Raw genomic sequence first — 56,754 nt, 5'->3', positions numbered from 1 at the left:
CCGTGATCTGGCCCGTGTAGCCCGGGCGGATGTCGGCCTTCATCACCAGCGAGATGCGCGGCGTGTGCTTCTCCAGCTCCTCCACGCACGCCTTGACCACGGCCATCACCTCATCCCACTCGCCCTCGAGGGTGGTGAACATGGAGGTGGTCTCGTTCGGCAGTCCCGACTCATTGACGATCTTCACCGCCGCGGCTACCGCCTCGGAAACGGAGCCGTCGGGCTGGTCGGAGGTTTGCGGGGCGATCGAGAACGCAAGAAGCATGGTATTTCCTTTCATCAAGAACCGCCCCAAGTTTATGCGATTGTGCGACCTTCGGCACTTTCGCACAAGGTGCCCGTGGGCCGTGCTACAACGCTCATATACTTGTGCCACCGTGCCAAAGACATGTCACGATGCCGAACAGAAATGGAGACAAACATGCCGCTGTGGGAGTTTATTGGATGGGCGGGATCCGTGCTCGTGATCGTCTCGCTCATGGTGCCAAGCATCCGCCGATTCCGGGTGCTCAACCTCCTGGGCTCCTTCATCGCCACCGTCTACAACATCTACTTCGGCATTTGGCCCTACGCCGCCATGAACGGCGTGATCGTCATCATCGACGCCTACTGGCTGTGGCGCCTCACCCGCGACGACGGGGAACGCGGCTACTCCGTGCTCGACGTCGACGCCGGAGAGCCGCTGGTCGCCCGCTTCCTCGACCGCCACGCCGCCGCCATCGCCGAGGCCTTCCCACGCTTCGACCGCGCTGCCCTCCCCAGTGCCCGCGCCTTCCTCCTCATGCACGAAGACGAGGTCATCGGCCTGTTCGCCCTCCGCCCAGAGGGCGACACCGGCCACATCCTCATCGACTACGTCACCGAACGCTTCCGCGACCTTACGCCCGGCGCGTTCCTCTACGGCAACGCCTCGCTGTTCGAGGGCCTCGCGGTTAACTCCGTGGCGGTGCCCCTGCGCGACGCCGCCGACCCCGTGTACTTTGCCAAGCAAGGCTTCGCCGATCGCGGCGACCTGCTGGTCCGCGGCGTCTGAGATTTAGGGGGCGGGCGCTGGGGCGGCGGGCGCGGGGATGATCTGCCGCAGCTGGCTCAAGGCCGCCGAGAGTTTCTCCCTGCTACCGGCCCCCAGACCGACCACGATGCCTGGCCGCCGACCCCGCCCCGACCAATACTGACCGAGTGACTCCACCGCCAACCCCGCGTGCCGTGCGCGGGCGAGGGCGGTGGTTTCGTCGTCGTCGGACAAAGGAATAATGGCGCCAAGCCCGCCGTCCATCGTGCGGCCCTCGGGGAAAATCCGCTCGAACAAGCCGCGGCGGTGCTTGTATTCGCGGCGCATGCGGGCCGTGTGGAGGCGAAGGCCGTCGGCGGCGAGGAAGTTGGACAGCGCGTCCTGGGCGATGCCGGAGACGGGGATGAGGCGGGCCTCGATAGCGGCGTGCAGCCCAGGCGGGGCGATCACGTAGCCGAGGCCGAGGGCGGGCGTGAGGGTCTTGGCGAAGGAGCCGAGCAGGGCGGTGCCTGTGGGGTCGAGCGCCACGAGCGCGGGGTGGGTGGCGCGCAGTTCGGAGTCGTAGTCGTCCTCGATGAGGAGCGCGCCCGGGGTGGCGCGGCGCCATTCGACCAGCTCGCGGCGGCGGGATGCGGGCATCTGCAGGCCGAAGGGGAACTGGTGATTCGGGGTGACGAGTGCGGCGGCGGGCGCGAGGACATGAAGCGCCGCCGGGGAGAGGCCCTCGCCGTCTGTGGTGACCGGCATGGCGTCCCAGCCGATTGAGGCCGGCACCGCGCGGAGCGAGCCAAAGCCCGGGTCCTCGACGGCGAGGCGGTGGGGGTGGCTGGTTTGGGTTTGGCCGGTTTGGGCGGAGGCGGCGAGCGCGGCGAGGGTGGCGCGCAGGCCGTCGCGGGCGCCGGCGGTGATGAGGATCCGCTCCGGGTCGATGCTGACGGCCCGGGTGAGGCGGAGGTGCTCGGCGAGCAGATAGCGCAGGCGCGGCGAACCCGGGCTGGGGTAGGCGTGCGGTTCGGCCACGGCGGCCCGCCAAGCTGCGCGCCAGGCCGAACTGGTCAGTGCCTCTAGGGGCGCGCCAGGGCGGAGCAGGGACGGGGGTGACGGTGTTATTGGCGAAGGTGAACGAGGGGAGGAGGGCTGGGCGGTGTCGACGAGGGCCGGGTGAATGCGGCTGCCCGAGCGGGAGGCGAGGAGGATGCCCTCGCCTTCGAGCTGTTCGTAAGCGCTGACAACGGAGCCGCGGGAGACGCCGAGTTCGTCGGCGAGGGCGCGGGTGGAGGGGAGGCGGTCGCCAGGGGTGAGAGAGCCGGACTCGAGGCGGGCGCGGATGTCGGCGACGATGGTGGCGGGAATGGAGGGCACGGGGTACTTCCTGGGATGCGGGGGTATGGGTGGTCTAAAAATGTAGGCGAGAAGTGGACTTAATTGTAGACCATACGCGGGCGAGAATGGAGACCATGAGTTACACCATTGAAGACAACAAACTCCAACTCGCAGCCGGTCTCAAGGGCGGGGTGATCATGGACGTGGTCACCGCCGAGCAGGCCAAGATCGCCGCGGAGGCGGGGGCCGTGGCCGTCATGGCACTCGAGCGCGTGCCCGCCGACATCCGCGCCGAAGGCGGGGTGGCTCGCATGTCCGACCCCGACCTCATCGAAGGCATCATGAAAGCCGTGTCTATCCCCGTCATGGCCAAGGCGCGCATCGGCCACTTCGTCGAAGCGCAGGTGCTGCAGGTGCTCGGCATCGACTGGGTAGACGAATCCGAAGTGCTCTCACCCGCCGACTACGTCAACCACATCAACAAGCGCGAGTTCACCGTACCGTTCGTGTGCGGGGCCACCAACCTCGGCGAGGCGCTGCGCCGCATCAACGAAGGCGCCGCCATGATCCGCTCCAAGGGCGAGGCAGGCACCGGCGACGTCTCCGAAGCCACCAAGCACATCCGCCAGATCACCAAGGAAATCGGCGAGCTTAAGGGCCTGACCGAGGATGAGCTGTTTGTTGCCGCCAAGGACCTCGCCGCTCCCTACGACCTCGTGGCCCAGGTGGCCCGCGAGGGCAAGCTGCCCGTGCCGCTCTTCGTGGCCGGAGGCGTGGCCACCCCGGCAGATGCCGCCATGATGATGCAACTCGGCGCGGACGGAGTGTTCGTGGGCTCCGGCATCTTCAAGTCCGGCGACCCCAAGGCCCGCGCCGCCGCCATCGTCAAGGCCACCGCCTCCTTCGACGACCCGCAGGTGATCGCCGAGGTCTCCCGCGGGCTGGGCGAAGCCATGGTGGGGATCAACGTGGCCGACCTGCCGGCCCCGCACCGGCTGGCAGAGCGCGGTTGGTAGAAGCGCGCCCGCAGGCCGGCAAGACTGGCCCGGCCGCGCCAGTCAGCTGGTAGCCCGGCGGGGCGGCCGGCTATGCTTACGGTCGTGATCGAACCTTTTGGCGTCCGCCGCCGCACCCGCCCCGAGGTCCTGGCCCCGGCCGGCAACCTCGCCACCCTGAAAACCGCCTTCGACTTCGGCGCTGATGCGGTCTACTTCGGCGGCCAGGAATTTGGCATGCGGTCGGCCCCGAAAAACTTCACACTGGAGGATATCGCCGAGGCGGTCGCCTACGCCCATGAGCGCGGCGGGCGCGTGTTCGTCACCTGCAACATCCTGCCCACCTCCGCCGAGGTCACTTCCATGAACGAGTACATGGGCCAACTGGGGGAGATCGGGGTGGACGCCCTCATCGTCACTGACATCGGGGTGCTTATGGCCGCCCGCCAGGTGGCCCCGAACACGGAGATCCACGTCTCCACGCAGGCGGGGGTCACGAACTACCAGGCGGCGAACGCGCTGGCCCAACTGGGCGCCACCCGTGTGGTCTTGGCCCGCGAGCTCAGCCTTGCCGACATCCGTGAGCTCCGCGCTCACACCCCTCCCGAGCTGGAGATCGAGGCCTTCGTGCACGGCTCGATGTGCATGGCGTTCTCGGGCCGCTGCCTTATCTCCCAACACACCACCGGCCGTGACGCCAACCACGGCGATTGCGCCCAGTCCTGCCGCTACAAGTACCACGTGGTGGAGGAGCGCCGGCCGGGCCAGTTCATCCCTGTGGAGATCACAGACCAGGGCACGTTCCTGTTCAACTCCAACGATATGAACACGCTCACCCACATCGACGACATCCTCGACGCCGGAGTCACCTCCCTCAAGATCGAGGGCCGCGCGAAGAGCGCCTATTACGTGGCCGCCATGACCAACGCTTACAAGACGGCTGTGGGGGAGTACATGGTCCAGCGCGGTTTCGAGGACGCCGCCGGCGCAACCCTCGTCCCCTTCCACGACCAGGTCCACCTGCCCGCCGCCCCTCGCCCGGCCACCCCCGTCACCTTCCCGACCTGGCTACACGACGAGCCGTTCAAGGTCACCCACCGTGCCTACTCCACCGGCTTCTACTACCCGGAAAACCCCGCGGGCGAGGAGATCCACAGGGGCGGCTACATTAACGAGTGGCTGCTCGCGGGAATCGTCACGGGCTACGACCCCGCAACCTCCCGCCTCCGCCTGCACGCGAAGAACAAGCTGGCCCCGGGCAAGGAGATGGAGATCCTCTTCCCGGGCTCGGCCCCCGTGGCGATGGCCGTCCCTGCCGACGGCCTCCAGGACGCCGACGGCAACCCCGTTGCCGAGATCAACTTCCCCGCGCGCGAATTCTCGATGCCCTGTCCGGTACCCGTGCCCGTGGGCGCGATGGTCCGGGTTCGGGCCCGCCTCCACCACGCCGGCTAAGAGCCGCACGGCCGGGCGCGAGCTGGGCGGCGGCGTCGTCGGAAACCACACGGAAACGCTACCTGAACGTACGCAGATGGCTTCGCGAACGGAATCCCGCCAATCCGTCCCGGGACCGTCCGGCCACATCCGGATCATCCCCACGGGCAAAGGCCTGTTCGGGCGCGAAAAGCAGGTGGGGTACGAGGCGGCCCGCAAGGGCGAGAAGAAAACCGAAACGGAAGACATCCGCGTCAACGAGACATTCAACGTCTATTGCACCGACGAGCTCTCGGCTCGCACGCTCCTCAACCTTTACGTGCTCCGCGCGCTCGTGGGCTACGAGGAGCAGTGCCCGGTCACGGTCACGTTGTGGACCGGGTTGCCCCGGTGGGGTGGCGGACGTAGGTTTTTTGTATGTCCCCTGCTTCCCCGTCCGCGTTCGCGTTGGCCCTGAAAGATGCCCTGCCGGTCGGTTTGGGCTACGTCCCGCTCGGGATGGGCATGGGGATGACGCTGACGGGCGCGGGCCTCGAGTGGTGGTGGGCGCCGATCTTCGCGGTGTTTATCTACTCGGGGTCGATGCAGTACCTGGTGGTCCCAATGATCGTGACCCGTGAGCCGATCGCTGCCGTTGCGCTTGCCACGTTGTTCATCCAGTTCCGGCACGCCTTCTACGGGATCAGCTTCCCACTCCACCTGGTGCGGCATCTACTGGCCAAGCTCTATTCGATACACGCGCTCACCGACGAGGTCTACGCCGTGGTCGCCTCCAAACCCTGGGAAGAGCTGACGGGGGAGCGCGTGGTGTGGATCCAGGTCTTCGCTCATTCCACGTGGATATTTGGGTGTACGCTCGGGGCGCTCGTGGGCCTGGCCGTGCCCATAGACTCACGGATCCTCAACTTCGTCCTCACCTCCCTGTTCGTGGTGCTCATGCTTGAGTCCTACCTGGCCAACCGCAAGCGGGTGGACTTCGCGCTCGCCGCCGTCATCGGCGTGGGGGCGCTGTTCCTGCCGTCTTCTGTGTACCTGTTGGCCGCGCTGGTCCTGTTCACAGTGGCGCTGCTCATTGCCTCGCGTGTCGAGTCGGTGGTCGGGGAGCCTGTCGGCGCGCTGGGCAGGGCAGTGAGCCGGCCGGGCCGGGAGCGCCGCACCGAGCACAGCCGGGAGCGAAGGGACTCCATGCCATGAACTACATTATTGCGATGATCGCTGTCACCACGGCCATCACATTCTCTCTGCGAGCCGCGCCCTTTGTGTTCCTGTCCAAGGTCCGCGACTCCGAGACCCTCGCCTACCTCGGCGCCGCCATGCCCGCGGGCGTGATGCTGATCCTCGTCATCTTCACCCTCCAGGACGTCACCTTTGCCAGCGCCGATTCCTGGATGCCTCCGGCCGCCGGGGTGCTCACCACGCTCGGCGTGCACTTGGCTTTTCGCAAGGTCCTGGCCTCGCTGCTGGCGGGTACGGGGATGTTCGCGTTGGTCCTCGCGCTGGTTAGTTAGCCTCGGCGGGACCGCCAACCCAAATTATCGGCGCCCACTCGGGCTCGCGCACCCTGTCTTGGCGCTGTGCCGACAGAAGTCGTGAATATACCGGTTGCCGATTTCTATAGGGGCCTGGTCGCCTTCAGATTCACGAGTTGTGCCGGGGCCGACTAGAGCCGGTCTTTGGGGCTGGTCAGTCAGCCGTCAGCTCCTCGATCGCGCGTTCGAGCATCGTGGGCCCGGACATCGTCAGCACCGACTCGGGGTGAAACTGGAAGCCGAGTGCCTTGCCGTCCCGGCTGCGCGCGGCCATGACCACGTCACCGATCTGCGTGGGAGTGGTGGCAAGCGCCTCCATCTGCTCGGGCACGTCGGTGCAGCCGAGCGAGTGGTAGCGCGCCACGGGCACGGAGCGTCCGGGCTGGTCGGGGAGCGTGTCGGTGGCGAGGCCGGCGAAGATAGGGCTGGCCAGGCCAGCCTCGGTCAGGGTCATGGGAATCGCGCGGCCATGCTCGGGTCCACACGCGCGCACCACCCCGCCCCAATGCTCGAGCAGGGCCTGAAAACCCAGGCATACGCCCAGGATCGGGATCTGACCCACCACCGTGTCGATGAGTTCCATCATCACGCCCGCCTCGCGCGGGTGGCCCGGCCCGGGCGAGAGGCAGATCATCTCCGGGCCCAGGTCGGTGATGGCGGACACCGGCGTCGTATTGCGCACCACCACGCACTCCCGGCCCGTGCCGGCGAACGCGTCCAGCAGGTTGTAGACGAAGGAATCTTGGTTATCGAGCAGGACGATCATCGCTCCACCTCCAGTTTCTTACCCTGAGCTCGGGCGATGGCTTCCAGGACGGCCCGGGCCTTGTGCAGGGTCTCATCCGCCTCGGACTGCGGGTTCGAATCGCGCACCACGCCCGCGCCCGCCTGCACGGCCGCCACGCCGCCGGCCACGAACGCCGAGCGAATCACGATGCACGTGTCCATCGACCCATCCCCGCGCAGGTACCCGATCGCACCCCCGTACGAGCCGCGCCGGCGCCCCTCGAGCAACCGCAGCAGCTCGGTTGCCTTGATCTTCGGCGCGCCGGTCAGCGTGCCCATGTTCATGCAGGCCCGGTAGGCGTCGAGTGCGTCCATGCCGTCGGCCAGACGTGCCGTCACCCGCGACACCAGGTGCATCACGTGCGAGTACCTGTCCACCTGCAGCAGCGCCGCCACCTGCCGGGTGCCGGGCGTGGCCACGCGCGCGAGGTCGTTGCGCGCCAGGTCCACCAGCATCGTGTGTTCGGCGAGCTCCTTGGCGTCCGTGCGCATGTCGAGCTCAGCGCGGATGTCCAGCTCGTGGCTGATCGCCCCGTCCGCCCCACGCCCGCGTGGCCGCGTGCCGGCGATCGGGTAGAGCTCGACCTCGCGGGTGGCCGCGTCAAACTTTAGGTTCGACTCCGGCGACGCCCCAAACAGCTCGAACGGCTTCCCATCGCGCCCCACCCCGCGCTGGAAGAACATGTACGGACTCGCGTTCGACTCCTTCAGCCTGGCGTACGCCGCCGCCGCTTCCGGGCACGCCAGCGTGAACGTTCGCGCCGGCACCGCCTGGTAGATGTCCCCGCGGACGATCGCCTCCTTCATCTGCGCCACGATCTCCCGGTATCCCGCGTCGCTGATGTCTGCTTTCGCTTTCACAACGCCGTTCGGGTCGGCCGCGTCCGCCGCCGGCGTTGCACCAGGGGAGGCTTGCGCTGCCGCGAGCGCCTCCTGCGCGTGCGTCAGGGCGGAGGCCAGATCGTCGACGTCGGAGCCGGTACCCGTGGCGTCAGCCTGGATGAGCTCGGCCGTGCGAGCCGTGTGGTCCACCACCAGCACCACCTCCCCGAGTACGAACTGGTAATCGGGGCAGGCGTTGGCCGACTCCGCCACGCCCGGCAGGTCCTCGAAGGTGGCCACGTAGTCGTAGGCGAAGGTGCCGCCTACCCATGGCTGCGCGTCGCCGAAGTCGAGGGCCAGCAGTCGGCGCAGGGGCTCCACGGTGGAGGGTGCGAGCAGGCGGGCCCGCTCGTCGACGTCGTGCGACACTTCGAAGATCGCCTGGTTGCCCTCCACGCGGCACAGGCCGGAAAGCCCGGCGAGAACGTCCTCGGCAATGATGCGCCCGGTGGCCGTGAGCGGCTCGAGCGTGACCGACTGGCCTTCGCAGGTGGCGCGCACCGACGCGCGTAGGATCGCGATGGAGGTCAGACCCTGGCGGGTCTCGATGTCCGCCGACTCCAGGAGCATGAGTGTGGAGGGGTCGTAGCCGGAGTCGCGCGCGTCCAGGTAGGGGATGAGCGCCGCTACGTCGTCGACGTAGGGCACCTGCCTGCGGTAAATCTTCATGTCTGCCCTTTCCGGCGAAGGCTACAAAAAAGGCTCGTAGCTTTCGCACGAGCCTTGGGGTCAACACTGGAAGGCTCGTCTAGAGCCACCACCACTGACCGTTGTTCATGGAAACAATTTAGCAGGCGGGGGAGAGGTGCTGCTCGCCGAGTCCGGATTGTAAGCTGAAAACAGTCCTACCCGTTGATGATGTCCAACGTCACCCCGCGGCGGAGCAGAATCCGTTTGCGCACCACCCATACGAGGCCCAGCACCACGAACCAGACCGGGGTGAGCAGGGTGGGCACGCGGGTGGCAGGGAAGTAGACGAGCACGCACGCGATGAACGCGATGAAGGCCAGTGCCAGCCACGGGGTGACGGCCGCAAAGTGGAGTTTGAACTCGGAGGCCTCGTGCGCGGCGCGGTGACGCCTGCGGTAGCGGATGTAGGAAACAAGGATGAGCGCCCAGATGAACAGGATGAGCGTGGTCGCCACCGCGGCGATGAGCTCGAAGCCTTTGAGCACGCTGCCGCCCACGAACAAGATCGGCAGGTAGATGAGGATCAGCAGGCCGATGAACAGCAGGGCCCGGCGCGGCACGCGATGTGAGGACAGCCGCCCGAACAGGCGCGGCGCCTGGTGCGACTTGGCTAGCCCGTACATCATGCGCGAGGAGGAGAAGATCCCCGAGTTCGCCGACGACGCCGCCGACGTCAGCACCACGAAGTTCATCACCGACGCCGCTGCCCCCAGCCCGACCATGGCGAACACGGAGACGAAGGGGGAGGTCTCGGGGTTGATGGCGTCCCATGGCGTGATCGCCATGATGACCGCCAGCGCGCCCACGTAGAACACCGCGATGCGCAACGGCACCTGGTTGATGGCGCGCGGGATCGTGCGCGTGGGGTCCTTGGTTTCGGCGGCAGTGGTGCCGATCAGCTCCGTACCGATGAACGAGTAAATCGCGATCGAGAACGCGCCCAGGAACCCGGAGGCGCCGGTGGGGAAGAAGCCCCCGTGGTCCCACAGGTGGGTGAACGACGCCGGCTCGCCCGTCGGCCCCGTAAAGCCGCTGGCCACCATCACCACGCCCACGGCGATGAGGGCCAGGATCGCAGCGATCTTGATGAGCGCGAACCAGAACTCGACCTCACCGAAGAGCTTGACCGTCAGCAGGTTGATGACCACGAGCAGCGCGAGCAGTCCGAGCGTCACGAACGCCGAGACGGTGATGTTCTTGATCCAAAAGTTGAAGTAGCCGGTCACCACGATCATGTCGCCGATCGCGATCACCACCCACAAAAACCAGTACGTCCACCCCGTCACGAATCCCGCCCACGGGCCGATGAGGTGATGGGCAAAATCCTGGAACGACTTGTAGTCAAGGTTGTGGATGAGGATTTCGCCCATCGCGCGCATGATAAGAAACAGCACCAGGCCCAAGATCATGTAAACCAGGATGATCGACGGGCCCGCCGAATGGATCGTCGACCCCGATCCCATGAACAGGCCCGTGCCAATCGCCCCTCCCAGTGCGATCAGCTGGATGTTGCGGTTCGACAACCCGCGATGGAGGGCCTCTTCCTGTTCATGATCCTCGACTGGCATACGTGTCCTTTCACTTCGCGCACGTCTATGCCGAATCTATGCCCATTTGCGCTCACGACGCCGCAACTCGGCCTGCCAGAAAGCTCACGTTTGGGCACAACCCGGCCAAAAGGAAGGTGGCGGCCGCGAGGGCCGCCACCTTCGAGGGACCTAAGCCTTAGAAGGCCGGGGTCACCTCACCGTTGGGGTAGGTCTCCTCGATGAACTTGGCAACCTCCGGGGAATGCAGCAGCTCGTCAAGCTTCTTGATCGCGTCAAGCTTGCCGGAGTCCGCCTTCCACGCCAGGATGTTGGCGTACGGGTTGTTCTCACCGGACTCCAGCGCGAGCGCGTCCTTCGCCGGAACCAGACCCGCCTCAAGGGCGAAGTTGCCGTTGATAATAGCCAGGTCGACGTCGGGAAGCTGTACGGGGATCGACGGCGCCTCAGACTCGCGGATCTGCAGGTTCTTCGGGTTGTCCTTGATGTCGTAGATCGTGGGGCTGTCCACGTCCTCCAGCGTAATGAGACCCTCGGTCTCGAGCAGCCACAGGCCGCGCGCCTGGTTCGACGGGTCGTTCGTCACCAGCACGACGCCACCCTCGGGCACGTCGTCAAGGTTGGTGACCGTCTCCGAGTAGATGCCGAAGGGCTCGATGTGAACGCCCTTGCCGTGGTCGAAGTCGTAGCCGCGATCCGCGATCTGGGCCTCGAGGTAGGGCAGGTGCTGGAAGAAGTTGGCATCCAGCTCGCCAGCATCCAGCGCTACGTTCGGCTGGACGTAATCCGTGTACTCCTTGATCTCCAGCTGCAGGCCCGCGTTCTCGGCCAGGTTGTCCGCCACGAACTGCAGGATCGGGGCGTGCGGTACCGGGGAAGCGCCAACCACAAGGGTGGTCAGGCCGTCGGCGGAGGCGGACGATGACGTCGTCGACTCCGAGCTGTTAGCAGAACCGTTGTCAGAAGAGCACGCCGTGAGGGCGAGGGCCGCGGAGGCCACGAGAGCAAAAATCTTACGCATGATGAATCCTTGTCTAATGGGTACGAAAGTGGAGGCTAAGACTGAAGCGAGGTCCCGGATGGCTGCGCCTTAGCGGTGGTCAACCATCCGGCTCAGCATGTCGCCGAGCCACTGGATCATCTGCACCATGAGCAGGATGACGACAACGACAATCACAATGACGTCGAAGTTGTAACGCTGGTAACCCTGGTTAATCGCGAGCGCGCCCAGGCCGCCGCCACCCACGGCGCCAGCCATCGCCGAGTAGCCCACAATCGTGATGACGAGGATCGTCACCGAATTTATGATTGAGGGCAGGGCCTCGCGCACCAGCACGTCCCACATGATGCGCACCGCAGGCGCGCCGGTCATCTGCGCGGCCTCCACCTTGCCCGGCTCGACTGCGAGTACGTTCGACTCGACCATGCGGGCGAAGTAGGGGATCGCGGATACCGCGAGCGCGATGGTGAACGCCAGCCAGCCGGTCGCCTTGAGGAACGGCAGGCCGATGCCGCGGATAAAGAAAAGGACGATGATCGCCAGGATGATGAACGGGATCGCGCGGCCCAGGTTGACCAAGGCGCCCACGATCTTGTTCGTGGTGGGCGCGGCGATGAGGCCGCCTTTGCGGGTCTCGGACAGGATCAGGCCGATCGGAATCCCGATCGCCACAGTGATGAGCGACGACAGGCCAACCATGTAGATCGTTTCCAGGACCGCCGGCCACAAGCCGCGCGCGATCGCCGGGTTGGAAAACCAGGAATCCGTGGCGAGGAAGATGTCGAAACTCATGCGCGCACCTCCGCGTGAATGCCGTCGGCTGCGAATGCCTGAAGAGCGTGGGAAACCTTCTGCGCCGGAATCGCCAGCGCGAGGCGGCCCACCTGCATCTCTCCCACCGACTCAAACAGGCCGGCCGCGATGTCGCCGCCGAGCTCGGCCACGCGAGCCATCACCTTCGAACCCGTGGGGATGCCGGGGCGGGACGTGAAGTAGATGTCGACCAGGGTGTCGTCGCGTAGGCACTCCGGCTCAACTTCGGGCAGCGGGATCAGCTTCTTGGCCAAGCGCGACTCGGGGTTCGCGAGCGCGTGGTCGATCGAACTCGATTCGACGATCCGGCCCGCGTCCAGGAGGGTTGCCGACGTGCAGATCTTACGCACCACGCCCATCTCATGCGTGATGACCAGGATCGTCACCCCGAGCTGCTCGCGCACGTTCTTCAGGAGGTCGAGGATCTGGTCGGTAGTCTCCATGTCGAGTGCCGAGGTGGGCTCGTCAGCCAAAACCACCGAGGGGCGGATCGCCAACGCGCGGGCGATGCCGACGCGCTGGCGCTGGCCACCCGACAGCTGCGCAGGATAGGACGCCCCGCGGTCCGCAAGGCCGACGAGGTTGAGTAGCTCAGCCACCCGCGCGTCACGTTCGGCCTTCGGGATGCCCGAGACCTTAAGCGGATATTCAATATTTTCGGCCGCCGTGCGGGCCTCTAGCAGGTTCGCGCCCTGGAAGACCATGCCGATGCGGCGACGCTCTGCGCGAAGCGGGCGGCCCGAGAGAGTGGTGAGGTCCTTACCGTCCACGAGAATGGCGCCGGAGGTGGGCTTTTCCAGGGCCGTGAGACAGCGGATGAGCGTGGACTTGCCCGCGCCCGATTCGCCTACGATGCCGTGGATTTCGCCGTCCATGATGGTGAGCGAGAGGTCGTCGAGTGCCACAACGGACTCAGCTCCCTTGCGGGGGTACACCTTGGTGACCCCTTGCAGCTCAATCATGGTTCTCCTTCTTCGCCACCGGTCCAAACGCTGCCGAGGTGGCGACCTGTCCGGTGATTACAGTGAACAGTAAACACGTCGATCCTTGGCGCTGCAAAAGGATCTCACCCTTCGGGTGAAGTGTAGGCAAGGTCACGGGCCGGCCTGGCAAACACACGGGGTGCCCGGGACCTCACGTCCCGGGCACCCCGTGCTGTATCAGCCGAACCTTACAGCCCCGGACGCTTCCCCAACGTGACGGACACGGTCTGGGAGCCGGCAAAGAAGTCGTTGCCCTTGTCGTCAACCACGATGAAGGCGGGGAAGTCCTCCACCTCGATCTTCCACACGGCCTCCATGCCCAGCTCCGGGTACTCGAGGAGTTCGACGTGCTTGATGCAGTCCTCGGCCAGCTGGGCGGCGGGGCCGCCGATCGAGCCGAGGTAGAAGCCGCCGTACGTCTTGCACGCGTCGGTCACCTGCTGGGATCGGTTGCCCTTGGCCAGCATGATCATTGACCCGCCCTCGGCCTGGAACGGGCCCACGTACGAGTCCATGCGTCCCGCCGTGGTGGGGCCAAAGGAGCCGGACGGCTTGCCCTCCGGGGTCTTCGCCGGGCCGGCGTAGTACACGGGGTGATCCTTCATGTACTGCGGCATACCCTCGCCCTTGTTCAGGCGCTCTTGGATCTTGGCGTGGGCGATGTCGCGTGCCACGATGATCGTGCCGGTGAGCGACAGGCGGGTCTTGACCGGGTACTTGGTCAGCTCGGCGAGCACGTCCTTCATCGGCTGGTTGAGGTCGATGCGCACCACCTCGTCGCCTGCGGTGTGCCCGATCTCCGCGTCCGTCTCAGCCGGGTAGAACTGGCCCGGGTTGAATTCGAGCTGTTCGATGAATACGCCTTCGGGCGTGATCTTGCCCTTCGCCTGACGGTCCGCAGAGCAGGACACCGCGATCGCCACCGGCAGGGAGGCTCCGTGGCGGGGGAGGCGGACCACGCGCACGTCGTGGCAGAAGTACTTGCCGCCGAACTGAGCGCCGATCCCGATCTTGCGGGTCATCTCGAGGACCTGCTCCTCCATGTCGAGGTCGCGGAAGCCGTAGCCCTCTTCGCCGCCGTGGGGGGGTAGCTCGTCGAGGTACTTGGCCGAGGCGTACTTCGCGGTCTTGAGCGCGTACTCCGCCGACGTTCCGCCGATCACGATCGCCAGGTGGTATGGCGGGCAGGCGGCCGTGCCGAGCGAGCGGATCTTGCCCTCGAGGAATGGCATCATCGAGTCGGGGTTCAGGATCGCCTTCGTCTCCTGGTACAGGTAGGACTTGTTCGCCGATCCGCCGCCCTTCGACATGAACAGGAAGTGGTATTCGTTTTCGTGCCCGGGTTCGGTGTCCGCGTACAGTTCGATCTGCGCGGGCAGGTTGGTGCCGGTGTTCCTCTCTTCGTACATGGTCAACGGCGCGTTTTGTGAGTAGCGCAGGTTGTACTTGCCGTACGTGTTTTGTACGCCGCGCGAAAGCGCCCGCTCGTCGACGCCGGGGGTCAGCACCCGCTGGCCGCGCTCGCCCTTGATGATGGCCGTGCCGGTGTCCTGGCACATGGGAAGCACGCCGTCGGCCGCAATGAGCGCGTTGCGCAGGAGGGTCTTGGCCACGAAGCGGTCATTCGGGGAGGCCTCCGGGTCTTCCAAGATCTTCTCCACCTGCTTGAGGTGGGCGGTGCGCAGGTAGAAGTTGATGTCGTGGAACGCGGTCTCAGCCAGCAGCTCCAGCGCCGACTCGTCCACCTTGAGGAACGTCATCCCATCGGGGCCCTCCACGGTCTCCACGCCTTCGGTGGTGACCAGGCGGTATTCCGTCTTATCCGGCCCGACGGGCAGCATGTCCCTGTACTTGATATCGTCCATGAAAGTTTCTCTCTACTAGGCGTAAAACCCCTCGCTTAAGAGGATAGGAGCTGCCTCCGACATTCCGCGGGCATAATGGCCTAATGCAACACGACACTCACGAAATTGACGTCCATTCCCGTGGCGGGGCTACCATGAAGGCGTGAACGACGATTCCCAACTCCAACGCGGCCTCACCTCGGCACAGGTTGCCATGATTGCCCTGTCCGGGGCGCTCGGCACCGGGCTTTTCCTCGGCTCGGGCTCGGTCATCGCCTACGCCGGCCCCGCCACCGTCATCTCTTACGCGCTCGCGGGCAGCCTTGCCCTGGCGATTGTGTGGGCGCTGGCTGAGATGGTCACGGTCCACCCGGTCCCCGGCGGGCATGGCGCGGTGGCGGCGTCGTACCTGGGGCGCTTCGGCGGTTTCGTCACGCGCTGGAACTTCGCGATCACAATGATGGTGGCAGTCGGCGCCGAGGTGGTCGCCTCCGCCACGTACCTCACCTATTGGTTCCCCGCACTCCCGCTGTGGCTCGGCACAATCCTGTGCTCGGTGTTCATCGGCGCGCTCAACATGTTTTCCGTCCATCTCTACGGCTCGTCTGAGTACTGGTTTTCAATGATCAAGGTAGTGGCGATCGTCGTCTTCATTTTGCTCGGCCTGGCCGTGGTGCTGGGGCTTGGGACCAACGACGCCGTCGGCGTGCGTTACCTGACCGAGGGCGGCTTCCTGCCCAAGGGCGTTGGGGGAGTGCTGGCGGCGGCGTGTATGGCGGTCTTCGCCTTCGGTGGGATTGAGAACGTGTCGGTGGGCGCGGCCGAGTCCGCCAACCCCACCCGCGATATCCCCCGCGCCGCTCACACCATGATCTGGCGCCTGCTCATCTTTTACGTGGGCGCGATTCTCGTGGTCCTCGTGCTCCAGCCCTGGACGCTGACGGCAGCCGTGGCCGGCACGGTAGAACAGTCACCGTTCGTCAAGGTCCTGGAGATCACGGGCGTGGCCGGCGCCTCGCACGTGATGAACGCCGTGCTCATCGTCGCCGCGCTCTCGGCCGCAAACGGCTGCCTCTATTCCTCCAGCCGCATGTTCCACTCACTCGCCGTCGACAGCGAAGCCCCACGCTTCGCCAGCCGCACCAACGCCAAGGGCGCCCCGCGCGGAGCCGTGGGCCTCGCCATGTGCGGAATGGCACTCGCCGCTGCGCTCGCGATCCTCAGCCCGGGCAACGTGTTCATGTGGCTGTACGGCATGGCCACCATCGGCATTCTCGTCACCTGGGTGATGGTGATGAGCACCCACATCGCCTTCCGCGCCAAGCGTGCCCGGGCCGGCCTGCCCCTGCCCACCAACCGGCTGTGGGGCAGCCCCGTGACCAACGTGGTGGTCCTCGCCGCGAGCGTGGCCATCTTCATCGCACTCTACTGGCTCATGCCGATCGCCTGGTATGCGGGCGTGCCCTACATCCTCGCCCTGTCGGTGGGCTACTGGTTGCTCTCGCGCTCGCGGGAGTTGCCCGCCCCACGCGACCTCCTGGCCGAATCCCTCGCCGCGCAGGCCGGCAAGTAGGAGATCTACCAGCGCGAACAGCCGCACACCGACGTCGAATACGGCCTGCTGGCGGGGTACACCGTGGAGCTCGCCGGGGTAAGCGGCCGGGCGCCGAAGGTAAGATACCTTGCCACGGCGTCGGGAGACCAGAAGGCCCGCATCGCCGAACGCTACTAGGCCGCGCGGACGGCGTCGTGAAACCGAAAAAGAAAAGACTTTGGTGTACTTCCAGAAAAACGAAGATACCCGGTGGGGTATAGCGTATGATCGTGACAAGCGGCAACGACGCCGCATCGCTAAATGGCTGGAGGGAAAATGGCCACAGTTGTAGTTCTCGGAGCCGGAATCTCCGGGCACACCACAGCCCTGCACCTGAAGAGGATGCTGGGCAAGAGTCACAAGGTTGTGGTTGTCAGCCCCAATTCGCACTGGAACTGGATTCCGTCGAATATCTGGGTTGGCACGGGGCGAATGAAGAAGAAGGACGTGGTCTTCCCGCTCGCACCGATTTACAAGCGCAAGGGCGTGGACTTCCGCCAGGCGCGCGCCACCGTCATCCACCCCGAGGGTGACGCCGGCGACTCGCGGCCCTACGTCGAGGTCGTCTACACCGACCCGAAGCGCGAGGGCGAAGAGGAGAAGATCCACTACGACTACCTCGTCAACGCCACCGGCCCGCGGCTCAACTTCGGTGCGACCCCGGGCCTCGGCCCGGACAACGGCTACACGGTCTCCGTCTGCACAGCGGATCACGCCGTCGAAGCCAATGAAAAGCTGATGGAGTCGATCGAGAAGATGAAGCGCGGCGAACGCCAGACCCTCGTGGTCGGCATGGGCGCCGGCAACTGCACCTGCGAGGGCGCGGCCTTCGAATACACGTTCAACGTGGACCACGAACTCAAGCGTTACGGGGTGCGCGACAAGGCGGACCTCATCTACCTCACGAACGAATACGAGCTGGGCGACTTCGGCGTGGGCGGCATGCAGTTCGTGGAGCGCGGCTTCAAGCAGTCCTCGAAGATGTGGACCGAGTCCATCTTCACGGAGCGCGGGGTCGCCTCGATCCTGGGCGCCGGCTGCAAGGAGATCACCGAGGACACGATCAAGTACGAGGTGGTCGACGACGACAAGACGTACGAGCTCAAGTACGACTTCGCCATGCTACTGCCCCCGTTCACCGGCCAGGGCCTGTCGGCCGTGGACAAGGACGGCGAGCCCATCGAGGGTCTGTTTAACCCGGCGAACTTCATGAAGGTTGATGCCAACTACACGCCCAAGTCCTATGACGAGTGGCTCGCCACCGACTGGCCCGAGAAGTACGAGGTGCCGCAGTACCCGAATATGTTCGCGGTTGGTATCGCCTTCGCCCCGCCGCACCCGATCTCCAAGCCGCGCGCCTCCGCGCTCGGCACTGCGATCGCGCCTGCCCCGCCGCGTACGGGCATGCCCTCGGGCGTGATGGGCAAGACGGTGGCACTCACGATCCGCGACCGGATCAAGAACGGCGCGTCCGCCCCGGCCCACGAAGCCTCCATGTCCCGCCTCGGCGCGGTGTGCGTGGCCTCCGCCGGCAACGACATCCTCAACGGTTCGGCCGCATCCATGGCAATGTACCCCGTGGTGCCGAACTACCAGAAGTACCCGCAGACCGGCGGCCGCAACACCAAGCTCACCACCGGCAAGATCGGGCTCTCTGGCCACTGGATGAAGACCTTCCTCCATTACCTGTTCATCTACAAGGCGAAGGCCCTGCCGGGCTGGACGCTCATTCCGGAATAGAGAGGGCATCATGAACAACGCCGACAACCCGACCATCATCCGTTCCTACGACGACGTGCCGGTGCCCACCCGGCTCACCCTGCATCTGCGCAAGAACCCCGTGTGGCAGCTAGGCCACTTCGTGAGTTCTGCGCTCGGGACCATGGGCATGGTGGTGCGCGGGCACGATAAGAAGATGTAAGTACGAGCAAGGGTGCGGCCGGGGGAGACCTCGACCGCACCCTTTTGTGCCGGCGTCCGGCGTCGATGGCAGAATGATGCCGAGGAAAGGACGAGGATAGCAAAGCGCGTGACGATGGCCGACCTGGGTCTCGAAGGTGCGCGCCATCCTCGAGCGCGCTTCGAAGAACGCTGGGATCACCGTGGCACACACGGGAGCCTACGCGCCTACGCGCGCCGAGCTTAACGCCTAAGCCGGTGTGCGGGTAGCGCCCGGACCGCCCACACGAGCGCGAACGCGGCCGTCAAAATGAGGACAATCGCCGCGCCCGTGGGCAGGTCCCACACCCACGACGCCCAAATGCCGAAAAACGCGCCCGCCGAGCCAATGGCGGGCGCGATCAGCATCATGGGCACCAAGCGATCGGTCAGGAGCCGGGCGGTGGCGGCCGGCGTGATGAGCAGGGCGAGCACTAGGATGTTGCCCACGATCTGCACGCTCATCACCACCGCGGCGGCGATGGTGAGGTAGAGAACCACGTCTACGAGCCCGGCGCGGATACCGAGCGAGGAGGCGTAGGCGCGGTCGAGGGAGACGATCACCAGTTTCTTGTGGGCGAGCGCCAGGGCGGTGAGGATCGCGGCGGCGCCGATGGCGATGGAGGTGAGGTCGCCGGGCTGGACGCCCGTGAGCGATCCGAACAGGATCGATTCGAGCGAGCCGGTGTAGGTGGAGATGCGCGCCATGATGACCAGGCCGAGCGCGAAGGCGGCGGCGAAGAAGATGCCGATCACCGAGTCCTCGCCCACCTTCCGGTTCTGCGTGAACACGGCGATGAGGAGGGTGACGACGACGCCGGCCACTGCCCCGCCCAGCAGTACCGAGCCGCCCACGGCGAAGGCCACGGCGATGCCGGGGAAGACGGCATGGGCGAGCGCGTCACCGATGAAGCTCATGCCGCGAAGGACGGTGTGAACGCCCACGGCGCCACAGATGATAGCCGACAGGATTGCCACCACCATGGCCCGCTGAAGGAAGGCAAGCTGGGGGTTGGCGAGGTCGGCGAGGAAGTCGAGCAGGCTCATGTCAGTCCAATGGTACGAAGCAGGGCGGAGTCGGGGCGGACGGCGAAGGTGTCCATCCAGATGTGGGGGTCGCGCAGGTTGTCCGGGGCGTCGACGGCGCGGATCGTGCCGGCGAGCAGGGCCAGTCGGTCGGCCATGCCCACGGCCTGCGTGAGGTCGTGGGTGGACATGAGGATCGCCACCCCGGCCTCGGACAGGGAGGTGAAGAGATCGGTGAGCGAGTCCTGGGTGGGGTGGTCGAGGCCGGTGAACGGCTCGTCCAGCAACAACACCTGGGGCCCAGGGGCGAGGGCGCGGGCGATGAGCACCCGCTGCTTCTGCCCGCCCGAGAGCTCGTCGAGCGTGCGCTCGCGCAGGTCGATCATCCCCACCATCTCCAGGGCGTCGTAGACGGACCGCCAGTGTTCAGCCTTCGCCCACTGCCACGGGCGCATGCGCGCCTGCAGGGAGGTCATGACCGTTTCTTGCACGGAGATGGGGTAGTTCCAGGCGATGTCGTGGCGCTGGGGAACGTAGCCCGGCGCACCCGAGCGCTCGATCGTGCCGCGCGCAGTGGGGATGAGCCCCATGATCGCGCGCATGAGCGTGGTCTTGCCCGCGCCGTTCGGCCCGAGCAGACCCATGATCTCGCCCGGCTCCACCGTGAGCGAGACACTTTCGAGGATCGTGCGCCCGCTCAGGCACACGTCCACGTCGCGAAGGGCAAGGACGCTCACTTGTCCTCCAGGGCGCGGGCCTGCGCGGAGCTCGTGCGCTTGCGTAGCACCACGAAGACGGCCACGACGAGCAGGGCCAGGCCCGCCATGCCAAGGACGACGACGCCGGTGCTCGAGTCGCGCTGGTCGCGCGCGGTGGCGTCGGGGCTGGCGTCGTCAGCCTGCTCCGAACCATTGCTGCTCTGGCCCGCGCCAGACTGGCCCTCGCCCGTCTGTTCCGAGGCGTCAGCCGAGCCGTCGGGCGTCGTGGAGTCCGGCTGTACGGCGGCGATGGCCGCCCACACGTCGTCGACGCTCGTCTCAGAGCCGACTGCCACGTTGATGTAAGCTGTGTCGCCGGCCGTCGTGCCGTCGTTGAGAGTGGCGGTGAAGGATAGGCGGATGCGGTGCACGCCCGGCTCGGTGAAGGCCCAGTTGACGTGCGTGTGCGTGTTAATCTCCACCGAGATCGGCTGGGACTCGGCCTTCGCCGAATCCCACAGTAGGTCCGGGCCTTGGAAGTTGCCGGCCTGGACGAACGCGGTGAAGGTGCCCGGGCCCTCGTGGCCCTCGAAGACGATGTTGACCGTGCCGTTGACCTGGTCAATCACTGCCGGGTCCTGCGTGTTCCAGCCCAGCCACGGCACGCCCGAGATCTCCTGCTGGGGGATCACCCACGCCTGCGTGCCGCCCACGAAGTCGTAGCCCTCGGGCACGTCGAGCCGGGCGTCGTCGGAGACGCGGTAGACGACGTCGTTGGTCTGGCGCCATGTGGGGGTGGCGGCGGTGTCGTCGCGGGCGAGGACCTGCCACTGGCCGTCGATGATGCGCGGGCCCATGTCCACGTGCCCGGCGTCGATCACCGTCTGCTCGCCGGCAGGGGCTACCGCCTCGTCGGCGTTCACGCGCTGCGTGAGCGCGGGGTCCACGGCCGTGGAGTCGGTGGTGGCGGCCGCGGGCACGGTGAGGGCCGTGGCGGCGAGGGCGAGCGCGGTGAGCGCGGAGAGTCGTTTCATGTCTATCCTTCAAACGTCCATGCTGGATACGAGCTCGGATCCAGGCACGATTTTAATGCGGTGATGTTGTGAACCACCAGGTCAATGTAGGTGGGGGCGTCCGGGGTGAGCGAGTCGGAGGACAGGGAGCACACGCTAATCCCCAGGCCGTCCGCGATCGACGTCAACTCGCCCGCCCCCGACTTCGTGGAGGCCTCCGTAAAAACCGCCGGTACGTGCAGGTCGCGCAGCGTGGCGGTGAGCGTGGCGAGCGCCCCGGCCGACGGCTCAAGCGACGGGTTCGCCGACGCAAACCCCGTGATCGCAAGCCCGTAGGCGTTGGCCAGGTACCCGTAGGCGTCGTGGGCCGTCACCAGGCGGCGGTTAGCGGGCGGGATCGTGGCGAGCACGTTCGCGGCCCACGCATCGAGCCGCTCGAGCCTGGCGATATATGCCGAGGCGTTGGCCTCAAAGACGTCCGTGTGCTCGGGCTCGATCGCCGAGAGCTGGTCGCGGATCACCTCCACGTAGGCGATCGCGTTGGCAACATCCAGCCACATGTGCGGGTCAATTTCCCCGTGCACGTGCCTGCCGATCACGGCCTGCGCCAGCACCCACGCGTCCTCCCCGGGCTTGCCGAGAAAACGCCACTGCGGGTCCGCCGGCACCTGCGTGCGGGTGGCGTGCGGGACCGCGACGACGACGTCGGCCGGCTTGCGCTCGAAGCTGCGGCCCTTGTCCTCCCCGCGCAGCGTGAGGTCGGCCTGAGCGAAGAGGTCCACGTGCCCCGAATCCAGAGCATTCGGCCCCGGATCGGTGCCAACGGCGAACTCGATCGTCGCCTCGGCGGGGGAGGAGCCGCGCATGTCGGCGTCGGGAATCGCCTCGATGGTGAGGCGGTAGCGGCCGGGGGCGGTGAACCCCCACGACATGTGCGTGTGCGAGCCGGCGGGGAGGGCCAGCTGGTCGCCGTCCAGGCCGTTCGAGGAGTCGAGCCAGATCGAGGGCTGGCCGAACACGCCCGTGGTGAAGGCCGAGATGTTGCCCGGGCCCTCGAGCGCGGTGGCGCGGAAGGTCACCGTTCCGGGGTCGGAGTAGCGGCCGGCCACGCGCAGGCCCAACCAGATCGTGTCCAGCGCCTGGTCTTCGACGAGCGGGATGTGGTAGCCGCCCACTGCCACCGACTCGTCCCCAAGCGCCACGTTCGGGCTGCCCGCGGGAAGGTTCGAATCGACCATCGCACGGATCGACTCGTTTTCCAGGAGCAGCCCGTTAGAGAACGCCGTCTTCGCGCGCGTCACGTGGCGCAGCATCGACAAGGGCGGCTCGTACGTGTGGGGGTCGGAGGAGGGCGGAACGAGGGAGACGACGTCGATCGCGTCGCCCGCCACGTTCCGCACCAAGTCGGCCACGACCGGGGTGGTGGCGACCACCCCGGCCGAGTCCTCCGTAGGTGCGGCGCACCCGGCCAGCGCGAGGCTGGCCAGGAGTGCTAGAGAGCGGGCGAGCCCGCCCCGGTTATGCGAAGCGCCTGCGAACAATCAGCGCACCGCCGATGCCCATGAGCGCAATCGTGAGGGCCGCAAGCGTGGACACGGTTGCACCGGCGTGAGTGAGCGCGGTGGTCTGGCCGGCCGCCACGTTCTTGCCCTCCGCTTGGAGCTGGGCGATCTGCTCGGCCGAGAGCTGGCAGTCGGCGCCCGACGCCGTCTTGCCCACCCACTCGGTCTTGATGTACTTATCGCCCTTCTTCTCCACGCCCGCCGGCAGGCCGTTATCGCTGGCCGCGCCGCCGAACCAGCGCTCGCCAACCACCTGGCCGAGGTTGCCCGAGGAGAACACCGCGAGCTGGCCCGGGCCGGTCACGCTGGACAGCGACCACGTGACCTCACCGGTGGTACCCGAGACGATCGACGGGTGCTGCGTATTCGCGCCCACCCACGGCACGCCCGGAACAGCGGCGGAGGAGATCATCCAAATCTGCGAGCCCTTCGGGGCGATGAACTCCAGGCCTGCGGGTGCGGTGGCCTTCGAAGCGTCGCTCAGGCCGAAGACGAGCGAGCCCGGATCGACCCACTTGGCCGGCTGGGTGCGGTCATCCTTCACCTTGAACATGAGTTTGTCGCCCTCGAGGACCGAGCCGATGTCGAAGTGGCCCGAATCCGCGTTGCCCGAACCTCCCACATTGAACGTGAGGGTGCCCGTGGCCTGGACGCGCTTACCGCTCTTGAGCTTGGCGGTCTGCGTGATCGTCGCCTTGTAAGTGCCCGGTTTGGTGAACACCCAGTTCGGGTGCGAGTGGGTGTTGGCCGGCACGGTGTAAGAACCGCCCGATGCCTTCGCCGCCGGGCCCGAAACTTCGGTCTCGATCGGGGTGGGGATGCACTGCTCCACAGCGGCGCCGCCGCCCGTGATCGTGCCCGCCGGGCCGGTGCCCGCCGCGCCCGGGGTGCCGGTAGCGCCAGGCGTTCCGGTGGCGCCGGGTGTTCCGGTGGTGCCGGGGGCGCCGGCCGGCTTGTCCGGGGTCTTGCCGCCGGGCTTGCCGCCGTTGTCGGCGTCGCCCTTATTCGAGCCATCGGTGTTGCCGTTGCCCGTGTTGTCGTTACCGGAGCCGTTGCCGGCTTCGTCGTTGCCGTTGCCCGTGTCCGTGTTGTCGGTGTCACCGGCGTCGGGCGCGGACTTGTCCTCCACGACGATCCGGATCTTGCCGATGTCCGACGTTATCGACGTGCCGTCCTTATCCGTGGCAGAGACCTGCATCGCGAACTCGTACGTGCCCGGGTGGGTGAAGACCCAGTTGGCGTGGATGTGCGCCGGAAGGGTGTTGGTCACCGTGGTAGTCTTCGAGGCGTCGACCAGCAGATCCTGCAGGCCCGCGAGGCCCTGCGTGAAGGCCCAGGCCTTCGCGCCCTCGTCCGCCGACGCCGAACGAGCCATCGACGCCATCATCGGCATCGCGCGTCCAGCAACCTCGGGAGTCGCCTGTGCGCCTCCCGAGGGTACCGAGATCGGCGTAAAGGTCATCGTGGTGCCATTGGGGAAGGTCTCCGTGGGCAGGCGCTCGGTAGAGAAGCCCGGCCATACCAAGCCCCTCACCTGCGACTGCGGCAGCACGTACAGCGGCGTGCCGTAATCGCCCAAGAAGTTGTAGGACTCATCGCCAAAGACGCGCTTGGAGCGCACCTGCTTTCGCACCTTGGCCTTGAGAGTGACGGCGTCGGGATCGCGAACCACGCTACGCGGTTCGATAGTGCGTGAATCGTCGCCGACGATGATTCGCAGCGAGCCGTCCGGCGTGAGCGTGGGGCCGTAGTCGATGTGGCCCTCCGTGATCGTCACGGCCTCGGTCTTGATGGCGCCTTCGGTCTCGGCGCTGGCGTTGTCCTCGGCCTCGCCAGGCTTGCCGTTATCGCCAGCTTCACCGTTTCCACCGGCATCGCCGGTCGGCTGGTCGGTGGGGTTGTCCGGGTTCTCCGGCGCCGGAGTCTCCGGCTCCGAGGGTGCGGGCGCATCGCTACCGGGTGCAGCGGCGAAGTTCGCAGTCGCGGTGAACTCCGCGCCCTCGGCGTCCAGCGTGGTGCGGGCCGCCGGGTACTGCGTGGCCGGGGTGAGATCCCAGTGGGCCTGGGTGGTGTCACACCAGTCGTCCACAAAGCTCTTCGAAATCGTCATCGAGCGCGAGGAGCGGGTGGAGGTGAAGTTGATCGGGCACTCTTCGGCGGTGCTCGACACGTCCTCGCCGAAGCCGCCAACCACGCCGAATTCCACGTTCGGATCCTCGGGCATGGCGGTGATGACGTAGTTATCGCCCTCGAGCTTGCTCGACATCGTCACCTTGGTGGAGGTGATCGCCGCCGGGCTCAGGTTCTTCGCCGGGATGTTGGTGTTCGTGGGGGCCGGGAACTGGCCGGGCTCCGACGTCGTCGTCGCCTTATCGCCGAGCTTGTAAGAGACCGGGGCGGTCATCCAGCGCGGGGCGGGCGAGCCGGCGTCGGGAACGTAAACGGCCTGGAAGCTTGAGGTCTGGGAGCCGATCATCTCGCTCCACGTAGCGGAACCGCCGGTCAGAGGCTGCTCGGCCAGGTAGTAACCGTCGATGTAGAAGGCCACGCGGCCCGTGGCGGCCGGATCGCCCGTGTCGAAGGTGATCGACGTCATCGGCTCGGTGCCCGAAGGCGCAAGCGTGAGCGTGGGCTTGAAGGACTGCGATGAGCCCGTCTCCTGGGAGGCGTTGTAAGCGTCGATCACGTTGCCCAGCTTGGCCTGACGCGGATTGCTACCGCCAACCTGCCACTCCATATCCTGCGGAGCGGAGGTCACGAACTGGCCGGTCGTGGCATCGCGGTACGTGGTGCGGTAGGTGAGGTGGTACGTGCCCGGCTTGGAGAACGTGGTGTTGAGGTGCGTGTGAGCACCGGCGCCGAGCTGGAGGAAACGGTAGTCGTTCTGGTGGCTGGAGAGGAAGCGCTCCTGCGGATAATCATCATTCGTGTAGCGGAACATCTCCATCTGGCCCGGGCCGGTGAAGTCCACGAGCTCCAGCTGGAACATCTGGTCGCGGAACTCCTCCACCGGGATGCCGGCGTCCGAACCGTAGCCGATCCACAGGTTCTTAGCGCCGCCCGTGGCATTGATGGGGGAGCCCCAGTAGAACAGGTCGCCCGCCTCTCCCAGGAAGCGATACTGGGGATGCTCGCCAGCGGTGTAATAGAAGTACTGCTTGCCGCTGGAATCGTAGCCCTGGTGCAGCCAGTGCAGGCCCTTCTCCAGCGGCGTGACCTGCTGGCCGGAAGCCTTGATCGTCAGGGCGTCATTCTCCCAGAACACCTTCGGGGAATCGGTGTGGCCCTGATCGAAAATTGCCTTGCCCTCCGTGGGCGCGGCCGCCGCCGGTGCCAAGAAGGAGACGGCGAGTGCGGAGGTAGTGAGGGCGGCGAGCCGCTTCGCCCAACTCAGACGCGACAAGAAGGATCACCTACTTTCAATTGAGAATCTTTATCACCTACAAGTGTAACGGGAATCGATATCGATATGAAGGTGGTGGGGTGTGGCGTAACGCGCACGTGTGGATCGATCAGAACCCTGGGCTGTCTTGTTGCTAAAAGCGGAGTCTTCGGGCGCAGAATCCAGATGCGTCTGCGCTCGGATGCATCTGAGGGTGGAAGTCGGTGATTACTTGCGGTACTTGCTTGCAGGGCTACTCGCGGTGGCCGTCGATCGGGCCCACCAGCTTGAGGAAGCACTGCCCGCACAGGGCCATGTACTCCACCTCGGAGCGGTTATCGATCTCGATCTGTTCGCCGTGGAGCACGAACTGGCCGTTGACCTTGCGGGCGTTAAAGTTCGCCTTGCGCCGGCACCCCGCCCCACACATCGTCTTCAGTTCCTCGAGGGTGTGGGCAGTCTCCAGCAGGCGGGCCGAGCCGGGGAAGACCTTGGTGAGGAAGTCGGTACGTAACCCGTAGCACAGCACCGGGATGTTGAGGGTGAGGGCCGCCATGAGCAGCTGGTCCACCTGTGCGGTGGTGAGGAACTGCGCCTCGTCCACGAGGATCCCGCCCACCGTCTTGCCTTCGATGGAGGCGAGCCAGTTACTCGCAAGCTCGAACAGGTCGTCGTCCTCGGCCACGAGGTGATCCACGAGCCGCTCGATCCCCATGCGCGTGTAGAGCGCGGCGCCGGCCTTCGAATCCAGGGCGGGCTTAAGGATGAGGATCTGCTGGTGGGATTCTTCGAAGTTGTGGGCCGCCATGAGCAGGCCGGCGGTCTTACCCGAGTTCATCGTGCCGTAACGAAAATACAGTTTTGCCACTGCTCATCCCTTCGAAAGTGTCCAGCTGTACCAGCATAGGGCATCGGCGGGAAAGAATTGTCGGAGGGGCATGGGAGAGTGGAGATATGGAGATGGAAGAACGCCAATACACGGGCCGGCTACGGCTCACATGGATCCTCACCCGCGGGCAGGATATGCCCTTTGACGTGGATGTGTACCCTGCGTGGGCGGCGCTCACGTGGCGGGCGCGCAGTGCGCGCCCGCCCGATGAGTTAGCGCTCTGGGATTGTCACGCGCACCCGCCGGGCGGCGGGGTTGGGCAGTGCAATGGACTGGCCGTCGATCTCGATCGTGGTCAGGCCCAGCACCGCGCTCTGTGAGGTCACCGTGGCGTTCTTGCCGGGCCGCACCCCCAGGTCGCCCAGGTAAATGAGCACGTCGGCGTCGTCGTCGTCCACCTGCTCGATCACCACGGGCGCGCCCTCTGCTGCCTCGTGCAAGTGGAAGACGTCCATAGCTGGCATCGAGCCGTCGGGCTGGGGGATCGGGTCGCCGTGCGGGTCGCGCAGCGGGTGGCCGAGCAGGTCGTCAATCGCGTCGATGAAACGCGCGGACACGGCGTGCTCGAGCGCCTCGGCCTCGTCATGCAGCTCCTGCCAGGCATAACCCAGGTGGGTGTGCAAGTAGGTTTCGATGAGCCGGTGCTTGCGCACTACCCGCAGTGCCTCGCGCAAGCCCTCCTCGGTGAGGCGGATCGGGCCGTAGCGCCGATGGCTGACCAGGTTTTGGGAGCTGAGCTTCTTCACGGCTTCGGTCACAGTGGAGGGGCTCAGCCCCATGCGGCGCGCAAGCTCGATCGGGACTACCTCATCGCCGGACCATTCGCAGATGGACCAGATCGTCTTGAGGTAATCCTCGGTCGAGGGGGAGAGCGTGTTCATTAGGAAAGGGCTGCCGCCACCGCGAGCTCGAGCGCCTTGACGAACTTAGTCTCGCGCTCCTCCGGCGTCATGTCCTCGCTCGGTACGGTCATGTGATCCGAGATGGTCAGCACGGCAAGGGCCTCCTTGCCGTACAGGGACGCCAGGCCGTAGAGTGCGCCTGCCTCCATCTCGGCTCCGGCGGTGCCCACCTTCGCGGCGGCCTCGTTGACCTCTTCGGGCACGTTGTAGAAACGGTCACGCGAGATCACGGGTGCCACGACGACGTCCGGGTCATCCCCAGCCGCGTCCGCCGCGGCCCTGACCAGGTTGAAGGAGGCGATAGCCGAGAAGTGGGTCTGCGGAATGAGGTAGGTGTTGATCACGCCTTCGTAGTGCGCGCCGCTGGCAATCACTACGTCACCCACCTTCACGTCCTTCGACAGGCCGCCGGCCGTGCCCACGCGGATGATGCGCTGCACGTCAAACATGGAGAAAAGCTCCGAGGCGTAAATGCCCAGCGACGGCTGGCCCATGCCCGATGCCATGATCGACAGTGGCTTGCCATCCACCGTGCCCGTGAAGGCCTTAATGCCGCGCACGTCCGACACGACCTTGGCGTCCGGCATGAGCATCTGGGCCATGCGCTCGGCGCGCTTCGGGTCACCCGGCATGAGGACGGCGGGAGCGATGTCTCCCTTTTCTGCGTTGATGTGTGGCGTTGCCATGTTCTTCCTTAACGTAAGGCGGAAAGTTTACTGATCTAGTCTAACGCGAGCGCCGGGCGGCTCGCCGCTCCGCGCGGGCCTGCTTGGCGTTCGCCTTGCGCTCCTTCGGCGTGAGGTGCTGGGCCACCTTCTCGTCAAAGCGCTCCCAGTGCTCGGCCGAGACCTCCTCGAACGCGCGCGGCGGGCCGCCCGGGCGGTCCTGCATCCGGTTGAGGTAGGGGTAGGTGTCATGCCCGCGCAGGTAGAGGATCGCGGTGTTGATCGCGGCGGCAAGCGGCACGGCGAACAGAGCTCCGATGATGCCCGCGAGCGCCGATCCGCCTGCCACGATGAGCACCACAGCCAGGGCGTGCATGTTGAGCGCGTTGCCCTGGAGGACGGGCTGGAGGACGTTGCCTTCAATCTGCTGGACGAGGATGACACCGGCCAGCATGAGCAGCGCGAAGCCCACCGACTGGGTGTTGACCAGCACGATCACCACGGCAAGGAAGCCGGAGAGGAAGGCGCCGACGATCGGGATGAAGGAGAAGAGGAAGACGACCACCGCGATGGGGAAGGCGAGCGAGATCGGGGTCTTCAGGAGCATCGCGACGATACCGATGCCGACGGCGTCGACAGCGGCGACGATCGCCTGCGTGCGGGTGTAGTTCCCGATCGTCACCCAGGCGCGGATGCCGGCCTCGTTGACCCGGTCGTGCTGCGAGCGCGGTGTGGCGCGCACGATCCAGTGCCACAGGCGCCGGCCGTCCTTGAGGAAGAAGAATAGGGAGAACAGGGACAGGATCATGCCGGTGAGGAAGCCCGTGACGCTCGATCCGATGGAGGCCACGCCGCCCAGCAGGGTGGCGGCGTTGTTCTGTAGGGCGCTTTGCGCCTTCGACCAGCTCTCGTTCAGTGTTTGCTGGAGGGTGGGGAACTTGTCAGTCAGAAGGTCGACGATCGTGGACACGCCGGCGATAACCTGGTCGGCCAGGTCGGACATGCCCGCCACGATTCCGGTGCCCGCCCCCACAAGCAGACCGAGGATGATGACGACCAACCCGAGCACTCCGGCTGCGGCCGCGGCGGCCGGCGGCCAGTTCCAGCGCTTGCGTAGGTAAGCGCTGGCAGGTTCGAGCACGACGGCGATGAGGAGCGCCACCATGAGCGCGATGAAGAGGAGGGAGAGCTTGAAGGTGACCCAGCCCACGCCGATCAGCAGGATGGCGAGAACGATGATGCGCCACGCCCATCCGGCGGCAGTTTCAAGGGCGGGTGGGACGGGGGAGCGGTATTCGTGTGCCTTGACCGTCACCTCGTCAGGTTCGAAGTCCGGTGCGTGTTGTGGCTGAAAATCTTCCATAGGCGCCACATTATCGGGTGAGGCTGCATTTCTTCCAACGCGAAATAGTTGAAATGTGTTTTATTCCGTGTGGCGTGAGAGAATGGACGCCGAACTGCTCAGGAGGAACCTTGTACGCACTGCTCGCCTTCGATCTCGATGACACGCTCGCACCGTCGAAATCACCCCTGTCACCTCGGATGGCCGCCGCGCTTCGCGACCTGCTCGATCTTCACGACGTGTGTGTCATCTCCGGCGGCACGTTTGACCAGTTCCGCGGCCAGCTGCTTGCCAACCTCGACGCCACCGACGCCCAGCTCGCCCGCCTCCACCTCATGCCCACGTGCGGCACGCGCTACATGCGTTACGACGACGCCGACTGGCGGCCCGTCTACGTGCGTGACCTGAGCGCCGAGGAGAGGGCCGAGGCGATGGCAGTCGTGGAGGAAGAGGCCAAGCGTCTCGGGCTGTGGGAGACCGAGGTGTGGGGAGATATCCTCGAAGACCGCGGATCGCAAATCACGTTCTCCGCGCTCGGCCAGCAGGCGCCCCTCGAGGCGAAGAAGGCCTGGGACCCCACGGGGAAGAAGAAGGAGGCCCTGCGCGCCGCCGTCGCCCCGCGCCTACCGCACCTCGAAGTGCGATCGGGCGGATCGACGTCGGTGGACATCACCCGCAAGGGCGTGGACAAGGCCTACGGAATCGCCGAACTGGAGAAGGTCACGGGCATACCGATCGCGAACATGCTGTTTGTGGGCGACCGCCTGGACGAGGGCGGCAACGACTACCCCGTCACCCGACTCGGGATCGACACCCACGCCGTTTCCGACTGGTCCGACACGGCCCACTTTGTTGAATCGTACGTCGCAAACGCGAAGGAACATCATGAGTGAACTCGACATCGAGGAAATGGATCGTCGAATCGCCAAGTTTGAGGCCAAGGCCAGCGAGCACGAGCGCGCCGGCGGCGCCTCGCTCGAAACCTCGCTGACCATGATCATCACTGGGGCGATCGGGCTGTTCGCCTCACTCATGCTCGTCCTGTCCGAGTTCACCTACTACAAAAACCCGAACGCCAGCCTCATCTGTGACGTCAACCCGCTGATCGGCTGCTCGAAGTACTTCACCGCCTGGCAGGGGCACCTCCTGTTCGGTGTGCCCAACGCCCTGTTCGGCATGATGTTCTTCGCCGGAATCGTGGCCCTCGGGCTCGTGCTCGCCTTCGGCGGCACCCTCCACCGTTGGCTGTGGAACGCCGCGCTCGCCGGCGCCGGCATGGGCATCGTGTGGGTGGTCTGGTTCGCCTACGAATCCTACGTGGTCAACAGGTCACTGTGCCCGTTCTGCCTGGTCGTGTGGATCGTGACCATCCCGCTCTTCATCGTGCTGCTGGCCCGCGTGGCCCAAGCCGGACACCTTGGGGAGGGTGCCGAGGGCTTCGGCTCGGCCCTAGTGCGCAACCGCTGGATCACCGTGGCAGTGGTCTACCTCGTCCTCGTCCTGTTCACCGTCATCTGGTTCTGGGACTCCTGGGCGCTCGTCTTCTAATCAACCTCCGCCAATGGTGAGGGCCTCCGGGAATCCCCGGAGGCCCTCACTGTTAGGCAGGCGGCGTTCCGACTAGTCGTTGTTGTCCGACTCCGCCGCTCCGGTCTGCTCACCGGTCTGCTCGGCGGCCGGTTCTGTCGCGGACTGGTCCGCCCCCTCGGCCGGCTCGGTCACCTCAGCGGTAGGATCCTTTGTCGGCTCCGTGCTTGGCTGGCTGAGCTGCGCCGGGTTCTTCGACCAGATGAGGACCGCCTCGCCGTCGTCGTTGACCCAGTACAGCTCGGCAATGTCACCGGAAAGAGTGAGCGTGCCGGAAGCCGTGACGCCGTCGTCGACGAACGCGATGAGCTGGTCATTCATGGCGGAGCAGTACCGCGCCGACTCGTCGAACGGTGCAAACGGGTTGCCGTCCGAATCCACGGCTACGAAGGACTCCGCCGGGACGGAGATGTAGCCCTGCTCGGTCGAGGCCGGGGCGGTAGCCGTCAGATCGAGGTGGAGGAACTGGCCATCCAGGCTCCCGAGCTCGGAGGTGCAGGTCGTGATCTCGGTGGCCTTGTCAACCTGCACGTACGCCTCGGCATCAGGCGAGACCCACAGTCCGCCCGACGCACTACGTAGCGAGGTCGCGCGGATCTGGTTGAACCAGTCACCATTCGACACCCGGTAGCCATTTCGCACCACCCACTGCGCCTGGCGCGGGGAGGTCTCGTAGATCCAGACCGGCTTGCCCGACGTCGTCGTGGCCGCGTTGCGGAAGTAGCGCAAGGTGTTGATGTTACGGTTCGGGTAGTAGCCCTCGTAGACGTCCAGGCGCGTGAGGTTCGCGGCCAGTGTCGAGGCCGGGAACTCCATGATCTGGCCAACGATCGGGCGGCTCGTGGCGCTGGGGATCGCCCACGGCCACGTGCCCTTGTGGGTGACCCACAGGGCGTAACGCGGCACGGTATCCTTGCGCTCCGAGATCACGCGGCCCTGAACCATGTGGTAGCCGATGTCGCCCGTGCGGAGCGTGCCGTAGACGAAGGGCTGGCGCAGCAGCTGCGGCTTCGGCGCCGGTGGGCCCGCAACCGTGGTGGCTTTCCACTTGCCCGGCAGGGTCATGTCCTGCCAGCCGTGGCCGATCTGCACGGCCTTGGACCACCAGCCGTTGCCCAGGCTCGTGTAGCGGAAGAGCTTGCCGTCCGCGCGCTGGCCGATGATGTCGGGGCGGCCGTCGCCATCGATGTCGCCAATCGAGGTGATGTTGGTAAAGGACTCCCAGCCGTGGCCGATTTGGCGCATCGCGCCAAATTCACCGCTGCCGTCGCCCGGGTAGAGGAGCAGGCGGCCCGTGGGCTTGTGGCGGGCGACGAGGTCGGCCACCCCGTCACCATCGATGTCGCCGGGCACCACCATCATGTCGATGTCGTCCCAGCCCCATCCGATCTCGCGAACCCGGTCCCACTCGCCCGCGCTCAGCGTGGGGTAGAGGAGCAGGCGGCCGTCCCTGTGGCGGGCGAGGAGATCCGGGTGGCCGTCCCCGTCCCAGTCATCGGCCGGGACGATATCGGCCATGACGTGCCACCCGTACCCGATCTGGTACCCGCCGGTCAGCGAGGTGCCATCCGAGTGGTAGATGCGCAGCAGGCCGTCGGGGGAGCGGACGATGACGTCGCCATAATCGGCGCCGTCGAGCGAGGCAATTTGGATGCCGTAATCAAAACCGCCCCAGCCGTGGCCAATCTTCATGCCGGAGAGAGATAGCTAGCGCTCCCCCCCCCGTAGGCATAAAGATCATTGTTCGTATGGCGGGCAAGAAGCGTGTCCCGGTAGCCGGAACGGATCGTGCTCGCCTCGGAGGGTGCCACGGCAACCACCATGAGAACCGCCGTCAATGCGACGGTCGCAAGACGCGAAAATAGTGATCGCATAATACTCTCCTAGGGTGTGAGTGCAAGGAGAGTCTATTCCCTTAACAACTCCAAAGTGACGGCGGCACAGGCACTACCGGGCGGCTGCCACCTGATCGGCGTACCCGGTCTCGATCAGCGCGGCGCGCAGCTTGTCCATTGCTGCGGCGATCTCCTCGGCAGGTGCGGCCACGGCGTCGGAAAAGCGCGCCGCCTCCTCCGACTCGGCGGGGATCACGTGCACGTGCGTGTGCGGCACCTCGAAACCGAGGATCGCCACCACGGCCCGCGGCACGCCAAATGCCTTCTCCTGGGCGCTCGCCACGATCTGCGCCACGCGCATCATGTGGCCGAAGTCGCCGGCGTCCACCTCATTAAACTTCGCCACCTCGGCGCGGGGGACGACCATGACGTGGCCGGGGCGAACCGGCTCAATGGTGGCCATGACGACGCACACGTCGTCGGCCCAGACGAACTGGCCGGGGATCTCCCCGGCGATGATCTTGGAAAAGATGGTGCTCATGGCTATATTCTACGGCGTGCGTCATGTCTCTCACAGTGGCCGCCGGCGGGCCGGGCCAGGCACCTGAGCTAGAATAGCCGCGATCTTAAGTAAAGGAGACTCATGAGCACCCCGTATCGGTACACCGCCGAGCTTGCCGGCGAGATCGAGAAGAAGTGGCAGGATCGCTGGGAGCGCGAGGAGACGTTCAACGCCCCCAACCCGGCTGGCGCGCTCGCGGACGGTCGCGCGGAGCTCAAGGAGCCCTTCTACCTGCTCGACATGTTCCCCTACCCGTCGGGCAAGGGCCTGCACGTGGGCCACCCGCTGGGCTACATCGCCACCGACACGCTCGCGCGCTTCGCCCGCATGCAGGGCAAGAACGTGCTGTACACGATGGGATATGACGCCTTCGGCCTGCCCGCCGAACAGTACGCCGTGCAGACCGGCCAGCACCCGCGCGTGACCACCGAGCAAAACATCGCCAACATGCGCCGCCAGCTGCGCCGCCTTGGCATGTCGCACGAGGCGCGCCGCTCGGTCGCTACCACCGACACGGATTTCGTGGGCTGGACCCAGTGGATCTTCCTCCAGATTTACAACTCCTGGTACGACACCGAAGCCCCCGGCCGCGTCGCGGGCACGGTGGGCCGCGCCCGCCCTATCTCAGAGCTCGTCGAAGAATACGAGCGGGGCAAGGTCGCAACCCCGGACGGACGCCCGTGGGCCGAGCTGGACGCGGCCGAACGGCGTCGTGCAGTGGATGCCCGGCGCCTTGCCTACATCGACTACGCGCCCGTCAACTGGTGCCCGGGCTTGGGCACCGTGCTGGCGAATGAGGAGGTCACGGCCGAGGGCCGCTCCGAGCGCGGCAACTTCCCCGTGTTCAAGCGCGAGCTGCGCCAGTGGATGATGCGCATCACCGACTACGCCGACCGCCTCGCCCAGGACCTCGACTACGTGGACTGGCCGGAGAAGGTGCGCCTCATGCAGCGCAACTGGATCGGCAAGTCGCACGGCGCGAAGGTGACGTTCGCGGCGCATACGGCCGAGGGCGACGTCACGCTCGAAGTCTTCACCACGCGCCCCGACACGCTGTTCGGCGCCACGTTCATGGTGGTCTCCCCGGAGCACCCGATGCTGGGCGGCTCGGGCGTGCCCACCGAATGGCCGGAGGGCACGAAGGAGGCGTGGACCGGCGGGGCTGGCACGCCGATGGGCGCGGTCATGGACTACCAGCGCCAGGCGTCGATGAAGTCCGACATGGACCGGGCCGACGACGCGCGGGAAAAGACCGGCGTCTTCACCGGCATTTACGCGACGAACCCGGTCAACGGCAAGCAAATCCCGGTGTTCACTGCGGACTACGTCATGATGGGGTACGGCACCGGCGCGATCATGGCCGTGCCGGCCCACGACCAGCGCGACTTCGACTTCGCGAAGGCCTACGACCTCGACATCGTACCCACGATGAAGCCCGCCGACGGCTTCGAGTGGGAGAGCGCGTGGGAGGAAGACGGCGAGATCATTGACTCGGCGAATGAAGAGATCTCGCTCAACGGCATGTACAAGGCCGAAGCGGTGGCCGCGATGAGCGACTGGCTGGCCGCCAAGGGCCTGGGCAAGGCCACGGTGACCTATCGCCTGCGCGACTGGCTTTTCTCCCGCCAGCGCTACTGGGGCGAGCCCTTCCCGGTGGTCTACGACGCCGATGGCAACGCTCACGCCCTGCCTGAGTCGATGCTGCCGGTGGACCTGCCGGACACCCCGGACTACTCGCCGCGCTCCTTCGATCCCGACGACGCCTCGTCTAACCCTGAGCCGCCGCTCGGGCGGCTGCAGGACTGGATGAACGTGGAGCTCGACCTGGGGGATGGCCCGCAGATGTACACGCGCGACACGAACACGATGCCGAACTGGGCAGGTTCGTGCTGGTACGAGCTACGCTACCTTGACCCGCACAACGCCGAACGTTTCGTGGCCCCGGCGGTGGAGGAGTACTGGATGGGCCCACGCGAGGGCAAGGTCGCGGGCGGCGCGGACCTGTACGTGGGCGGCGTGGAGCACGCGGTACTCCACCTGCTCTACGCCCGCTTCTGGCACAAGGTCCTGTTCGACCTCGGACACCTGTCCTCCTTTGAGCCATTCTACAAGCTGTTCAACCAGGGCTACGTGCAGGCCTACGCCTACACCGACTCGCGCGGGCAGTACGTGCCGGCCGACGAGGTGGAGGAAGTGGCCGCCGCAGACGCCTCGGGCGAGGTGACCTATGTCTACCAGGGCGAGAAGGTCAACCGCGAGTACGGCAAGATGGGCAAGTCGCTCAAGAACATCGTCACCCCTGACGAGATGGCTGAGCAGTACGGCGCGGACACGTTCCGCCTGTACGAGATGTCGATGGGCCCGCTCGACGTGGACCGCCCGTGGGAGACCCGCGCGGTTGTCGGCTCCCAGCGATTCCTCCAGCGCCTGTGGCGCAACATTGTGGACGAGGAGACGGGCGAGCTCGTCGTCGTCGATGGGGAAGCGGACCTGGAGACGGCGAAGCTGCTGGCGCGGACGATCGTGGGCGTGCGCGAGGACTACGAGGGTATGCGGATCAACACCGCGATCGCCAAGCTCATCATGCTCAACAACCACCTGACCGGCCGTGAGGTGCCGCGCTCGGTGGCGGAGGCGATCGTGCTCATGGTCGCGCCCGTGGCGCCGCACGTGGCCGAGGAGCTGTGGAGCCGGCTGGGGCACGATCAGTCGCTTGCCTTCGCGCCGTTCCCGAAGGTGACGGACGAATCGCTGCTGGCCGAGGACACGGTCACGGCGGTTGTGCAGGTGCGCGGGAAGGTCCGCGACCGACTGGAGGTCCCGGCCGACATCTCGGCGGCTGACCTGCAGGCGATGGCGCTGGCCTCGGAGAAGGTGGCCAAGTTCCTGGAGGGTGAGCCGCGCAAGGTGATCGTGCGCGAGCCGAACCTGGTCAACATTGTTCCGTAGTTTTTCGTAACAATTCCAGCCAGTGATATCGGCTCGGCGCGCCAGCTCAAGAACCGATACAGTGAACGACGAAGGAAAGGGTGTGTGATGGCATCTACTGACATCTCAAAGGTCGACAAGTTTGGGCATGCCGCCTGGGAGATCGCCTCGCCGACGGGCGCGCGTGCCATCGTGTCCGAACGCGGCGCAACCCTGCTGTCCTGGCAGCCGGAGCCCGGCGTGGAGGTGTTGGCAGGCCATCAATCGAAAGAGGAACTCGAGGCCGGCGCGGGTGCGCGCTCGATGATCCTTGCCCCGTGGTCCGGCCCGATCGCGGACGCCACCTACACCTTCGACGGGCGTGACATCCAGGTGGACGACGCCGTGCGCGCCTACTCACTCGCCTACCTGCAGGATTTCCACGTGGTCTCCGCCGGCACCACCCTGTCGATGGAGACCGTGATCAAGCCCTGCGATTCCTACCCGTGGACGTGCCAGGTGTCCGTGCACTTCTCCCTCGATTCGGGCGCCGACGGCGAGGAGCACCTCTCCATCACCCTCGAGGCGAAAAATCTCTCTGATGAGCCCGCGCCGATCGCCGTGGGCTGGCATCCCTACTTCGTGCTGCCGGGCATGGAGACCGTGTCGAACCTCGGCCTGTCCATCCCTGCGCGCACGAAGATCCTCACCGACCGCCGTGGCGTCCCGTTGCCGGGGGAGTCCGCCTACGGCGGTGTCAACACGCCCGTGGTCATCGACTATTTGGGGTCGGCGTCCCTCAACGACTACTACCGCGGGCTCGTGCCCGACAACTACGGGGTGGTCGCCACACGCGTCGTCACCCCGTCCACCAACGCCTCCGTAGTTCTCACGCAGGAGCCCGGCGAGGCCGCGGTCGTCCACATCGACACCGGCGACCGCCTCGAGCGCGACCCCCGCACAGCCATCGCACTCGCGCCCATGTCCGCCGTTGCCGACTCGTTCAATCGTCCCGACGCCGTCGGCTCGGTTCGCGTGGAGCCCGGCCAGTCGCGCCAGATGACAGCCACGCTGACCTTCCGCCGCTAGAGCCGGCGCCGCGCCCGGGTTGCGCTATGGCACTTACTGTTGGCGAAGGGTAGGGACCGGGTTTCTAGGCCTTGGCCAGCTGTGAGACGCGCTGCGTGGACAGGCCCATCAGCGCGCCGACATCGCGCATGGACAGGCCAGCGCCCGTCAGTGTGCTAACAGCCTGGCGCGATGCCGCAGACAGGCGGGCTTCGGCGGCACTCGCTTCCTGGGCGGCCTTGCGGTAGTTTTCAACGACCTCTCCGGGAATGCCCTGAGCGTTGATGTCGACGTTGAACTCGGCGGCCGGCTTGCCGGTCATGAGGCTCGCGGCGTCCCTGACCATGCCCTCGAGCTGATCGAGGCGGCGCGCCTGTGTCCCGTACGGGTGACCTTCAACCTCGAATTCTGCCACCCACCACTTACCGTCGCGGACGGCGGAGATGAGGATATCGATCATTGACTTGCCCTCCTAATGATTGCTTTGGCGAGGCGTTTGCTGACTTCTCGGTGTCTGGGGATCGGCTCGCTCCATTGGCCAATGGTGGCTTTCGTGTGATTACCACCTTCAGTCAGAATGAGTATTTCGCCTCTTTCGCGTGCGATCCTTTCTAGCGTTTTGATGAGGATTCTTCGCTTCGTCACATTAGTCTAGACCGGTAGACTATAACAAGTCAATGGCCATTGACTTTGGCTTGCTCTGGCACCCTCGACTCTCATCAGGTCCCACCCGTTTCGCGTGGCCCGGCCTAGCGGCGGCGGGTTCCGAAGATTGCTCGCGTGATCTCGCGCGTGAGCGTGCGGCCAGCCGTGCGCACCATCTGATCGACCGTGGCCTCGCGGCGTTTGCGTTGGCGCTCCGCCTCGGCCTCGGCGGCACGACGCCGACGCTCGGCTTCCTTCTCCGCCTCGCGGCGCTCGCGCTCGATCTGTTTCTCCAGCTCGCGGGCCTGGCGGTCGAGTTCCTTCTTGCGCTCCGCCTCGAGTTTGGCGGCCTCCTTGGCTGCCTCGGCCAGGCGCTGGGCCTCCTCGCGGGCCGCCGCCTCCGCGGCCATCCGCTGCTCGAGCAGCTCGAAGGCTGACTCGGGGTCGATGGGGTCCTTGTACCGGGCGAGGGTGGGGGAGTTGCGCAGGGCGGCGTCGATCGCCTGCGCGCTGGCCGGGCCCATGATGGCGGCCGGCGCCCAGATCCGCACTGGGGCCACGGGGCTGGGGCGGCCCTTCTTGTCGAGGATCGTCACGATCGCCTCGCCCGTGCCCAGGCTGGGCAGGATCTGCTCGAGGTCGAGGGGTGAGGTGGGGAAGGTCGCCACCGTCTCGCGGAGCTTCTTCGCCTCGGCGGGGGTGTGGGCGCGAAGGGCGTGCTGGACCTTGGAGCCGAGCTGGGCGAGCACGTCGGCCGGGATGTCCGTCGGGGTCTGGGTAATGAAGACGATGCCCACGCCCTTCGAGCGAATGAGCCGCACGGTCTGCACCACCTGGCGCAGGAACTCCTTCGAGGCGCCGTCGAACAGGAGGTGGGCCTCGTCGAAGAAAAACACGAGCTTGGGCTTGTCCGGATCGCCTACCTCGGGCAGTTCTTGGAAGAGCTCGGCCAGCAGCCACATGAGGAAGGTGGAAAACAGCGCGGGCCGGGACTGGATGTCCGGGAGCTCGAGGGCGGAAATGACGCCTCGGCCGTCGTCGGTCCGGATGAACTCAGCCACGCTGAACGCGGGCTCGCCGAAGAACAGCGCGCCGCCCTGGGCCTCGAGCTCGGCGACGTTGCGCAAGATGACGCCCGCGGTGGCCGGCGCGACCCCGCCGATCGCCTTCAGCTCGTCCTTGCCCGAATCGGATGTGAGGTAGGAGAAGACGGCCCGTAGGTCGGTGATGTCGATGAGGGCCAGCTGATTCGTGTCGGCCCAATGGAAGATGAGGGACAGCGCCGATTCCTGCGTCTCGTTGAGGCCGAGCACCTTGGCGAGCAGGATCGGGCCGAAGTCGGAGATCGTGGTGCGAATCGGGGTGCCGTTGCCCTCGCCTCCCAGCGCATACAGTTCCGTGGGAAACGACGACGCCGCCCAATCCTGCCCCTGCTCAGCCGCGCGAGCGGCGAGTTTGTCCGATGCCGGGCCGGGCTCGAGCAAGCCCGTGAGGTCGCCCTTGATGTCCGTGACGAAACACGGCACGCCGCTGGCCGACAGGCCCTCGGCGAAAAGCTGGAGCGTGCGGGTCTTGCCGGTGCCGGTGGCACCCGCGATGAGCCCGTGGCGGTTGAGCATGCCAAGCGGCAGGCGCACCTGTGTGGCCGGGCGGGGAACGCCGTCTTCCATGTAGGTGCCGACCGTGAGTGTCGGGCCGTCAAAGGTGTAGCCGGCGCGGACGGTTTGCTCGTAGTCCGAGGCTGCGGGTGAGGGCACGGGTGCGGGGTCTGGTGCGGGGGAGGCGGCCGGTTCGGCGTGCTGCTCTGTTGCGGGCACGGCCGACTTCGCTGGCGCTGCTGCTGGCGCGGGTTCGGGAGATGTGTCCTCGTTGGGCTGCGGCTCCGGGGAGCCAGACTCCTGGGCCGCGAGGGCGGCTTCGAGGCGGGCCTTGGCGGCGGCCGCCTTTGCCGCGGCGGCCTGAGCTTCGGCCTCGAGCGCTTCAGCTTGCAAACGGAGGATCTCATCGTTCATGGGACCAGTCTACGGGCAGGCCGGGGCCGAGGTGCGAGTCATTTTCCACAATCTCGCTCGCGGGAGGGCAACCCCATTTTTGGGGCTCGGGCGCGAAGGCACGTGGGGACGAGCGCACATAATGGCTCCATGACCACAATGCCTACCCGTCGCCCCGCCTCCCGCCAGTCGACCGCCGACTGGGAGAAGGTCGAGGGCTTCACCCGCACGGCCATGCGCCTCGGCGCCGGCGACGACGTCGGGGCGCTCACCACGCCCGCTATGAAGCGCCGCTTCGTGCTTGACGGTAACTCATTGCGCATCGCCGCGGTCCTCCTGCTCGTCCTTGCGCTGTCGGGGGTGATCGGAGCGCTGTCCGGGCGCTCCACCGAGGTGGCCGTGATCCCGCAGGGAGAAGAGTCAGCGCAGTCTAAGGCCGGCGCGGGGGACGGGGGAGCAGGCTCCGGCGAGAGTACCGAGGGTGGGCACGCAGTGGACGGTACCGCCAGTGGCAAGGCAGCGCCAGATTCTGCGGGCTCGGAGGAGGCGAGCGCGAGGGCGGAGACGATCGTCGTGCACGTGTCGGGGCAGGTGGCGGTGCCGGGTGTCGTCACGTTGCCGGCGCCCGCGCGGGTTGCGGACGCCGTGCAGGCGGCCGGCGGGCCAACCGGGGAGGCCGACCTCGCCCGCATCAATCTGGCCGGGCCCATCAGTGACGGCGTTCACATCCACGTCCCCGCTGTCGGAGAGGGAGGGGACGCGACCGGCTCGGGCGTCGTCGGCGGGGAAGGAGCAGCGAGCGGCGGGGCGGGAGATACCGGCGCTGCGGACGGGAAGGTCAACCTCAACACGGCGGACCAGGCGGGGCTGGAGGCGATTCCGGGGGTCGGGCCGGTGACAGCCAAAGCCATCATCGATTGGCGCAACGCCAACGGTACCTTTACTTCGATCGACCAACTCATCGACGTGCGAGGGATCGGTCCCAAGACGCTCGAGCAGCTGCGCGACCACGTGCGCATCTGATGCAGGACTTCCGGTTGCTCGTGCCTGCGGGGGTGGTGTGGGCGGTGGCGCTCCTCGCCCCCGACTACCTCGCGCTCGGGCTCGTGGCGCTCCTTGTCACCCTGCTCGGGGCGCTGAGAAGCAACTGGTTCGCCACGATCGTCGGGGTGGCGTTGCTCTCCGGGACGATCGCGGGCGGGACGGATGCCCTGGTGGGGGAGTCGGATGCCATCTATCACGAGGTCGGCCGCGAGGTGGAGGTCACCGGCGCAATCGAACGCCACCCGAAGACGACGGGCGGGCAGTTCGGCGCGATGGTGCGGATCGAGGCGGTCGCACGGGTGAGCGCTGCGGCTAACTCTGGGCCGGCGATGAGCTCGCGCGCGAGCGCCTACATGCGTTGGGAAGGCGAACGCCTCGAGCGAGGCACGCGATTCGTGGCACGCGGCAGGCTGTCGGCCGGCGATGCCATGCTCCGCCTCAACGCTTCCACTATCGAGCCCCTCTCCGCGCCCCTGACAGGGCGCCTGCGCTCGGCCCTGCGCGAGTACGTTGCCGACCGCCCCTGGCACGCCCAACTCATCCCCGGCGTGGTGGTGGGCGACGACACGGGCCTGTCCGAGCTTGCCACCGAACAGATGCGCATGCTCAGCCTGTCCCACCTCACGGCGGTCTCTGGCGCCCACGTTTCCCTCGTGATCGCGGTGGTGCTCGGCGCGGTGGGCCGACGCCGACCGCTCGTTGCCGGTGCATTCGCGCTGGCGAGCTTGGGCGGGCTCGTGGCGCTGGTCGGCCCCGAGGCCTCCGTGCTTCGGGCCGGCTACATGGGCGTGCTCATGTGCCTGGCGATCGCCCTGCGCCGGCGGACGAACGCTTTGCCGCTCCTCGCTGCCACGATCATCGGGGTCAGCCTGCTCGACCTCGAGCTCGCCCGCAGCCTCGGCTTTCAGCTCTCGGCGCTCGCCACGGCTGCCATCATCGTCTTTTCCTACCCGCTCCAGCGTCGGCTGGCCGAGCACGTGCCCGGGGCGATCGCCGACGTCGTCTCCATCTCCCTCATCGCCGCCATCGCCACAGGCCCGCCGCTTCTCGCCATCCAGGAACGGGCCTCCCTATGGGGGATCCTGGCCAACGCGCTGGTTGCGCCCGTCGTGGCACCACTGACAATTGGGGGCATGGCCGGCACGCTCCTGCTACCCGTGGCGCCCTGGCTGGCCACCCCGATCCTGCGCGCGTGCGAAGCATGCACGTGGTGGATGGCGAAGGTGACCACCCTGCTCATCGGTCTGCCCGGCTCGGGCTTGCCCACGATCGCCGTGCTCATCGCCAATGTCGCCTTCCTCGGCGTGCTGCTCGCCGCCCTGGCGTTTGGGGGCGTGCGCGTCATCCTCGGCGCGGTGGGCACGCTCGTCTGCGCCGCGCTCGTCTCCGCCTTCATCCCGCAGCGCGGGGCGGGGGACTGGGAGGCGATCCAGTGTGACGTGGGGCAGGGCTCGGCCTTCCTCGGACGGACCGAAGAAGGCATTGTCCTCGTCGACGTCGGGCCCGAGGGCGGCAACATGGCGGCCTGCCTGGAGCTCGCTGGCGTTGCCCGCATTGACCTCGTCATCATCAGCCACTTCGACGCCGACCACGTGCGCGGACTGGAGGACGTGCTGGATGCGGCCGACGTCGGCGAAGTGTGGTACTCGCCCAACCTCAACCACGTCTACAACTCTTCCTGGGCCCTTGAGCTCATGGACCGGCGCGGCGTCGAGCACCGACCGGTGGAGTTTGGCCAGCGCACGGGCGGGATCGAGATCATCGGCCCGCGCTCGGTGATCGGCACCGACGACTCCACGAACGCCGACTCGCTGGTGGTGCAGATGGTCACCGCCTCGCACCGGATCCTCATCCTCGGTGATGCACCCGAAGACCGTCAGCGATCCCTGCTCGGGGACGTGGGGGAGATCGACGTCGTCGTCGTCGGCCATCACGGGGCGCGCGACCAGAGCCGGGAGCTTGCCGAGAGGCTCGAGGCGAGGGTGACGATCTTCTCCGTGGGTAAGGACAACACGTACGGCCACCCCACGCGCGAGGCGCTGGAGATCTGGCACGCGCCAATCCAGGTGCGCACGGACCTGTGCGGGCCCGCCGTGCTCGGGGCAGCCGAGATGGTCTCGGGTTGTCGGATGGACGTGGAATAATGGCACGCATGGCAGTCACACTCGCACCCATCGTGCTCATCACCTCCGGCGAACCCGTGTTGGGGGATCGGGCGGTGGCCTCCCTGCGCCGCCAGCTGCGCGCGGCGGATCCGAACACGAACATCGTGGAGATTGACTCCTCGCAGTACGTGAGCGGCCAGCTCGAGGCCCTGCTCACGCCGTCGCTGTTCGGGGAGCCGCGCGCGATCGTCGTGCCCAACCTCGAGCAAGTCAACGCGCCCTTCCAAGATGACCTGCTTGCCTACATCCAGGCCCCGGAGCAGGACTCGGTGCTCGTGCTGCGCCACAACGGGGGCCAACGCGGGAAAAAGGTGCTCGACGCGCTCAAGGGCAAGGTGCCCACCTACGCCTTTGAGAAGGTCAAGTACCCCAACGACAAGGCGAAGATCGTGGTGCAGGACGTGCGCGATGCGGGCCGGAAAATGACGTCGGACGCGGTGGACGCGATCGTTGCCGCACTCGGCTCCGACTTGCGCGAACTGCTCTCGGCCGTCAGCCAGCTCCTGAGTGACGTGAAGGGTACGATCACCGAGGAGGACGTGCGCACCTACTTCGCCGGCCGCGTGGAGGCCACCGCATTCAATGTCGCCGATGCCGTCGTGGCAGGTCGCGCCGGAAAGGCCGTGGAGCTCGCCCGGCACGCGGTCGCCACCGGCAACTCGCCCGTCGCGATCGTGGGCGCGATCGCTATGAAGCTACGCACGATGGCGCAGGTGTTGGGTGTGCGCTCGGCCAAGGGCCGGCCCACTCCGAAGCTCAACAACTGGCAGGCCAGCCGCGCCAAGCAGGACCTGCGCGGGTGGTCGGGGGCGAGCCTGGCGGAGGCGATCCAGGCGATCGCCACAGCGGACGCGGAGGTCAAGGGCCTCTCGCGGGACCCGGAGTACGCGCTCGAGCGGGCCATCGTCACCATCTGCGCGCTACGGCAATAGTGCGCGAGCCCATCGGCAAGAAAGCGACGCACGCCCGCCGAGCGCGGGATATGCTGAAAGAGTCTTTAGCACGTAACGACAAAAGGAGTGAAGTTGCGCATTGGTGTACCACGGGAGTCTGGCGATCAGACTCTGGTCGCCGCTACTCCGGACACAGCGGGAAAGCTGATCAAGCTGGGCTACGAGGTTGTCGTTGAACACGACGCCGGTGCCCGGGCCAGCTTCCCCGACTCGCTGTACGAGAGTGCGGGGGCGCGGATTGTCAGCACGGAGGAGGCGTGGGCAGCGGACATCGTCACGGCGCTCGACGCCCCCGGCCTTGACCGACTCGACCTCATGAAGCACGGCGCGACCTTGATCGCGCGCATGGCCCCCGGCCGCAACCCCGACATCCTGGAGGCCCTCTCCAGCCGTGGGATCACCGGGTTGGCGATGGACATGGTCCCGCGCATCTCGCGCGCCCAGTCCATGGACGTGCTGTCCTCCCTGGCCAACGTGGCCGGATACCGGGCCGTGATCGAGGCCGCCCACCACTTCGGCCGGCTGTTCTCCGGCCAGGTGACGGCGGCCGGCAAGGTCGCCCCCGCCAACGTCTACGTGATCGGTGCGGGCGTTGCGGGCCTGGCCGCGATCGGCACGGCGAACTCGATGGGCGCGATCGTCAGGGCCACCGACGTGCGGCCCGAGACGGCCGAGCAGGTCGAATCCATGGGCGCCGACTTCGTGGCCATCCCGGTCGCCTCCCAGGAATCCACCGACGGGTATGCGAAGGAGATGGGCCAGGAGCAGGCGGCCGCTGCCGAAAAGCTGTACGCCGAACAGGCCGCAGTCGCCGACATCGTCATCACCACCGCCGCCATCCCTGGACGCCGCTCACCCGTGCTGCTCACGGAGGAAACCGTGGCGGGGATGAAGCCGGGCTCCGTCGTCGTCGACATGGGCGCCGCCAATGGCGGCAACGTGGTCGGATCGCGGCCGGACGAGGTGGTCGTGACCGCCAACGGCGTGATCATCATCGGCTACGCAGAGCTCGCCGCCCGCCTGCCGGGCCAGTCCTCACAGCTGTACGGGCAGAACATCTTCAACTTCTTCAAGCTCACCACCCCGGACAAGGACGGCCTGCTCCACCTGGACCTCGATGATGAGATCGTGCGCCAGATGCTCGTCACGCTCGATGACCAGGTCATGTTCCCGCCGCCGCCCGTGAAGGTCTCGGCCGCCCCGGCGCCGGCACCCGCGCCCGCGCAGGCGGAGGTCGCCCCCGAGGCGCCGAAGGAGAAATCCTGGATCGCCAAGCACTGGTGGAAACTTGCCGCCGGCGCCCTGTTCATCTGGCTCATCCTTTCCGCGCCGCCGGGCTCAACCACCCACTTCATGGTGTTCGCTCTCGCCGTCGTGATCGGCTTCTACGTCATCACCGCGGTCACCCACGCCCTCCACACACCACTCATGTCCGTCACGAACGCGATCTCGGGCATCATCGTGGTCGGAGCGCTCCTCCAGGTCGGATCCGACAACGTCGCCGTCCAGATCCTGTCCTTCATCGCCATCGCCGTGGCATCCATCAACATCTTTGGTGGATTCCTCGTCACCGAGCGCATGCTCAAGATGTTCCATAGGAGTTGATCATGAACGACATCGTTGCTTACTACACGTCATGGCAGCTCAGCTTCGAGTCACTGGCGTACATCGCCGCCGCTCTGCTGTTTATCCTCGCGCTCGCGGGGCTGTCGAAGCAGGCCACGGCCCAGCGCGGTAACCGGCTCGGGATGGTAGGCATGGGCCTCGTGCTTCTTGCCACCGTCATCCTCCTCATCTCGTTCGCGCAGAAGCAGGCCGTGGTGGCCGCCCTCATCGTGGTCGCGCTCGGCATCGGCGCGGCCGTGGGTATCCCGCTCGCGCGCAAGGTGGAAATGACCGGCATGCCCGAGCTGATCGCTATGCTCCATTCCTTCGTGGGCCTGGCAGCCGTGCTCGTCGGCTACAACTCCTTCATCCTGACCCCCGGTTCGGACTCGCCCGACAACGCCTTCCACATGGGCGAGGTGGGCCTGGCGGTGTTCATCGGCGCGGTCACGTTCACCGGCTCGATCATCGCCTTCCTCAAGCTCTCGGGCCGAATGTCTGGCAAGCCGCTCACCCTGCCGGGGCGTAACTGGCTCAATCTGGGGGCGATCGTCGCCTCGCTGGCGCTCATCATCTGGTTCGCCCACACGCGCACCGTGGGGATGGGCATGATCCCGCTGGCATTGCTCACGGTGATCGCGCTCCTGCTCGGCCTGCACCTCGTGGCCGCAATCGGCGGCGGCGATATGCCGGTGGTCGTGTCGATGCTCAATTCCTACTCGGGCTGGGCCGCCGCGATGGCCGGCTTCACCCTCGGCAATGACCTGCTCATCATCGTGGGCGCACTCGTAGGCTCCTCGGGCGCCTACCTGTCCTACATCATGTGCCAGGCGATGAACCGCTCCTTCATCTCCGTGATCCTCGGCGGCTTCGGCTCCGACGGCGCGGTGGCCGAAGAACGCGACTACGGCACGCACCACGAAATCACCGCCCCCGAGGTGGCCGACATGCTGGCTTCGGCCTCCAAGGTGGTCATCACCCCCGGCTACGGTATGGCAGTGGCCCAGGCTCAATACCCGGTGGCGGACCTCACCCGGCGCCTGCGCGAGGCGGGCGTGGACGTGTCGTTCGCGATCCACCCCGTGGCGGGCCGACTGCCTGGGCACATGAACGTCCTGCTTGCCGAGGCTAACGTGCCCTACGACATCGTCTACGAAATGGACGAAGTCAACGACACGCTCTCCGAGGCTGACGTGGTGCTCGTCATCGGCGCAAACGACACGGTCAACCCGTCAGCCGAAGAGCCCGGCTCGCCGATCGCGGGTATGCCCGTCATCAAGGTCTGGGAGGCGAAGAACGTCATTGTCTTTAAACGCTCCATGGGGAACGCAGGGTATGCCGGCGTGCAAAACCCGCTGTTCTTCAACGAGAATACCCAGATGCTGCTGGGCGACGCGAAGGACTCGGTGGACCAGATCAACGCCGCGCTCAAGGTGAACGCCTAGCGAAAGCGGTTGTTAAGCCTCCGGCAGTCACGCCGTCGTTTCGGGCGGTGAGGCTTCATCCCTCTCCGCCGGCGTGACTGCCTCCGGTCACTGGGCAAGCTGTTACCCGGGACCCGTTTGAAATTCCTGGACGATTCCGGGGCGATCTCCTCATATACGAAGATCGCCCCGAAATCGTCCAAAGCTCTTTAATTCCAGCTGGCGGGCGTGGCCCGGCGGGGCCGCGCCCGTAGTTCAGGCCCGGCGGGCACGCAAAAGGGCGGCGGACCCCAGTCCGCCGCCCTTTCTTCGAGCTACTTAGCCGTTGATCTTCGCAACGAGCTTGGCGAGCTTCGACTTGCGGTTGGCCGCCTGGTTGCGATGGATAACACCCTTGGAAACAGCCTTATCGAGCTTGCGGGAAGCAACGCGGAGCGCTTCCTGCGCCTCCTCGGCGTTGCCGGCTGCAGCGGCCTCGCGCGTCTTACGTACGAGGGTACGAACCTCGGTCTTGACGGCCTTGTTGCGAAGGCGGCGCTTCTCGTTGGTCTTGTTTCGCTTGATCTGGGACTTGATGTTTGCCACTGATGAACTCTTTCGTTGTGAATGATGGCCCCGAGGGCCGCGGGTCGGTGAGGGCATGCCATCTTCGGACTGAGGCGTGGGGTGCCCGTGGAAAGAAGATTGGCCGGACCTTTCACCCGACCAGGTTCAAAGTCCAATTGACTACTTTAGCAAAGCGACCGGCGCCGCAAAAGCGAGGCCAGATGCGGTTTGTGGTGCATCTGCTCACGTTTGCGGCGCCGTGGTGGCTACAGGGGCGTGAGCCCCGGGGCGTTGACTACTGCTCGTCCTTGTCGCCCTTGATCTTGTCGATCGTGTCGTTGACGAAGCCCTTGGCCTTCTCGCCGGCTTCGGTGGCGGCCTTCTTCACGTCGGCAACCAGCTGGTCCTTCTTGCCCTCGAACTCGAGGTCCTCGTTGTCAGTGGCCTTGCCGGCGGTTTCCTTGGCCTTGCCGCCCAGGTCCTTGGCCTTGTTCTTGATGTCATCAAAGCTCATGATTGCTCCTTTAACGTGGGTCCGAAGCGTCTAGCTCCCTTACTCTTTCCATATTAGCGGGCGAACCTTGGAAAAGTCTGGCATTAGCCGTGGAGTTCCATGAGCGCCTTGACTACGGCGTCGTACCTGGCCCGATCGAGCGTGGCGCCTTCGCGGCGGACTTGGGCCACGTGCGCGACCAGCAGCCTGTCGAGCCGCACCTCCGACGAGCGCCCGCGCGAGTCCCACGCGCCCGTCCCGATGTCCAGCCACGTGCGGCCTTGGCTGGCCTCGTAGCGGGTGTAGTCGTCGTGATCCTTGCTCGACATCTGCACGAACACCACGTGCTCCTCGTATCCGGCGAGCACGAGCACGGGCCGGTCCTTGCCGCGCCCGTCGTTCTCGTCGAACGGTACCCACGCCCACACCACCTCGCCCGGGTCGGGGGAGGCGTCGGGGAGCGGGGAGTAGTCGAAGGTGGGAAGGCCGATGCGCGCAACCGGCCACTCGATGGCGGGCTCGTCAGGCCCGGGCAAGGTGGCGCCCCTGGGCCGCAACTTGGGTCCTGGCGCCGGTTGAGTCGCGTTCTTCTTCGACGACGCCGTCCTCGCATCTCGCGCACTACCCCCGCCTTGCGCCGTTCCGCGCGATGCTGAACGCCCGCCGCGTCCCGACGTGCCACGGCTGCCGGTGATCGCGCGGGAGATCTCGTCACCCGCCTTGCGGGCCAGGTCCCGGCCAAGACTCCGGCCGGCCGACTTGGCCGCGCGCCGGAGGGACTCCATGAAAGACACGGCTACTCGTCCTCGCTCTCGTCAAGCAGCTCGATCAGGGTCACGTGCAAGCGCTCGACCTCGGGCACGTCGTGGAGCGTGACCGGGTTGCCGGCCGAGGTTTCAAGGATGAGGGTGCCGCAGCCGAACATGCGGTCAATGATGTCGCGCTCGTAGGAGGCGCTCGAAATCCGGGAGAGCGGGATGTCGTGCCCGGTCTTGTTGAAGATGCCCGTGCGGGTGATGATCCGCCGGTCGGTGACCGTGTACGTGCTGGTCATCCACTGCAGCCACGGGATGACGAACAGGAAGATCGCCAGTAGCCCAGCCGTGGCGCCGGCGGCCCAGTGCGCCCACGGGCGCACTGAGTCGGGCAGGAAGTAGAGTGCGAGGACCAATGCCACCACCACGACCACCAGCGCGAGGATATTGCCAAAAATCGCCTTCACGTGCTCGCGCATGTGGCGAATAACGTGCTCGTCGGCGGCTAGGAGCTTCTTGTTAAAACCCATGCCCCCATTTTGCCACAAGGCTGGCCGTTCACGACGCCGTCGCCCACCTCGCGCCCGCTGGAGCGGCTCGCCTGAGCGGCCGCCCCGGCACTCCGGGTGCCGGCCACCCGGCATTAGAGCCAGATGAAGAGGCTGATGATGGCAAGGAGGGCGATGAACGGCAGGGAGGCGAGGGTGATGCCGGCCGCGAGCACGGTCCAGCGCAGGTCGTCTTGGAGGTGGGGGACGTTGCCCACCCCGCCCGCCTGGGCGATGGCGGCGCGCTGGGCGGCCTCGAGCCGGGAGAGGAAGGTCTTACGCCGCTGGGCGGCCTCCCGTTCGGCGTCGGCCTGGCGTTCCCGGGCCCGCAGGCGCTCGACCTCGGCCTCCATGCCCGCCTCGCGGGTGAGGACGTTGCCATATTCGTCGATGATGATCCCGTCCCCGGAGCTTTGCGAGATTTGGCCCGCGCTCTCGGATCGTTGAGTCTGCTTGGCGTAGCGCGCCCGCGCCTTCTCGGTGTACTCGTTCAGCAGGCGCTCGAGCCGGGAGCGCCGGATCGCGAAGAACACCAGCACGATGCTGAAGACTACGCATGCGCCAAACGGGATCCACGCGCCTGCGCCACCTCCGTGCGTGCCGGCTTGCCAGCCGACGAAGGCGAGAAGCGCGTTGCTTGCGGCGGCGAAGGTTACGAGCGCGCGCCCCGGCAGGCGGGTCAGGCGCTCGATGAGGGGCAGAAAGACGTTGAGGGATCCAGGACCAAGGCTCATGGTAGGTATTGTCTCACTGCTGCGGCCCGATCATCCCAATAAGTTCGCTGAGGGAGGCAAGGGTGCCCGGTTGCTTGCCCTGGTGGTCGAGCAGGTAGCCGTCCACCCCGGCGGCGGTGGCGGCCTCCACGTCGATCGGGCGGTCGCCCACGGCGAGCACGCGGGCCGGGTGGAGGCGGTGGCGTTCGATCAGCACCAGGTACATGTCAGGGGAGGGCTTGCGCTCGTAGCCGTCGGGAGCACACACCATGTCGTCCACCTCGATGCCGTGGGCGGCCAGCAGGTCCTCGGCCGAGCAGCGGTCACGGTGGGTGGCGATGAGGTTGAGCCCACCGGCGTCGCGAACAGCCTCGAGCACGCGGCGCGCGCCACTCATGAGCGGGGCCGGGCGGGTCTTCCACGATTCCTTGAGTTCGGAGTAGCCGGCATGCAGGGCCTCGAGGTCGGCGTCGTAGAGCTGGTGGAGCTTGTTCATTGCGTGGTCGATGGAGATCGAGCGCAGGCGGGCCACCTCGGACAGCTGGGCGTTGCTGGGCGCGTCCGTGCGATATCCAATCCGCGCGAGCAGGTGGTCGACGGCCGGGTAGGTGTCGATGAGCGTGCCGCCCATGTCCCACAAAATGGAGGTGTACACGCCTCAAGTCTGGCACAGGCCGCCTAATTTCACACGGCACATTCCCGGTTCCGTGCGGGCGCGCTGGTATCGTTGTCAAAGACTGTTATTCGAAGGAGACTCGTGCCCGTTTCTACCTCTGCCGAGCTGGCCAAGATCCAGCCCGCGTCCACTCCGGCCGCGCAGATTCGGAATTTCTGCATCATCGCCCACATCGATCACGGCAAGTCCACGCTTGCCGATCGGATGCTGCAATTGACGGACATCGTCACGGAGCGTGAGATGCGCGCCCAGTACCTTGACCGCATGGATATCGAGCGCGAGCGCGGGATCACGATTAAGTCCCAGGCGGTGCGCATGCCGTGGTCGGTGGACGGGCAGGCCTACGCGCTCAACATGATCGACACCCCCGGCCACGTGGACTTCGCTTACGAGGTCTCCCGTTCGCTCGCCGCGTGCGAGGGCGCGATCCTCCTGGTCGATTCGGCGCAGGGCATCGAGGCGCAGACGCTGGCGAACCTGTACATGGCGATCGAGAATGACCTGACGATCATCCCCGTCCTCAACAAGATCGACCTGCCGGCCGCGAACCCGGACAAGTACGCCGCCGAGCTCGCCTCCCTCATCGGGTGCGATCCCGACGACGTGGTGCGGGTGTCGGGCAAGACGGGCCAGGGCGTGGACGAGTTGCTTGACCGGATCGTGGCCGAGATCCCGGCCCCCACGGGCGACGCCGACGCCGAGGCCCGCGCCATGATCTTTGACTCGGTCTACGATTCCTACCGCGGCGTGGTGACGTACGTGCGTGTGGTGGATGGCAACCTCACCCCGCGCCAGCGTGTACAGATGATGTCCACCCACACCAACCATGAGCTACTCGAGATCGGCGTCATCTCGCCCGAACCGAAGCCGGCCGCCGGACTGGGCGTGGGGGAGGTGGGCTACCTCATCACGGGTGTGAAGGAGGTGCGCCAGTCGCGCGTGGGCGACACGGTCACGGACGCCCGCAAGCCGGCCGCCGCGCCTCTCTCGGGCTACCGCGACCCCAAGCCCATGGTCTATTCGGGCATCTACCCGATCGACGGCTCGGATTACCCGGCCCTGCGTGATGCGCTGGACAAGCTCAAGCTCAACGACGCCGCCCTTGTCTACGAGCCCGAAAACTCTGTGGCACTCGGCTTCGGCTTTAGGTGCGGGTTCCTCGGCCTGCTCCACCTTGAGATCGTCACAGAGCGCCTCGAGCGCGAGTTTGACTTGGACCTCATCGCCACCGCCCCCTCGGTTATCTACCGGGTGGTTGCCGAAGGCGGGGCCGAGCATGTGGTGCAAAACCCGTCCGAGTTCCCGGACGGGAAGATTCAGGCGATTTACGAGCCGCTGGTCAACGCCACGATCCTCACCCCTTCCGACTTCGTGGGCACCACGATGGAGCTGTGCCAGCAGCGCCGCGGGAACCTGGAGGGGATGGACTACCTGTCCGAGGACCGGGTGGAGTTGCGCTACAAGTTGCCGCTGGCCGAGATCGTCACCGACTTCTTCGACCAGCTCAAGTCCCGCACGAAGGGCTACGCCTCCCTCGATTACAAGGAGGAGGGCGAGCAGCAGGCGGACCTGGTCAAGGTTGACATCCTGCTCAACGGCGAGAAGGTGGATGCCTTCTCCGCGATCGTCCACCGCGACAACGCCTACCACTACGGTGTGGAGATGACCGGCAAGCTCAAGGGCCTCATTCCGCGCCAGCAGTTCGAGATCCCCGTCCAGGCCGCGATCGGTTCGCGCATTATTGCCCGCGAAACGATCCGGGCCCTGCGCAAGGATATGCTGGCCAAGTGTTACGGTGGCGATATCTCCCGTAAGCGCAAGCTGCTGGAGAAGCAGAAGGAAGGTAAGAAGCGCATGAAGTCGATTGGGCGCGTGGACGTGCCGCAGGAGGCCTTCGTCGCAGCCCTGTCCTCCGAGATGCCCGAGTCAAAGAAGAAGTAATGTCCGAGCACGGCACCCTGCCCGAGCAGAACCCCAACTACGGCCGGATTATGTCCTTCACCCGGCGCGGTTCGCGCCTGGGGGACAAGTACGAAAAGGTGATGGAGGAATACGGCCCGGCATACGTCATCGACTACCCGCAGGGGCCGGCCCAGACCACCCTGGCTAAGGATGCGTTCGTGGACCTGCGCGCGGCATTTGGGCGTTCGGCCCCGCTCGTGGTCGAGATCGGCCCGGGCAGCGGGGAGCAGACGATGTCCGCGGCCCTCGCCCGCCCCGAGTGGAACTTCTTGGCGATCGAGGCGTGGTCGCCCGGCGTGGCGCGCTGCGTGAATGCGGCCGTGCGCGAGGGCGTGCAGAACGTGCGGATCATGGAGGTTGACGCCGCCCAGGCCCTGCCCATCCTTTTCCGGCGTGGCGAGGTGGAAAACCCGCGGGCGCGGGAGGTGTGGACGTTCTTCCCGGACCCGTGGCGCAAGAAGCGTCACCACAAGCGCCGCCTGGTGAGCGACAACTTCGCGAAGAGCGTGGCGCTCGTGCTCGAGCAGGGCGGCGTGTGGCGTATGGCCACCGACTGGGCCGACTACGCCTGGCATATGCGCGATGTGGTGGCCAACAGCCCGCACTTTTCCAATCCTTACTCGGAGAAGAACCCCGATGCGGCCGACCAGGGCCAGTACCGGGGCGGCTTCGCCAAGCGCTGGCCGGGCCGCGTAATGACCCGTTTCGAGTCGCGCGGGATTGAGGCCGGGCGCAAGATTTTCGACGTCGAGGCGATCCGCGAGCGTGACTGAACTCGGCATCGACACCGCGCGGGTGGAGGGTCTGTCCGCCTACGTCCACGTGCCGTTTTGCTCGGTGCGCTGCGGGTATTGCGACTTCAACACCTACACGAACCTCGATTTCGGCAAGGGCGCGAGCGCCTCGCGTTTCGCGGACACCCTCATCTCTGAGATCGCCCTTGCTCACGACGCCGTCGCCCCGGCAGGGCCCCTGCGCACGGTTTTCTTTGGGGGCGGCACTCCCACGATGCTGCCGGCGTCCGACCTGGCGGCGGTGCTGGCCGCGCTGACGGAGGCCTTCGGCTCCCCTGAGGGCGAGGTGACCACCGAGGCGAACCCGGAGACGGTGACCTTGGAGGCACTCGAGACCCTGGCAGATGCGGGCTTTACCCGCTTCTCTTTCGGCATGCAGTCGGCGGTCGAGCACGTGCTGGCCACCCTCGACCGCCAGCACACGCCCGGCCAAGTGGCCCAGGTGGCCCGCTGGGCGCGGGAGCTCGGCCTGGAGTTTTCCCTTGACCTGATTTACGGCGCGCCGGGGGAGTCCCTCGATGACTGGCGTGCCTCCCTCGACGCCGCGATCGCGCTCGAGCCCGGCCACATCTCCGCTTACGGCCTGACGATCGAGGAGGGCACGAAGATGGGGGCCCAGTTGCGGCGCGGGGAGATCCCCGTGCCGGACCCGGACGTGCTGGCCGCCAAGTACGAGATGGCAGACGAGGCGCTGTCTGCCGCCGGCTACGAGTGGTACGAGGTGTCGAACTGGGCCAAGCCCGGCAAGCGCTCGGAACACAACCGGGCCTACTGGACGAACGCGAACTGGTGGGGATTCGGCCCCGGCGCCCACTCCCACCTGGACGGGCGTCGCTTTTGGAACATCAAGCACCCGATCGCGTACGCTGGCAAACTTGAGGCCGGGGAGCTGCCGATCGCGGGCGGCGAGGTCCTCACCCCCGCCGAGCGGCACGAGGAGGATATCATGCTGGGCATCCGTCTGAGCGAGGGCATCGACGTGGGTGCTACCCCGCCTGGCGTCGTCGCCTCGCTTATCGCCGACGAACTGATCGACCCAGCCGCCGCGTTCGCCGGCCGCTTGCGGCTGACCCGCAAGGGGCGCCTGTTGGCCGACGTCGTGACCCGAACCCTGTGGGACGCCGAGGAGGCATCATGAACCGCGACTATGTCGTCTACACCATCCTTGCCCTCGTGATCGGCATCCCGCTGATCTACACGGGGATCACCCTGTTCTCCAAGAAGTCGGGTGGCACGTGGGACGAGGCCTCGCGTCTCAAGGGCGCCATGCGCGCCCAGGGGTGGCGGGTGAAGGACACCGTGGACAACCTCGCCCTCTTCTTGCTCGATACCACGGTGCTGCCGAGCCATTGGCCGCTCGCGGTGGGGGCGCCGGGCGTGGAGGCCGTCAGCTCCGGCCGGCGCGGGACCACCTGGCGGGCGGGCAGCTTCGTGGCGCCGTCGGTTGGCGGCTACCTGCTGTTCACGCTTGAGGTCCCACTGCGCAGCGACGGCACCGAGCCCGAGATCCCCGAGACCCTCGCGCGCCTGGACGGCGGGTTGTCCTGGGAGGGCGAGTCGGGTTGGGTGAACGACGATGTCGCCGCCTTCCTCTCCTCCTGGCCCGGCCTGCGAGCGGCGCACTTGACGGCCAACAAAGTGACCTTCATGGTCAACGAGGGCGGGGAGAAGGTCGAGCGGCTGAAGGAGATCGCCTCCTATGCGGAGGGGATCATCCCTACCCTGCCCGGTGAGGTGTGGGGCTAGCGGCCGTGACGAAGTCGATGAGCTCCTCCATTCGGCCAAGGAACGCCGGCTCGAGGTCCCGGTAGTCGCGCACGGCCCTCAGAATCCTGGCCCAGCCCAGGCCGATATCCTCGGCCGTGGCGTGCGGCCAGCCCATGCGGGCGAGCGTGCCCTTCTTGATGTCCTCCCCGCGCGGCACGTGCGGCCATTCTTTCAGACCAACGACGCCGGGCTTGATCGCCTGCCAGATGTCGACGTAGGGATGGCCGAGCACGAGCACGCCCTCCATGGTCGCCACCTCGGCGGCGATACGGGCCTCCTTGGAGCCGGCCACGAGGTGGTCGAGCATGATGCCGGCGCGCCGGGAATCGGACGGGCCGAAGACGGCGAGGACATCGGCCAGGTGGTCGGCGCCGAAGAGCTCTTCGATCATGATGCCCTCATAGGCCAAGTCGGAGCCCCAGATCTTGGAGATGAGCTCGGCGTCGTGCTTGCCCTCCACCCAGATGCGGGAGGCCTTGGCCACGCGCGCCTCGTGCTCCACGTGGAAGGAGCCCGAGGCAGTGATCTTCGGGCCTCGGCTGGCTACCAGTTTCTTCGGCAGGGGCGGGATGAGGTTCACCGCCTCGCCCTCGAGCCAGAACCCGCGCCCGATCGGGAAGCCGCGCCGGCGCATCTGGGCATCCTCCAGTTCCATCTGCCACTGGCCGGCCACCTTGCCCACCTTCATCACTTCGCCCACGTACCCGGAGGTGACGTCCTCGAGGACCATGCCCACCTCCACAGTGACGTCGCGGATGGTGGAGGCGGGGGCGTTGAGGGTGTCAGGGCCGTAGCGGTCGATATAGCTCATGGGGCTAGGGTAGCGCGTGGGAGGCAACTGGGATATTTGGAGGCCAGGGCGTAG

Annotated in this window: 51 protein-coding genes (1 of these 51 cut by a window edge); 22 read left to right on the top strand and 29 right to left on the bottom strand. The window is 66.4% G+C overall.

Annotation, left to right across the window (positions count from 1 at the left end; all coding sequences use genetic code 11):
• Positions 1–265, bottom strand: the 5' portion of a protein-coding gene (locus HMPREF3167_RS04080; protein WP_068538952.1) for a thiamine-binding protein. 38 nt of this gene lie to the left of the window's left edge; 265 of the gene's 303 nt are visible here — the first part of the coding sequence; the start codon lies at positions 263–265; its stop codon lies off the left edge, out of view.
• Between the two features lie 156 nt (positions 266–421).
• Between HMPREF3167_RS04080 and HMPREF3167_RS04075 the strand changes: the two genes are divergently transcribed.
• Positions 422–1,033: a YgjV family protein gene (locus HMPREF3167_RS04075; RefSeq protein WP_062613758.1), complete on the top strand. Its 612-nt coding sequence runs from the start codon at positions 422–424 to the stop codon at positions 1,031–1,033.
• A gap of 3 nt (positions 1,034–1,036) precedes the next feature.
• Here HMPREF3167_RS04075 and HMPREF3167_RS04070 read toward each other — a convergent pair whose 3' ends face one another.
• Entirely contained in the window at positions 1,037–2,374 is a 1,338-nt protein-coding gene (locus HMPREF3167_RS04070; RefSeq protein ID WP_083200602.1) for a MocR-like pyridoxine biosynthesis transcription factor PdxR, read from the bottom strand.
• 95 nt (positions 2,375–2,469) lie between these two features.
• On the opposite strand from HMPREF3167_RS04070, the gene pdxS reads away from it, so the two are divergent.
• The 5 genes from pdxS to HMPREF3167_RS04045 all read left to right on the top strand — a co-directional run bounded on the left by pdxS (position 2,470) and on the right by HMPREF3167_RS04045 (position 6,272).
• Positions 2,470–3,351 (top strand): pyridoxal 5'-phosphate synthase lyase subunit PdxS, encoded by an 882-nt coding sequence (gene pdxS, locus HMPREF3167_RS04065; protein WP_062613854.1) that lies wholly within the window; start codon positions 2,470–2,472, stop codon positions 3,349–3,351.
• Between the two features lie 84 nt (positions 3,352–3,435).
• On the top strand, positions 3,436–4,785 hold the full coding sequence (locus HMPREF3167_RS04060) for a peptidase U32 family protein (protein WP_236698678.1): 1,350 nt from the start codon (positions 3,436–3,438) through the stop codon (positions 4,783–4,785).
• Between the two features lie 76 nt (positions 4,786–4,861).
• On the top strand, positions 4,862–5,221 hold the full coding sequence (locus HMPREF3167_RS04055; protein WP_068538954.1) for a DUF3137 domain-containing protein: 360 nt from the start codon (positions 4,862–4,864) through the stop codon (positions 5,219–5,221).
• Positions 5,182–5,958, top strand: coding sequence for an AzlC family ABC transporter permease (locus HMPREF3167_RS04050; RefSeq protein ID WP_068538955.1), 777 nt, complete (start codon positions 5,182–5,184; stop codon positions 5,956–5,958). Before HMPREF3167_RS04055 ends, HMPREF3167_RS04050 begins: the two co-directional genes overlap by 40 nt.
• Positions 5,955–6,272 carry a branched-chain amino acid transporter permease gene (locus HMPREF3167_RS04045; protein WP_070445638.1) on the top strand — a complete coding sequence of 106 codons (318 nt, stop codon included), beginning with the start codon at positions 5,955–5,957 and terminating at the stop codon, positions 6,270–6,272. The genes HMPREF3167_RS04050 and HMPREF3167_RS04045 overlap by 4 nt, the downstream gene beginning before the upstream one ends.
• A 175-nt stretch (positions 6,273–6,447) precedes the next feature.
• On the opposite strand, the gene HMPREF3167_RS04040 is transcribed toward HMPREF3167_RS04045, so the two are convergent.
• The 7 genes from HMPREF3167_RS04040 to HMPREF3167_RS04010 all read right to left on the bottom strand — a co-directional run bounded on the left by HMPREF3167_RS04040 (position 6,448) and on the right by HMPREF3167_RS04010 (position 14,859).
• Positions 6,448–7,059 (bottom strand): glutamine amidotransferase-related protein, encoded by a 612-nt coding sequence (locus tag HMPREF3167_RS04040; RefSeq protein WP_068538957.1) that lies wholly within the window; start codon positions 7,057–7,059, stop codon positions 6,448–6,450.
• Entirely contained in the window at positions 7,056–8,630 is a 1,575-nt protein-coding gene (locus tag HMPREF3167_RS04035; RefSeq protein ID WP_070445636.1) for an anthranilate synthase component 1, read from the bottom strand. The genes HMPREF3167_RS04040 and HMPREF3167_RS04035 overlap by 4 nt, the downstream gene beginning before the upstream one ends.
• Positions 8,631–8,806: 176 nt before the next feature.
• Positions 8,807–10,219, bottom strand: coding sequence for an amino acid permease (locus tag HMPREF3167_RS04030; RefSeq protein ID WP_070445632.1), 1,413 nt, complete (start codon positions 10,217–10,219; stop codon positions 8,807–8,809).
• 157 nt (positions 10,220–10,376) lie between these two features.
• The gene (locus HMPREF3167_RS04025; protein WP_062613767.1) at positions 10,377–11,219 is read right to left on the bottom strand and encodes a MetQ/NlpA family ABC transporter substrate-binding protein; all 843 of its coding nucleotides are present in this window, start codon (positions 11,217–11,219) and stop codon (positions 10,377–10,379) included.
• Between the two features lie 69 nt (positions 11,220–11,288).
• Complete coding sequence (locus tag HMPREF3167_RS04020) at positions 11,289–11,990, bottom strand: methionine ABC transporter permease (RefSeq protein WP_062613768.1); 702 nt, start codon at positions 11,988–11,990, stop codon at positions 11,289–11,291.
• Positions 11,987–12,973, bottom strand: coding sequence for a methionine ABC transporter ATP-binding protein (locus HMPREF3167_RS04015; protein ID WP_068538960.1), 987 nt, complete (start codon positions 12,971–12,973; stop codon positions 11,987–11,989). Before HMPREF3167_RS04015 ends, HMPREF3167_RS04020 begins: the two co-directional genes overlap by 4 nt.
• A gap of 209 nt (positions 12,974–13,182) precedes the next feature.
• The gene (locus HMPREF3167_RS04010) at positions 13,183–14,859 is read right to left on the bottom strand and encodes a fumarate hydratase (protein WP_070445628.1); all 1,677 of its coding nucleotides are present in this window, start codon (positions 14,857–14,859) and stop codon (positions 13,183–13,185) included.
• Positions 14,860–15,001: 142 nt separating this feature from the next.
• On the opposite strand from HMPREF3167_RS04010, the gene HMPREF3167_RS04005 reads away from it, so the two are divergent.
• From HMPREF3167_RS04005 to HMPREF3167_RS09810, 3 genes are all read left to right on the top strand, one after another.
• Positions 15,002–16,411, top strand: a complete 1,410-nt coding sequence (locus HMPREF3167_RS04005) for an amino acid permease (RefSeq protein ID WP_070445617.1) — start codon at positions 15,002–15,004, stop codon at positions 16,409–16,411.
• A 297-nt stretch (positions 16,412–16,708) separates the two neighbouring features.
• Positions 16,709–18,172, top strand: coding sequence for an NAD(P)/FAD-dependent oxidoreductase (locus HMPREF3167_RS04000; protein WP_062613772.1), 1,464 nt, complete (start codon positions 16,709–16,711; stop codon positions 18,170–18,172).
• A gap of 10 nt (positions 18,173–18,182) precedes the next feature.
• Positions 18,183–18,353: a hypothetical protein gene (locus tag HMPREF3167_RS09810; protein ID WP_160326878.1), complete on the top strand. Its 171-nt coding sequence runs from the start codon at positions 18,183–18,185 to the stop codon at positions 18,351–18,353.
• A gap of 221 nt (positions 18,354–18,574) precedes the next feature.
• On the opposite strand, the gene HMPREF3167_RS03995 is transcribed toward HMPREF3167_RS09810, so the two are convergent.
• The 9 genes from HMPREF3167_RS03995 to HMPREF3167_RS03955 all read right to left on the bottom strand — a co-directional run bounded on the left by HMPREF3167_RS03995 (position 18,575) and on the right by HMPREF3167_RS03955 (position 29,870).
• Entirely contained in the window at positions 18,575–19,417 is an 843-nt protein-coding gene (locus HMPREF3167_RS03995; RefSeq protein WP_070445614.1) for an anchored repeat-type ABC transporter permease subunit, read from the bottom strand.
• Complete coding sequence (locus tag HMPREF3167_RS03990) at positions 19,414–20,133, bottom strand: anchored repeat-type ABC transporter ATP-binding subunit (RefSeq protein WP_062613774.1); 720 nt, start codon at positions 20,131–20,133, stop codon at positions 19,414–19,416. The genes HMPREF3167_RS03995 and HMPREF3167_RS03990 overlap by 4 nt, the downstream gene beginning before the upstream one ends.
• Positions 20,130–21,128: a choice-of-anchor M domain-containing protein gene (locus tag HMPREF3167_RS03985; RefSeq protein ID WP_070445611.1), complete on the bottom strand. Its 999-nt coding sequence runs from the start codon at positions 21,126–21,128 to the stop codon at positions 20,130–20,132. Before HMPREF3167_RS03985 ends, HMPREF3167_RS03990 begins: the two co-directional genes overlap by 4 nt.
• Before the next feature lie 2 nt (positions 21,129–21,130).
• Positions 21,131–22,648: an anchored repeat ABC transporter, substrate-binding protein gene (locus HMPREF3167_RS03980; RefSeq protein WP_068538965.1), complete on the bottom strand. Its 1,518-nt coding sequence runs from the start codon at positions 22,646–22,648 to the stop codon at positions 21,131–21,133.
• A complete protein-coding gene (locus tag HMPREF3167_RS03975; protein ID WP_070445608.1) occupies positions 22,626–26,072 on the bottom strand; it encodes a choice-of-anchor M domain-containing protein in 3,447 nt (1,148 codons plus the stop codon). The genes HMPREF3167_RS03980 and HMPREF3167_RS03975 overlap by 23 nt, the downstream gene beginning before the upstream one ends.
• 232 nt (positions 26,073–26,304) lie before the next feature.
• Positions 26,305–26,919, bottom strand: a complete 615-nt coding sequence (locus HMPREF3167_RS03970) for a thymidine kinase (RefSeq protein ID WP_062613778.1) — start codon at positions 26,917–26,919, stop codon at positions 26,305–26,307.
• Positions 26,920–27,152: 233 nt separating this feature from the next.
• On the bottom strand, positions 27,153–27,821 hold the full coding sequence (locus HMPREF3167_RS03965; protein ID WP_062613779.1) for a metal-dependent transcriptional regulator: 669 nt from the start codon (positions 27,819–27,821) through the stop codon (positions 27,153–27,155).
• Positions 27,821–28,528: a purine-nucleoside phosphorylase gene (locus HMPREF3167_RS03960; protein WP_062613780.1), complete on the bottom strand. Its 708-nt coding sequence runs from the start codon at positions 28,526–28,528 to the stop codon at positions 27,821–27,823. Before HMPREF3167_RS03960 ends, HMPREF3167_RS03965 begins: the two co-directional genes overlap by 1 nt.
• A 40-nt stretch (positions 28,529–28,568) precedes the next feature.
• Positions 28,569–29,870: an AI-2E family transporter gene (locus HMPREF3167_RS03955; protein WP_070445605.1), complete on the bottom strand. Its 1,302-nt coding sequence runs from the start codon at positions 29,868–29,870 to the stop codon at positions 28,569–28,571.
• A gap of 53 nt (positions 29,871–29,923) precedes the next feature.
• Between HMPREF3167_RS03955 and HMPREF3167_RS03950 the strand changes: the two genes are divergently transcribed.
• Together HMPREF3167_RS03950 and HMPREF3167_RS03945 are read left to right on the top strand one after the other, a co-directional pair.
• Positions 29,924–30,742 (top strand): HAD-IIB family hydrolase, encoded by an 819-nt coding sequence (locus HMPREF3167_RS03950; protein WP_083281068.1) that lies wholly within the window; start codon positions 29,924–29,926, stop codon positions 30,740–30,742.
• Positions 30,735–31,397 carry a vitamin K epoxide reductase family protein gene (locus tag HMPREF3167_RS03945; RefSeq protein WP_062613783.1) on the top strand — a complete coding sequence of 221 codons (663 nt, stop codon included), beginning with the start codon at positions 30,735–30,737 and terminating at the stop codon, positions 31,395–31,397. The genes HMPREF3167_RS03950 and HMPREF3167_RS03945 overlap by 8 nt, the downstream gene beginning before the upstream one ends.
• Before the next feature lie 72 nt (positions 31,398–31,469).
• On the opposite strand, the gene HMPREF3167_RS03940 is transcribed toward HMPREF3167_RS03945, so the two are convergent.
• Together HMPREF3167_RS03940 and HMPREF3167_RS03935 are read right to left on the bottom strand one after the other, a co-directional pair.
• Positions 31,470–33,128 carry an FG-GAP-like repeat-containing protein gene (locus HMPREF3167_RS03940; RefSeq protein ID WP_068538969.1) on the bottom strand — a complete coding sequence of 553 codons (1,659 nt, stop codon included), beginning with the start codon at positions 33,126–33,128 and terminating at the stop codon, positions 31,470–31,472.
• A gap of 255 nt (positions 33,129–33,383) precedes the next feature.
• The gene (locus HMPREF3167_RS03935; RefSeq protein WP_062613785.1) at positions 33,384–33,812 is read right to left on the bottom strand and encodes an HIT family protein; all 429 of its coding nucleotides are present in this window, start codon (positions 33,810–33,812) and stop codon (positions 33,384–33,386) included.
• A 102-nt stretch (positions 33,813–33,914) separates the two neighbouring features.
• Here HMPREF3167_RS03935 and leuS point away from each other — a divergent pair, with 102 nt between their 5' ends.
• Positions 33,915–36,782, top strand: coding sequence for a leucine--tRNA ligase (gene leuS, locus HMPREF3167_RS03930; protein ID WP_070445603.1), 2,868 nt, complete (start codon positions 33,915–33,917; stop codon positions 36,780–36,782).
• A gap of 87 nt (positions 36,783–36,869) precedes the next feature.
• Positions 36,870–37,829: an aldose 1-epimerase gene (locus HMPREF3167_RS03925; RefSeq protein WP_070445601.1), complete on the top strand. Its 960-nt coding sequence runs from the start codon at positions 36,870–36,872 to the stop codon at positions 37,827–37,829.
• A 64-nt stretch (positions 37,830–37,893) separates the two neighbouring features.
• On the opposite strand, the gene HMPREF3167_RS03920 is transcribed toward HMPREF3167_RS03925, so the two are convergent.
• Both HMPREF3167_RS03920 and HMPREF3167_RS03915 read right to left on the bottom strand, forming a co-directional pair.
• Positions 37,894–38,268 carry a hypothetical protein gene (locus HMPREF3167_RS03920; RefSeq protein WP_062613788.1) on the bottom strand — a complete coding sequence of 125 codons (375 nt, stop codon included), beginning with the start codon at positions 38,266–38,268 and terminating at the stop codon, positions 37,894–37,896.
• Positions 38,269–38,557: 289 nt separating this feature from the next.
• Entirely contained in the window at positions 38,558–40,465 is a 1,908-nt protein-coding gene (locus HMPREF3167_RS03915; RefSeq protein ID WP_070445598.1) for a helicase HerA-like domain-containing protein, read from the bottom strand.
• Between the two features lie 129 nt (positions 40,466–40,594).
• On the opposite strand from HMPREF3167_RS03915, the gene HMPREF3167_RS09925 reads away from it, so the two are divergent.
• The 5 genes from HMPREF3167_RS09925 to pntB all read left to right on the top strand — a co-directional run bounded on the left by HMPREF3167_RS09925 (position 40,595) and on the right by pntB (position 47,656).
• Positions 40,595–41,467 (top strand): helix-hairpin-helix domain-containing protein, encoded by an 873-nt coding sequence (locus HMPREF3167_RS09925; RefSeq protein ID WP_210382960.1) that lies wholly within the window; start codon positions 40,595–40,597, stop codon positions 41,465–41,467.
• On the top strand, positions 41,467–43,632 hold the full coding sequence (locus HMPREF3167_RS03905) for a ComEC/Rec2 family competence protein (protein WP_070445595.1): 2,166 nt from the start codon (positions 41,467–41,469) through the stop codon (positions 43,630–43,632). The genes HMPREF3167_RS09925 and HMPREF3167_RS03905 overlap by 1 nt, the downstream gene beginning before the upstream one ends.
• An 8-nt stretch (positions 43,633–43,640) precedes the next feature.
• Positions 43,641–44,585 carry a DNA polymerase III subunit delta gene (holA, locus tag HMPREF3167_RS03900; RefSeq protein WP_236698679.1) on the top strand — a complete coding sequence of 315 codons (945 nt, stop codon included), beginning with the start codon at positions 43,641–43,643 and terminating at the stop codon, positions 44,583–44,585.
• Between the two features lie 93 nt (positions 44,586–44,678).
• Positions 44,679–46,211, top strand: coding sequence for a Re/Si-specific NAD(P)(+) transhydrogenase subunit alpha (locus tag HMPREF3167_RS03895; protein ID WP_062613792.1), 1,533 nt, complete (start codon positions 44,679–44,681; stop codon positions 46,209–46,211).
• Between the two features lie 2 nt (positions 46,212–46,213).
• Positions 46,214–47,656: a Re/Si-specific NAD(P)(+) transhydrogenase subunit beta gene (gene pntB / locus HMPREF3167_RS03890; protein ID WP_070445592.1), complete on the top strand. Its 1,443-nt coding sequence runs from the start codon at positions 46,214–46,216 to the stop codon at positions 47,654–47,656.
• A gap of 297 nt (positions 47,657–47,953) precedes the next feature.
• Here the strand turns inward: pntB and rpsT are convergent, their stop codons facing one another.
• From rpsT to HMPREF3167_RS03860, 6 genes are all read right to left on the bottom strand, one after another.
• Positions 47,954–48,220 (bottom strand): 30S ribosomal protein S20, encoded by a 267-nt coding sequence (rpsT, locus tag HMPREF3167_RS03885; RefSeq protein WP_062613794.1) that lies wholly within the window; start codon positions 48,218–48,220, stop codon positions 47,954–47,956.
• Positions 48,221–48,476: 256 nt separating this feature from the next.
• On the bottom strand, positions 48,477–48,695 hold the full coding sequence (locus HMPREF3167_RS03880) for a CsbD family protein (protein WP_062613795.1): 219 nt from the start codon (positions 48,693–48,695) through the stop codon (positions 48,477–48,479).
• An 83-nt stretch (positions 48,696–48,778) separates the two neighbouring features.
• Positions 48,779–49,459, bottom strand: a complete 681-nt coding sequence (locus HMPREF3167_RS03875) for a type II toxin-antitoxin system PemK/MazF family toxin (RefSeq protein ID WP_070445642.1) — start codon at positions 49,457–49,459, stop codon at positions 48,779–48,781.
• 11 nt (positions 49,460–49,470) lie between these two features.
• A complete protein-coding gene (locus HMPREF3167_RS03870; RefSeq protein ID WP_068538976.1) occupies positions 49,471–49,959 on the bottom strand; it encodes a PH domain-containing protein in 489 nt (162 codons plus the stop codon).
• Between the two features lie 113 nt (positions 49,960–50,072).
• The gene (locus tag HMPREF3167_RS03865) at positions 50,073–50,711 is read right to left on the bottom strand and encodes a hypothetical protein (RefSeq protein WP_068538977.1); all 639 of its coding nucleotides are present in this window, start codon (positions 50,709–50,711) and stop codon (positions 50,073–50,075) included.
• A 13-nt stretch (positions 50,712–50,724) separates the two neighbouring features.
• Complete coding sequence (locus HMPREF3167_RS03860) at positions 50,725–51,345, bottom strand: HAD-IA family hydrolase (protein WP_246783084.1); 621 nt, start codon at positions 51,343–51,345, stop codon at positions 50,725–50,727.
• A gap of 102 nt (positions 51,346–51,447) precedes the next feature.
• On the opposite strand from HMPREF3167_RS03860, the gene lepA reads away from it, so the two are divergent.
• From lepA to HMPREF3167_RS03840, 4 genes are read left to right on the top strand one after another with little or no spacing between them, the layout of a single operon-like run.
• Positions 51,448–53,307, top strand: coding sequence for a translation elongation factor 4 (gene lepA / locus HMPREF3167_RS03855; RefSeq protein WP_062613799.1), 1,860 nt, complete (start codon positions 51,448–51,450; stop codon positions 53,305–53,307).
• Positions 53,307–54,101 (top strand): tRNA (guanosine(46)-N7)-methyltransferase TrmB, encoded by a 795-nt coding sequence (gene trmB / locus HMPREF3167_RS03850; protein WP_068538979.1) that lies wholly within the window; start codon positions 53,307–53,309, stop codon positions 54,099–54,101. The genes lepA and trmB overlap by 1 nt, the downstream gene beginning before the upstream one ends.
• Positions 54,094–55,260 (top strand): radical SAM family heme chaperone HemW, encoded by a 1,167-nt coding sequence (gene hemW / locus HMPREF3167_RS03845; protein ID WP_070445591.1) that lies wholly within the window; start codon positions 54,094–54,096, stop codon positions 55,258–55,260. The genes trmB and hemW overlap by 8 nt, the downstream gene beginning before the upstream one ends.
• Positions 55,257–55,868, top strand: a complete 612-nt coding sequence (locus HMPREF3167_RS03840; protein ID WP_070445590.1) for a hypothetical protein — start codon at positions 55,257–55,259, stop codon at positions 55,866–55,868. Before hemW ends, HMPREF3167_RS03840 begins: the two co-directional genes overlap by 4 nt.
• Here HMPREF3167_RS03840 and HMPREF3167_RS03835 read toward each other — a convergent pair.
• Positions 55,840–56,700, bottom strand: coding sequence for a DUF3097 family protein (locus tag HMPREF3167_RS03835; protein WP_070445589.1), 861 nt, complete (start codon positions 56,698–56,700; stop codon positions 55,840–55,842). The two genes, HMPREF3167_RS03840 and HMPREF3167_RS03835, sit on opposite strands and share 29 nt — an antisense overlap.
• Positions 56,701–56,754 lie beyond the last annotated feature (54 nt).

Source organism: Trueperella sp. HMSC08B05 (assembly GCF_001808405.1).
GTDB classification, from domain to species: domain Bacteria; phylum Actinomycetota; class Actinomycetes; order Actinomycetales; family Actinomycetaceae; genus Trueperella; species Trueperella bernardiae.
The sequence above is the reverse complement of the archived record's forward strand: the minus strand, read 5'-3'. Positions and strand labels throughout refer to the sequence as shown.

Bases quoted from the DNA above. Each gene is read 5' to 3' on its own strand.
- pdxS (WP_062613854.1), top strand. From the start codon at position 2,470: ATGAGTTACACCATTGAAGACAACAAACTCCAACTCGCAGCCGGTCTC.
- HMPREF3167_RS03865 (WP_068538977.1), bottom strand. From the start codon at position 50,711: ATGAGCCTTGGTCCTGGATCCCTCAACGTCTTTCTGCCCCTCATCGAG.
- HMPREF3167_RS04055 (WP_068538954.1), top strand. From the start codon at position 4,862: ATGGCTTCGCGAACGGAATCCCGCCAATCCGTCCCGGGACCGTCCGGC.
- HMPREF3167_RS03875 (WP_070445642.1), bottom strand. From the start codon at position 49,459: ATGGAGTCCCTCCGGCGCGCGGCCAAGTCGGCCGGCCGGAGTCTTGGC.
- HMPREF3167_RS04010 (WP_070445628.1), bottom strand. From the start codon at position 14,859: ATGGACGATATCAAGTACAGGGACATGCTGCCCGTCGGGCCGGATAAG.
- HMPREF3167_RS03920 (WP_062613788.1), bottom strand. From the start codon at position 38,268: ATGATCGATATCCTCATCTCCGCCGTCCGCGACGGTAAGTGGTGGGTG.
- pntB (WP_070445592.1), top strand. From the start codon at position 46,214: ATGAACGACATCGTTGCTTACTACACGTCATGGCAGCTCAGCTTCGAG.
- HMPREF3167_RS03935 (WP_062613785.1), bottom strand. From the start codon at position 33,812: ATGAGCACCATCTTTTCCAAGATCATCGCCGGGGAGATCCCCGGCCAG.
- HMPREF3167_RS04000 (WP_062613772.1), top strand. From the start codon at position 16,709: ATGGCCACAGTTGTAGTTCTCGGAGCCGGAATCTCCGGGCACACCACA.
- HMPREF3167_RS04035 (WP_070445636.1), bottom strand. From the start codon at position 8,630: ATGAAGATTTACCGCAGGCAGGTGCCCTACGTCGACGACGTAGCGGCG.
- HMPREF3167_RS04020 (WP_062613768.1), bottom strand. From the start codon at position 11,990: ATGAGTTTCGACATCTTCCTCGCCACGGATTCCTGGTTTTCCAACCCG.
- HMPREF3167_RS03925 (WP_070445601.1), top strand. From the start codon at position 36,870: ATGGCATCTACTGACATCTCAAAGGTCGACAAGTTTGGGCATGCCGCC.
- HMPREF3167_RS03960 (WP_062613780.1), bottom strand. From the start codon at position 28,528: ATGGCAACGCCACACATCAACGCAGAAAAGGGAGACATCGCTCCCGCC.
- HMPREF3167_RS04015 (WP_068538960.1), bottom strand. From the start codon at position 12,973: ATGATTGAGCTGCAAGGGGTCACCAAGGTGTACCCCCGCAAGGGAGCT.
- HMPREF3167_RS03870 (WP_068538976.1), bottom strand. From the start codon at position 49,959: ATGGGTTTTAACAAGAAGCTCCTAGCCGCCGACGAGCACGTTATTCGC.
- HMPREF3167_RS03955 (WP_070445605.1), bottom strand. From the start codon at position 29,870: ATGGAAGATTTTCAGCCACAACACGCACCGGACTTCGAACCTGACGAG.
- HMPREF3167_RS04025 (WP_062613767.1), bottom strand. From the start codon at position 11,219: ATGCGTAAGATTTTTGCTCTCGTGGCCTCCGCGGCCCTCGCCCTCACG.
- HMPREF3167_RS03905 (WP_070445595.1), top strand. From the start codon at position 41,467: ATGCAGGACTTCCGGTTGCTCGTGCCTGCGGGGGTGGTGTGGGCGGTG.
- HMPREF3167_RS03995 (WP_070445614.1), bottom strand. From the start codon at position 19,417: ATGAGCCTGCTCGACTTCCTCGCCGACCTCGCCAACCCCCAGCTTGCC.
- HMPREF3167_RS03940 (WP_068538969.1), bottom strand. From the start codon at position 33,128: ATGAAGATTGGCCACGGCTGGGGCGGTTTTGATTACGGCATCCAAATT.
- HMPREF3167_RS04050 (WP_068538955.1), top strand. From the start codon at position 5,182: ATGTCCCCTGCTTCCCCGTCCGCGTTCGCGTTGGCCCTGAAAGATGCC.
- holA (WP_236698679.1), top strand. From the start codon at position 43,641: ATGGCAGTCACACTCGCACCCATCGTGCTCATCACCTCCGGCGAACCC.
- HMPREF3167_RS04040 (WP_068538957.1), bottom strand. From the start codon at position 7,059: ATGATCGTCCTGCTCGATAACCAAGATTCCTTCGTCTACAACCTGCTG.
- HMPREF3167_RS03835 (WP_070445589.1), bottom strand. From the start codon at position 56,700: ATGAGCTATATCGACCGCTACGGCCCTGACACCCTCAACGCCCCCGCC.
- HMPREF3167_RS09810 (WP_160326878.1), top strand. From the start codon at position 18,183: ATGAACAACGCCGACAACCCGACCATCATCCGTTCCTACGACGACGTG.
- trmB (WP_068538979.1), top strand. From the start codon at position 53,307: ATGTCCGAGCACGGCACCCTGCCCGAGCAGAACCCCAACTACGGCCGG.
- HMPREF3167_RS04030 (WP_070445632.1), bottom strand. From the start codon at position 10,219: ATGCCAGTCGAGGATCATGAACAGGAAGAGGCCCTCCATCGCGGGTTG.
- HMPREF3167_RS03840 (WP_070445590.1), top strand. From the start codon at position 55,257: ATGAACCGCGACTATGTCGTCTACACCATCCTTGCCCTCGTGATCGGC.
- HMPREF3167_RS03880 (WP_062613795.1), bottom strand. From the start codon at position 48,695: ATGAGCTTTGATGACATCAAGAACAAGGCCAAGGACCTGGGCGGCAAG.
- HMPREF3167_RS04075 (WP_062613758.1), top strand. From the start codon at position 422: ATGCCGCTGTGGGAGTTTATTGGATGGGCGGGATCCGTGCTCGTGATC.
- HMPREF3167_RS03945 (WP_062613783.1), top strand. From the start codon at position 30,735: ATGAGTGAACTCGACATCGAGGAAATGGATCGTCGAATCGCCAAGTTT.
- HMPREF3167_RS03985 (WP_070445611.1), bottom strand. From the start codon at position 21,128: ATGAAACGACTCTCCGCGCTCACCGCGCTCGCCCTCGCCGCCACGGCC.
- HMPREF3167_RS04045 (WP_070445638.1), top strand. From the start codon at position 5,955: ATGAACTACATTATTGCGATGATCGCTGTCACCACGGCCATCACATTC.
- leuS (WP_070445603.1), top strand. From the start codon at position 33,915: ATGAGCACCCCGTATCGGTACACCGCCGAGCTTGCCGGCGAGATCGAG.
- HMPREF3167_RS03915 (WP_070445598.1), bottom strand. From the start codon at position 40,465: ATGAACGATGAGATCCTCCGTTTGCAAGCTGAAGCGCTCGAGGCCGAA.
- HMPREF3167_RS03965 (WP_062613779.1), bottom strand. From the start codon at position 27,821: ATGAACACGCTCTCCCCCTCGACCGAGGATTACCTCAAGACGATCTGG.
- HMPREF3167_RS03950 (WP_083281068.1), top strand. From the start codon at position 29,924: ATGTGTTTTATTCCGTGTGGCGTGAGAGAATGGACGCCGAACTGCTCA.
- HMPREF3167_RS09925 (WP_210382960.1), top strand. From the start codon at position 40,595: ATGACCACAATGCCTACCCGTCGCCCCGCCTCCCGCCAGTCGACCGCC.